General features: G+C 69.0%; 59 protein-coding genes, 5 tRNA genes and 1 other RNA gene (2 of these 65 running past the window's edge). 24 read left to right on the forward strand and 41 right to left on the reverse strand.

What is annotated here, in order from left to right; translation table 11 throughout:
* Both tig and ACX80H_RS02425 read right to left on the reverse strand, forming a co-directional pair.
* Window positions 1–10: the beginning of a trigger factor gene (tig, locus tag ACX80H_RS02420; protein WP_459310819.1), read on the reverse strand. Its footprint begins 1,505 nt before the window's first position; only the first 10 of its 1,515 coding nucleotides appear in the window; the start codon lies at window positions 8–10; the stop codon falls past the left edge of the window.
* Window positions 11–79: 69 nt separating this feature from the next.
* Window positions 80–153: transfer RNA gene (locus tag ACX80H_RS02425), tRNA-Pro, on the reverse strand.
* Between the two features lie 114 nt (window positions 154–267).
* On the opposite strand from ACX80H_RS02425, the gene ACX80H_RS02430 reads away from it, so the two are divergent.
* Window positions 268–338: transfer RNA gene (locus ACX80H_RS02430), tRNA-Gly, on the forward strand.
* A gap of 103 nt (window positions 339–441) precedes the next feature.
* Here the strand turns inward: ACX80H_RS02430 and ACX80H_RS02435 are convergent.
* Window positions 442–1,326: an Fpg/Nei family DNA glycosylase gene (locus tag ACX80H_RS02435; protein ID WP_459310820.1), complete on the reverse strand. Its 885-nt coding sequence runs from the start codon at window positions 1,324–1,326 to the stop codon at window positions 442–444.
* The gene (locus tag ACX80H_RS02440) at window positions 1,319–1,789 is read right to left on the reverse strand and encodes a ribose-5-phosphate isomerase (RefSeq protein ID WP_459310821.1); all 471 of its coding nucleotides are present in this window, start codon (window positions 1,787–1,789) and stop codon (window positions 1,319–1,321) included. Before ACX80H_RS02440 ends, ACX80H_RS02435 begins: the two co-directional genes overlap by 8 nt.
* Window positions 1,790–1,994: 205 nt before the next feature.
* Here ACX80H_RS02440 and pepN point away from each other — a divergent pair, with 205 nt between their 5' ends.
* The 4 genes from pepN (at window position 1,995) to ACX80H_RS02460 (ending at window position 6,417) form a co-directional block, all read left to right on the forward strand.
* Window positions 1,995–4,550, forward strand: a complete 2,556-nt coding sequence (gene pepN / locus ACX80H_RS02445; RefSeq protein WP_459310822.1) for an aminopeptidase N — start codon at window positions 1,995–1,997, stop codon at window positions 4,548–4,550.
* A gap of 76 nt (window positions 4,551–4,626) precedes the next feature.
* Window positions 4,627–5,103, forward strand: a complete 477-nt coding sequence (locus ACX80H_RS02450; RefSeq protein WP_459310823.1) for an OsmC family protein — start codon at window positions 4,627–4,629, stop codon at window positions 5,101–5,103.
* 142 nt (window positions 5,104–5,245) lie between these two features.
* A complete protein-coding gene (locus tag ACX80H_RS02455) occupies window positions 5,246–5,878 on the forward strand; it encodes a mechanosensitive ion channel family protein (protein ID WP_459310824.1) in 633 nt (210 codons plus the stop codon).
* A gap of 110 nt (window positions 5,879–5,988) precedes the next feature.
* Window positions 5,989–6,417 carry a globin gene (locus tag ACX80H_RS02460; RefSeq protein ID WP_459313348.1) on the forward strand — a complete coding sequence of 143 codons (429 nt, stop codon included), beginning with the start codon at window positions 5,989–5,991 and terminating at the stop codon, window positions 6,415–6,417.
* A gap of 131 nt (window positions 6,418–6,548) precedes the next feature.
* On the opposite strand, the gene ACX80H_RS02465 is transcribed toward ACX80H_RS02460, so the two are convergent.
* On the reverse strand, window positions 6,549–7,205 hold the full coding sequence (locus ACX80H_RS02465) for a DUF8185 domain-containing protein (RefSeq protein ID WP_459310825.1): 657 nt from the start codon (window positions 7,203–7,205) through the stop codon (window positions 6,549–6,551).
* Window positions 7,206–7,210: 5 nt separating this feature from the next.
* Complete coding sequence (locus ACX80H_RS02470; protein ID WP_459310826.1) at window positions 7,211–7,675, reverse strand: acyl-CoA thioesterase; 465 nt, start codon at window positions 7,673–7,675, stop codon at window positions 7,211–7,213.
* Window positions 7,676–7,871: 196 nt separating this feature from the next.
* Between ACX80H_RS02470 and tesB the strand changes: the two genes are divergently transcribed.
* Complete coding sequence (gene tesB, locus ACX80H_RS02475; RefSeq protein ID WP_459310827.1) at window positions 7,872–8,789, forward strand: acyl-CoA thioesterase II; 918 nt, start codon at window positions 7,872–7,874, stop codon at window positions 8,787–8,789.
* Between the two features lie 134 nt (window positions 8,790–8,923).
* Here tesB and ettA read toward each other — a convergent pair whose 3' ends face one another.
* The 3 genes from ettA to ACX80H_RS02490 form a co-directional block, all read right to left on the reverse strand.
* Window positions 8,924–10,606 carry an energy-dependent translational throttle protein EttA gene (ettA, locus tag ACX80H_RS02480; RefSeq protein ID WP_459310828.1) on the reverse strand — a complete coding sequence of 561 codons (1,683 nt, stop codon included), beginning with the start codon at window positions 10,604–10,606 and terminating at the stop codon, window positions 8,924–8,926.
* 87 nt (window positions 10,607–10,693) lie between these two features.
* Window positions 10,694–11,260 (reverse strand): DUF6993 domain-containing protein, encoded by a 567-nt coding sequence (locus tag ACX80H_RS02485; RefSeq protein ID WP_459310829.1) that lies wholly within the window; start codon window positions 11,258–11,260, stop codon window positions 10,694–10,696.
* Window positions 11,261–11,386: 126 nt separating this feature from the next.
* A complete protein-coding gene (locus tag ACX80H_RS02490; RefSeq protein ID WP_459310830.1) occupies window positions 11,387–11,998 on the reverse strand; it encodes a single-stranded DNA-binding protein in 612 nt (203 codons plus the stop codon).
* A gap of 219 nt (window positions 11,999–12,217) precedes the next feature.
* Here ACX80H_RS02490 and ACX80H_RS02495 point away from each other — a divergent pair, with 219 nt between their 5' ends.
* Entirely contained in the window at window positions 12,218–12,661 is a 444-nt protein-coding gene (locus ACX80H_RS02495; protein WP_459310831.1) for a DUF6098 family protein, read from the forward strand.
* A 75-nt stretch (window positions 12,662–12,736) separates the two neighbouring features.
* Here ACX80H_RS02495 and ACX80H_RS02500 read toward each other — a convergent pair.
* The 3 genes from ACX80H_RS02500 to mptB form a co-directional block, all read right to left on the reverse strand.
* Window positions 12,737–12,809: transfer RNA gene (locus tag ACX80H_RS02500), tRNA-Arg, on the reverse strand.
* A 52-nt stretch (window positions 12,810–12,861) separates the two neighbouring features.
* Window positions 12,862–13,281 (reverse strand): DUF3224 domain-containing protein, encoded by a 420-nt coding sequence (locus ACX80H_RS02505; RefSeq protein ID WP_459310832.1) that lies wholly within the window; start codon window positions 13,279–13,281, stop codon window positions 12,862–12,864.
* A gap of 82 nt (window positions 13,282–13,363) precedes the next feature.
* Entirely contained in the window at window positions 13,364–14,884 is a 1,521-nt protein-coding gene (mptB, locus tag ACX80H_RS02510) for a polyprenol phosphomannose-dependent alpha 1,6 mannosyltransferase MptB (protein ID WP_459310833.1), read from the reverse strand.
* Window positions 14,885–15,225: 341 nt separating this feature from the next.
* Here mptB and orn point away from each other — a divergent pair, with 341 nt between their 5' ends.
* The 4 genes from orn (at window position 15,226) to def (ending at window position 17,931) form a co-directional block, all read left to right on the forward strand.
* Window positions 15,226–15,828: an oligoribonuclease gene (gene orn / locus ACX80H_RS02515; RefSeq protein WP_459310834.1), complete on the forward strand. Its 603-nt coding sequence runs from the start codon at window positions 15,226–15,228 to the stop codon at window positions 15,826–15,828.
* 136 nt (window positions 15,829–15,964) lie between these two features.
* A tRNA-His gene (locus ACX80H_RS02520) sits at window positions 15,965–16,037 on the forward strand.
* Window positions 16,038–16,180: 143 nt separating this feature from the next.
* Window positions 16,181–17,353 (forward strand): acyl-CoA dehydrogenase family protein, encoded by a 1,173-nt coding sequence (locus ACX80H_RS02525; RefSeq protein WP_459310835.1) that lies wholly within the window; start codon window positions 16,181–16,183, stop codon window positions 17,351–17,353.
* 5 nt (window positions 17,354–17,358) lie between these two features.
* Entirely contained in the window at window positions 17,359–17,931 is a 573-nt protein-coding gene (gene def / locus ACX80H_RS02530; protein WP_459310836.1) for a peptide deformylase, read from the forward strand.
* 92 nt (window positions 17,932–18,023) lie between these two features.
* Here def and ACX80H_RS02535 read toward each other — a convergent pair whose 3' ends face one another.
* The 3 genes from ACX80H_RS02535 to rnpB all read right to left on the reverse strand — a co-directional run bounded on the left by ACX80H_RS02535 (window position 18,024) and on the right by rnpB (window position 20,720).
* Window positions 18,024–19,280 carry an MFS transporter gene (locus ACX80H_RS02535; protein WP_459310837.1) on the reverse strand — a complete coding sequence of 419 codons (1,257 nt, stop codon included), beginning with the start codon at window positions 19,278–19,280 and terminating at the stop codon, window positions 18,024–18,026.
* 635 nt (window positions 19,281–19,915) lie between these two features.
* A complete protein-coding gene (locus ACX80H_RS02540) occupies window positions 19,916–20,191 on the reverse strand; it encodes a hypothetical protein (protein ID WP_459310838.1) in 276 nt (91 codons plus the stop codon).
* A 132-nt stretch (window positions 20,192–20,323) separates the two neighbouring features.
* An RNA gene (rnpB, locus tag ACX80H_RS02545) (RNase P RNA component class A) lies at window positions 20,324–20,720 on the reverse strand.
* An 80-nt stretch (window positions 20,721–20,800) separates the two neighbouring features.
* On the opposite strand from rnpB, the gene ACX80H_RS02550 reads away from it, so the two are divergent.
* Window positions 20,801–21,562, forward strand: a complete 762-nt coding sequence (locus ACX80H_RS02550; RefSeq protein ID WP_459310839.1) for a YaaA family protein — start codon at window positions 20,801–20,803, stop codon at window positions 21,560–21,562.
* A gap of 3 nt (window positions 21,563–21,565) precedes the next feature.
* On the opposite strand, the gene ACX80H_RS02555 is transcribed toward ACX80H_RS02550, so the two are convergent.
* The 3 genes from ACX80H_RS02555 to ACX80H_RS02565 form a co-directional block, all read right to left on the reverse strand.
* Complete coding sequence (locus ACX80H_RS02555; RefSeq protein ID WP_459310840.1) at window positions 21,566–22,519, reverse strand: reverse transcriptase-like protein; 954 nt, start codon at window positions 22,517–22,519, stop codon at window positions 21,566–21,568.
* Window positions 22,520–22,521: 2 nt separating this feature from the next.
* Entirely contained in the window at window positions 22,522–23,265 is a 744-nt protein-coding gene (locus tag ACX80H_RS02560; protein WP_459310841.1) for a zinc ribbon domain-containing protein, read from the reverse strand.
* 87 nt (window positions 23,266–23,352) lie between these two features.
* Entirely contained in the window at window positions 23,353–24,234 is an 882-nt protein-coding gene (locus ACX80H_RS02565) for a Nif3-like dinuclear metal center hexameric protein (protein WP_459310842.1), read from the reverse strand.
* A 104-nt stretch (window positions 24,235–24,338) separates the two neighbouring features.
* Between ACX80H_RS02565 and msrA the strand changes: the two genes are divergently transcribed.
* The 3 genes from msrA (at window position 24,339) to epsC (ending at window position 26,554) form a co-directional block, all read left to right on the forward strand.
* On the forward strand, window positions 24,339–24,863 hold the full coding sequence (msrA, locus tag ACX80H_RS02570; protein WP_459310843.1) for a peptide-methionine (S)-S-oxide reductase MsrA: 525 nt from the start codon (window positions 24,339–24,341) through the stop codon (window positions 24,861–24,863).
* Between the two features lie 107 nt (window positions 24,864–24,970).
* Complete coding sequence (gene cysK / locus ACX80H_RS02575; RefSeq protein WP_459310844.1) at window positions 24,971–25,906, forward strand: cysteine synthase A; 936 nt, start codon at window positions 24,971–24,973, stop codon at window positions 25,904–25,906.
* A gap of 60 nt (window positions 25,907–25,966) precedes the next feature.
* The gene (gene epsC, locus ACX80H_RS02580; protein ID WP_087075947.1) at window positions 25,967–26,554 is read left to right on the forward strand and encodes a serine O-acetyltransferase EpsC; all 588 of its coding nucleotides are present in this window, start codon (window positions 25,967–25,969) and stop codon (window positions 26,552–26,554) included.
* A gap of 66 nt (window positions 26,555–26,620) precedes the next feature.
* On the opposite strand, the gene gnd is transcribed toward epsC, so the two are convergent.
* Window positions 26,621–28,057 (reverse strand): NADP-dependent phosphogluconate dehydrogenase, encoded by a 1,437-nt coding sequence (gnd, locus tag ACX80H_RS02585; protein WP_459310845.1) that lies wholly within the window; start codon window positions 28,055–28,057, stop codon window positions 26,621–26,623.
* A 233-nt stretch (window positions 28,058–28,290) separates the two neighbouring features.
* Between gnd and rlmN the strand changes: the two genes are divergently transcribed.
* Window positions 28,291–29,517, forward strand: a complete 1,227-nt coding sequence (gene rlmN / locus ACX80H_RS02590) for a dual-specificity RNA methyltransferase RlmN (protein WP_459310846.1) — start codon at window positions 28,291–28,293, stop codon at window positions 29,515–29,517.
* A gap of 98 nt (window positions 29,518–29,615) precedes the next feature.
* Window positions 29,616–29,688, forward strand: a tRNA-Val gene (locus ACX80H_RS02595).
* Window positions 29,689–29,763: 75 nt separating this feature from the next.
* Here the strand turns inward: ACX80H_RS02595 and ACX80H_RS02600 are convergent.
* The 4 genes from ACX80H_RS02600 to ACX80H_RS02615 form a co-directional block, all read right to left on the reverse strand.
* Window positions 29,764–30,348: a hypothetical protein gene (locus tag ACX80H_RS02600; protein WP_459310847.1), complete on the reverse strand. Its 585-nt coding sequence runs from the start codon at window positions 30,346–30,348 to the stop codon at window positions 29,764–29,766.
* Between the two features lie 116 nt (window positions 30,349–30,464).
* On the reverse strand, window positions 30,465–31,415 hold the full coding sequence (locus tag ACX80H_RS02605) for an NAD-dependent protein deacetylase (RefSeq protein WP_459313349.1): 951 nt from the start codon (window positions 31,413–31,415) through the stop codon (window positions 30,465–30,467).
* A 2-nt stretch (window positions 31,416–31,417) separates the two neighbouring features.
* A complete protein-coding gene (locus tag ACX80H_RS02610) occupies window positions 31,418–31,882 on the reverse strand; it encodes a redoxin domain-containing protein (protein ID WP_459310848.1) in 465 nt (154 codons plus the stop codon).
* Window positions 31,883–31,885: 3 nt separating this feature from the next.
* Window positions 31,886–32,305, reverse strand: a complete 420-nt coding sequence (locus tag ACX80H_RS02615; protein ID WP_459310849.1) for a DUF3052 domain-containing protein — start codon at window positions 32,303–32,305, stop codon at window positions 31,886–31,888.
* 354 nt (window positions 32,306–32,659) lie between these two features.
* Between ACX80H_RS02615 and aceE the strand changes: the two genes are divergently transcribed.
* The 6 genes from aceE (at window position 32,660) to fabF (ending at window position 40,640) form a co-directional block, all read left to right on the forward strand.
* Window positions 32,660–35,413: a pyruvate dehydrogenase (acetyl-transferring), homodimeric type gene (aceE, locus tag ACX80H_RS02620; protein ID WP_459310850.1), complete on the forward strand. Its 2,754-nt coding sequence runs from the start codon at window positions 32,660–32,662 to the stop codon at window positions 35,411–35,413.
* A gap of 123 nt (window positions 35,414–35,536) precedes the next feature.
* On the forward strand, window positions 35,537–36,865 hold the full coding sequence (locus ACX80H_RS02625) for a PucR family transcriptional regulator (RefSeq protein ID WP_459310851.1): 1,329 nt from the start codon (window positions 35,537–35,539) through the stop codon (window positions 36,863–36,865).
* Window positions 36,866–36,943: 78 nt separating this feature from the next.
* Window positions 36,944–37,909 carry an ACP S-malonyltransferase gene (locus ACX80H_RS02630; RefSeq protein WP_459310852.1) on the forward strand — a complete coding sequence of 322 codons (966 nt, stop codon included), beginning with the start codon at window positions 36,944–36,946 and terminating at the stop codon, window positions 37,907–37,909.
* Window positions 37,906–38,967 carry a beta-ketoacyl-ACP synthase III gene (locus ACX80H_RS02635; protein WP_459310853.1) on the forward strand — a complete coding sequence of 354 codons (1,062 nt, stop codon included), beginning with the start codon at window positions 37,906–37,908 and terminating at the stop codon, window positions 38,965–38,967. The genes ACX80H_RS02630 and ACX80H_RS02635 overlap by 4 nt, the downstream gene beginning before the upstream one ends.
* Before the next feature lie 76 nt (window positions 38,968–39,043).
* Window positions 39,044–39,289: an acyl carrier protein gene (locus tag ACX80H_RS02640; protein WP_087075967.1), complete on the forward strand. Its 246-nt coding sequence runs from the start codon at window positions 39,044–39,046 to the stop codon at window positions 39,287–39,289.
* Between the two features lie 115 nt (window positions 39,290–39,404).
* Window positions 39,405–40,640: a beta-ketoacyl-ACP synthase II gene (gene fabF, locus ACX80H_RS02645; protein WP_459310854.1), complete on the forward strand. Its 1,236-nt coding sequence runs from the start codon at window positions 39,405–39,407 to the stop codon at window positions 40,638–40,640.
* Window positions 40,641–40,775: 135 nt separating this feature from the next.
* Here the strand turns inward: fabF and ACX80H_RS02650 are convergent, their stop codons facing one another.
* The 6 genes from ACX80H_RS02650 to ACX80H_RS02675 all read right to left on the reverse strand — a co-directional run bounded on the left by ACX80H_RS02650 (window position 40,776) and on the right by ACX80H_RS02675 (window position 46,231).
* The gene (locus tag ACX80H_RS02650) at window positions 40,776–41,279 is read right to left on the reverse strand and encodes a DUF3145 domain-containing protein (RefSeq protein WP_087075971.1); all 504 of its coding nucleotides are present in this window, start codon (window positions 41,277–41,279) and stop codon (window positions 40,776–40,778) included.
* A gap of 229 nt (window positions 41,280–41,508) precedes the next feature.
* The gene (locus ACX80H_RS02655) at window positions 41,509–42,441 is read right to left on the reverse strand and encodes a tyrosine recombinase XerC (protein ID WP_459310855.1); all 933 of its coding nucleotides are present in this window, start codon (window positions 42,439–42,441) and stop codon (window positions 41,509–41,511) included.
* Window positions 42,438–43,169 (reverse strand): methylated-DNA--[protein]-cysteine S-methyltransferase, encoded by a 732-nt coding sequence (locus ACX80H_RS02660; protein ID WP_459310856.1) that lies wholly within the window; start codon window positions 43,167–43,169, stop codon window positions 42,438–42,440. Before ACX80H_RS02660 ends, ACX80H_RS02655 begins: the two co-directional genes overlap by 4 nt.
* The gene (dprA, locus tag ACX80H_RS02665; RefSeq protein WP_459310857.1) at window positions 43,144–44,334 is read right to left on the reverse strand and encodes a DNA-processing protein DprA; all 1,191 of its coding nucleotides are present in this window, start codon (window positions 44,332–44,334) and stop codon (window positions 43,144–43,146) included. The genes ACX80H_RS02660 and dprA overlap by 26 nt, the downstream gene beginning before the upstream one ends.
* Window positions 44,331–45,827, reverse strand: coding sequence for a YifB family Mg chelatase-like AAA ATPase (locus tag ACX80H_RS02670; RefSeq protein WP_459310858.1), 1,497 nt, complete (start codon window positions 45,825–45,827; stop codon window positions 44,331–44,333). Before ACX80H_RS02670 ends, dprA begins: the two co-directional genes overlap by 4 nt.
* Before the next feature lie 38 nt (window positions 45,828–45,865).
* Window positions 45,866–46,231, reverse strand: a complete 366-nt coding sequence (locus ACX80H_RS02675; RefSeq protein WP_459310859.1) for a YraN family protein — start codon at window positions 46,229–46,231, stop codon at window positions 45,866–45,868.
* A 232-nt stretch (window positions 46,232–46,463) separates the two neighbouring features.
* Here ACX80H_RS02675 and ACX80H_RS02680 point away from each other — a divergent pair, with 232 nt between their 5' ends.
* Complete coding sequence (locus tag ACX80H_RS02680) at window positions 46,464–46,763, forward strand: Rv3202a family protein (protein WP_459310860.1); 300 nt, start codon at window positions 46,464–46,466, stop codon at window positions 46,761–46,763.
* 40 nt (window positions 46,764–46,803) lie between these two features.
* On the opposite strand, the gene ACX80H_RS02685 is transcribed toward ACX80H_RS02680, so the two are convergent.
* The 12 genes from ACX80H_RS02685 to ACX80H_RS02740 all read right to left on the reverse strand — a co-directional run.
* Window positions 46,804–47,127 (reverse strand): DUF2469 domain-containing protein, encoded by a 324-nt coding sequence (locus ACX80H_RS02685; protein WP_087075985.1) that lies wholly within the window; start codon window positions 47,125–47,127, stop codon window positions 46,804–46,806.
* Window positions 47,128–47,134: 7 nt separating this feature from the next.
* Window positions 47,135–47,872, reverse strand: coding sequence for a ribonuclease HII (gene rnhB, locus ACX80H_RS02690; protein ID WP_459310861.1), 738 nt, complete (start codon window positions 47,870–47,872; stop codon window positions 47,135–47,137).
* A complete protein-coding gene (lepB, locus tag ACX80H_RS02695) occupies window positions 47,869–48,705 on the reverse strand; it encodes a signal peptidase I (RefSeq protein WP_459310862.1) in 837 nt (278 codons plus the stop codon). Before lepB (ACX80H_RS02695) ends, rnhB begins: the two co-directional genes overlap by 4 nt.
* 91 nt (window positions 48,706–48,796) lie before the next feature.
* A complete protein-coding gene (gene lepB / locus ACX80H_RS02700) occupies window positions 48,797–49,402 on the reverse strand; it encodes a signal peptidase I (RefSeq protein ID WP_459310863.1) in 606 nt (201 codons plus the stop codon).
* Between the two features lie 88 nt (window positions 49,403–49,490).
* Window positions 49,491–49,850 carry a 50S ribosomal protein L19 gene (gene rplS, locus ACX80H_RS02705; RefSeq protein ID WP_087075993.1) on the reverse strand — a complete coding sequence of 120 codons (360 nt, stop codon included), beginning with the start codon at window positions 49,848–49,850 and terminating at the stop codon, window positions 49,491–49,493.
* Between the two features lie 211 nt (window positions 49,851–50,061).
* The gene (gene trmD / locus ACX80H_RS02710; protein ID WP_459310864.1) at window positions 50,062–50,853 is read right to left on the reverse strand and encodes a tRNA (guanosine(37)-N1)-methyltransferase TrmD; all 792 of its coding nucleotides are present in this window, start codon (window positions 50,851–50,853) and stop codon (window positions 50,062–50,064) included.
* Window positions 50,853–51,425: a ribosome maturation factor RimM gene (gene rimM / locus ACX80H_RS02715; protein WP_459310865.1), complete on the reverse strand. Its 573-nt coding sequence runs from the start codon at window positions 51,423–51,425 to the stop codon at window positions 50,853–50,855. Before rimM ends, trmD begins: the two co-directional genes overlap by 1 nt.
* Before the next feature lie 130 nt (window positions 51,426–51,555).
* A complete protein-coding gene (locus tag ACX80H_RS02720) occupies window positions 51,556–51,801 on the reverse strand; it encodes an RNA-binding protein (protein ID WP_104118497.1) in 246 nt (81 codons plus the stop codon).
* Window position 51,802: 1 nt separating this feature from the next.
* Window positions 51,803–52,207 (reverse strand): 30S ribosomal protein S16, encoded by a 405-nt coding sequence (gene rpsP / locus ACX80H_RS02725; protein WP_459310866.1) that lies wholly within the window; start codon window positions 52,205–52,207, stop codon window positions 51,803–51,805.
* A gap of 153 nt (window positions 52,208–52,360) precedes the next feature.
* Window positions 52,361–53,257: a VOC family protein gene (locus ACX80H_RS02730; RefSeq protein WP_459310867.1), complete on the reverse strand. Its 897-nt coding sequence runs from the start codon at window positions 53,255–53,257 to the stop codon at window positions 52,361–52,363.
* A 76-nt stretch (window positions 53,258–53,333) separates the two neighbouring features.
* The gene (locus tag ACX80H_RS02735; RefSeq protein ID WP_459313350.1) at window positions 53,334–54,443 is read right to left on the reverse strand and encodes an amidohydrolase family protein; all 1,110 of its coding nucleotides are present in this window, start codon (window positions 54,441–54,443) and stop codon (window positions 53,334–53,336) included.
* Window positions 54,444–54,541: 98 nt separating this feature from the next.
* On the reverse strand, window positions 54,542–54,929 hold the 3' portion of the coding sequence (locus ACX80H_RS02740) for an alpha/beta fold hydrolase (RefSeq protein ID WP_459313351.1). It continues 320 nt past the right edge of the window; the window shows 388 of its 708 coding nt (coding positions 321–708); its start codon lies beyond the right edge, outside the window; the stop codon is at window positions 54,542–54,544.

Here is a 54,929-nt window from a genome sequence, read left to right on the forward strand (position 1 = left end):
CGCTCTTCACAGCGTAGGACTCCTGAAATGATTGGGATTGGTTCTGCAGCGGAGGCACTTTCCTCATCACACGACAGAGTCGGGGTGACAGGAGTTGAACCTGCGACTTCCTGCTCCCAAAGCAGGCGCTCTACCAAGCTGAGCTACACCCCGTAAGTGCGAGTGACAGTCTACGCACCTTTACGCCTGCCACGCACATTTGGCGATAGCGCGGCAGCTGTGGTGTAGTTATATGCGTTCCACGGGGCTCCGAGAGGCGCCTCCTGCGGGGATGTAGCTTAATGGTAAAGCCTCAGTCTTCCAAACTGATTACGCGGGTTCGATTCCCGTCATCCCCTCTCCCCTGGGCCGACAGGTCCGCATCACCCGGACATCGCTCCGGGTGATTCTCGTTTAAAGCGATTCTCGTTCACGCCACCGAGTGGTGCGGAGCATCGGCTGTCAGTCCACCTGGCACCGCGGGCACCAGTAGACGTTCCGTGCCGCCATCTCCGCCGTGAGGATGGGTGTCCCGCAGCGGCGGCACGGCTCGCCCGTGCGCTTGTAGACGTAGTGGGGCGCGGACGCCTTCGGCCGGCCACCGCGCGCCTCCGCCGTCGTCGTGATGATGCGTCCCTCGCGGACGCCGTCCTTCATCAGCCGCACGGTATCCGCCCAGATCCCGGCGGCCTCGTCCTCACGGAGCTGCCTGCCGGGACGCCAGGGGGAGATGCCCTGCAGGAAGAGCACCTCCGCACGGTAGACGTTCCCGATGCCGGCGATGACTGCCTGGTTCATGAGCTGGATGCCGATGGGGCTGATGCTGGACAGGACCCTGCGTACGAAGAGCCCCTCGTCCGACCGTGGCTGCAGCGGGTCCGGTCCCAGCCTGGTGCGCGCTGCGGCTTCCTCCGCCGGGGTGATGACCTCGCAGGCCGTGGGGCCCCGGAGGTCCGCCCAGCCGTGGGCGGACACGAGGCGTACCCTTACGGCCCCGACCGGCTCGGGCGGTCCTGGGTATCCTCCGTGCGCATCGCCGTTCCCGGACGGCCGCTCCGACTCCCCGATCCTCCGCGGCGCCCCGATACTCGAGGCGCCACGGAAGGTCGCGTCACCCCCGAAGCTCCACGCGCCGTACAGTCCCAGATGGACGCGCAGCACGCGGTCGTTGTCGAACCGCAGGAACAGCTGCTTGCCATGGGCGAGCGCGCTGAGCAGGGTGGCGCCGTCGAGCTGCTCGGCTCCTGCGGCGAAGCGTCCCTGCGGGCTGGACACCGCCAGCCTCTCGCCGACGAAGACGGAGGTGAACTGCTTCGCCAGCCGGTGGACCGAATGGCCCTCAGGCAACGCTGCCCGTCTCCTCGAAACGCGCGATCTGCGCGATCCTGCGGCTGTGCCGCTCGGCGCCGCTGAAGGGTTCGGCGAGGAATGCCTCGATGAGGGCGGTCGCCTCCTCCACGGAGTGCTGGCGTCCGCCGACGGCGATGACGTTCGCGTCGTTGTGCTGCCGCGCGAGGCGTGCCGTGTCCAGGTTCCAGGCGAGCGCCGCCCGGACTCCGTGCACCTTGTTCGCCGCGATCTGCTCGCCGTTCCCGGACCCGCCGAGCACGATGCCGAGCGCCTCGGTGCCCGCTGCCCGGTCGGCGACGACGGCGCGTGCCGCGTCGATGCAGAAGGATGGGTAGTCGTCCTCGGGATCGTAGGACGTCGGGCCGTGGTCGACGACGTCGTGCCCTGCCGCTGTGAGGTACGCGAGCAGGTGGGCACTCAGCTCCATGCCGGCGTGGTCGGTGGCGAGGTGGACGCGCATGGCGATCGATTCCTTCGGGTGACGCCGGGAGGAACCGGCGGTGGCTGGGGACGTCCGCGGAGCAGGACCCCACCAGCCTAGTCGGACCTGCGGGGACTCGGCGAAGCGCGGAACGCCCCTCAGGCGGAGGAGGAGAGGCGGAGTGAGAGAATACGAAGCGCCGCGGTCCCGCGCGCGTACCCGCAACCCACCCTGGAGGCGATCCTTGCCCGGTCTGAACCTGACGCGCGACGAAGCACGCACACGCGCCGATCTGCTCACCGTCCACTCCTACGAGGTCACCCTCGACTTGACGCGCGGCGACCGCGTGTTCGGGTCCACGACGGTCGTCTCCTTCGCTGCGGAGCAGGGCGCGTCGACGTTCATCGACGCCGTGGCGGACACCGTGCACCGCGTCGAACTGAACGGCGTGGAACTGGACCCTGCGGAGGTGGCCGACGGCGTGCGGATCCAGCTTCCGGTGCTGGCCGCGAGCAACACCCTCGTGGTCGAGGCCGACATGCCCTACATGAACACCGGCGAAGGCCTCCACCGCTTCACCGACCCCGTCGACGGTGAGGTCTACCTCTACACCCAGTTCGAGGTGCCCGATTCGCGCCGGGTCTTCGCCGTCTTCGAGCAGCCGGACCTGAAGTCCACGTTCCGTTTCTCGGTGACCGCGCCGTCGCACTGGGACGTCATCTCCAACATGCCCACGCCCGAGCCGGTGCCGGCCGGTCCGGCCGAGGGCTCCGGGAACTCCACCTGGTACTTCGAGCCCACGCCGACGATGTCCTCCTACGTGACCGCGCTCATCGCCGGCCCGTACCAGTCCGTCCGCAGCGAGCTCACGAGTTCCGACGGCCGGACCATCCCGCTGGGCGTCTTCGCCCGCAAGTCGCTCATGCAGTACATGGACGCCGAGAACATCTTCGCGCTGACCCGGCAGGGCTTCGAGTTCTACGAGCAGCAGTTCGGCACGCCGTACCCCTTCGGGAAGTACGACCAGTTGTTCGTCCCCGAGTTCAACGCCGGCGCGATGGAGAACGCGGGCGCGGTCACCTTCGTCGAGACCTACGTGTTCCGCTCCCGCGTGCCCGACGCGACCATCGAGCGGCGTGCGATCACGATCCTCCACGAACTGGCCCACATGTGGTTCGGCGACCTCGTGACGATGCGCTGGTGGAACGACCTCTGGCTGAACGAGTCCTTCGCCGAGTTCATGTCCACCCTCGCCGCCGCCGAGGCGACGGAATTCGAGCAGGCCTGGACCACCTTCGCGATCCTGGAGAAGGGTTGGGCCTACCGCCAGGACCAGCTGCCCTCCACCCACCCCATCGTGGCGCAGATCAACGACCTCGAGGACGTCCAGGTCAACTTCGACGGCATCACCTATGCGAAGGGCGCCTCGGTGCTCAAGCAACTGGTGGCCTGGGTGGGCCAGGACCGGTTCATGGAGGGCGTGCGTCAGTACTTCGCCAAGCACTCGTGGAAGAACACCGAACTCGTCGACCTCCTGTCGGAGCTCGAGGCCGCAAGTGGTCGCGACCTGAAGGCGTGGTCCGCGCTGTGGCTCGAGACCGCCGGGGTCAACACGCTGAGCCCCGAGTTCACGACGGACGACGACGGCACCATCACCTCGTTCGCCATCCTGCAGAGGGCCATCGAGGCCTTCCCGACCATCCGCCCGCACCGACTCGCCGTCGGTTTCTACGACCTCGACGACGGCGACCTCGTCCGCACGCACCGCCTCGAACTCGACGTCGACGGCGAGCGCACCGAGGTGCCCGAGCTCGTGGGACGCACGCAGCCCGCGCTCGTCCTGCTGAACGACGACGACCTCGCCTACGCGAAGATCCGCCTCGACCCGGCCTCCCTGAAGACCTCCGTGCTGCACGTGAAGGACTTCCGGGACTCCCTCCCCCGCACGCTCGTCCTCGCCTCGGCATGGGACGCGGCGCGCGACGGCGAGACGCCCGCGCGGGACTACGTGGAGCTGGTACTGCAGAACATCGGCGCGGAGTCGGACTCGTCCGTCGTCCTCGTCCTGCTCCGGCAGCTCGCCTCCGCGCTCGCGTTCTACGTTCGTCCCGCGGACCGCGAGGCGATGGCCGATGCCGCAGCGGACCGACTCCTCGAGCTCGCCCTCGCCGCGGACGCGGGCTCCGATGCGCAGCTGCAGTTCACGAAGGCCTTCTCGGGACACGCCCGTACGGCGTCGCAGCTGGACACCGTCGAGGCGATGCTGGACGGCCGGCGCGTCCCCGAAGGCATCACCGTGGACCAGGACCTGCGGTGGGAGCTGCTGACCAGCCTGGTCGTGGGAGGCCGCGCCGGCGAGGCCGCGATCGACGCCGAACTGGCGCGCGACTCGACGGCGACCGGAGCGCTCGCGGCAGCAGCAGCACGGGCTGCCCTGCCGACGGCGCCCGCCAAGGAGGCGGCGTGGGCCGCCCTCGTCGACTCGACCGACCTGCCGAACGCCACCCAGCGGTCCATGATCGCGGGCTTCACGCGCGTCCACGACCGTTCCCTCCTCGAGCCCTTCGTGGAGCGGTACTTCGCCTCGGTCCAGGACGTCTGGGCCACCCGCACGCACGAGATCGCCCAGCAGATCGTCGTGGGTCTCTACCCCTCGCTCCTGACGACCCAGGAGACGCTGGACCGGACCGACGCCTTCCTTGCAGCACTCGGCGACTCCTCTCCCTCGCTCCGGCGGCTGATCCTGGAAAGCCGGGACGGCGTCGAGCGCGCCCGGAAGGCACAGGCGGCCGACCGGTAGCCCCGCCGGTGCAGGAGCGGGAGGGATCCCCCGTTCCTGCACCGGGACGTCAGCGCTCCGGTACTAAGTTTGGATCATGAACCTGCACACCTACTCGGCCCGGATCCGCTGGACGGGCAACCTCGGCTCCGGAACCTCCGGCTACCGGTCCTATAGCCGCGACCACGAGATCGAGGTCGAGGGCCCCGGGCTTCTCGCAGGCACCGCGGATCCCACCTTCCACGGGTCGAAGGACCGGTGGAATCCCGAGCAGCTGCTGCTGACCGCCGTCGCGCAGTGCCACATGCTCTCCTACCTGCACGTCGCCGTGAAGGCAGGCGTGGTCGTGACGGGGTACCGGGACGCCGCGACGGGCACCCTGCGGCTGAACAGGGACGGCAGCGGCGAATTCACCGGCATCCTGCTGCGTCCGCACGTCGAACTGGAGGACGCCGGACAGGGCGCGCTGGCCGATTCCCTGCATGCCGAGGCCAACCGCCTGTGCTTCATCGCGCGGTCGGTGAACTTCCCGATCCATCACGAGCCCACGTCGGCCGGACCCGCGACGTCCTAGCGCCACCCCCGGCTCGTCGCACGCGGGCCCGACCGTCCGCTGTAGCCTGTTAAGGCGTCTCCGCGCTGGCGGTCCCGATCCGCGAGGACCGGCAGATGACCGACCACGGCGGACTCCCGGGCGCCTGCACGAAAGCGACACCATGACATTTCTTCCCTCCCTCGGCTACGGCGGCCAGGTCCTCGGTGCGGTGATCATCCTGATCGCCGCCTTCCTCCTGTGGCTCGTGGTCCGCTACCTGATCGCGCGGTCGGTCAAACGCGTCCAGAACGGTTACAGCGTCTTCAAGAAGCCGCACTTCAAGTGGGCGCAACCCGCGCTCCGCCCGTTCGACGGCGCACGGCGCGTGCAGCGGGCCGAGACGATCGGTGGGCTGATCTCGAGCTTCGCCGCCGTGACCATCGCCGTCGTCGCCGTCCTCATGGCCATCGAGTCGCTCGGCTTCAACATCGGCCCCATCCTGGCCAGTGTCGGGATCGTCGGCATCGCGATCGGCTTCGGGGCGCGGGAAGTGATCCGCGATGCCTTCCTCGGGTTCTTCATCACGATCGAGGACCAGTACGGCATCGGTGACACGATCGAGGTCGGTGACACGGTGGGGGTCGTGCAGTCGCTCGGCCTGCGGATCACCCGCATGGTCGACGGGAACGGGGCCATCTGGTACGTCCGCAACGGAGACATCACCAAGGTCGGCAACAGGTCGCAGGGCGACTACGTGGAACCGCCGGCGGAACCGGCAACGCCCGCTCCGGCGTCAGTGGAAGGACACGCATGACCACCCAGGATTCGGGCGACGCCCGTCCAGGCGACGGCAGCCCCCAGGGCGGCCTCCCCGCCCCGGCCGGCCGGCAGCTTCCCGTGCAGGCGCCGGGCGCCAGGAGTGCGCTGCCCGTCGAACGGCTCGTCGCAGCCGGCCAGGGCTTCAGCCAGCCGCAGTACACGGACAACTTCTACGAGGCGGTGGGCGGTCATGCCACCTTCGTGAAGCTCGTCGACGCGTTCTACGACGGGGTCGCAGGCGACGACGTGCTGCGCCCGATGTACCCGGAGGAGGACCTCGGACCGGCGAAGGAGCGTCTGCTGCTCTTCCTCGAGCAGTACTGGGGCGGACCGAAGACCTACGGCGAGCAGCGCGGACACCCGAGGCTACGCATGCGCCATATGCCGTTCCGCGTCGGACCCCAGGCGAGGGACCACTGGCTCCAGCACATGCGCGCCGCGGTGGACACCCTCGGCCTCGCCCCCCTGCATGAGGCCACACTCTGGGACTACCTCGATCGCGCCGCCCACTCGATGGTGAACGCGGCCGACTGAGGATCCACTGCGCCGACGACCCGGTCGTCAGGTCCCCGAGCCCTTCCGTCGGCACGTAGCGCGGCGGGATGGGTGGCCCCGTGGACTCATCGTGCTCGGGAGCTGGACGTCCCGCCAGGCCGATTCGCGCCTCAGAAGATGGCAGCCGCACGCACCAGGACGTGGCCCCGTCTAGTACTGAGGCGGGACCAGCGGCCATTGGTGTGAACGGTGGCCTCCGCGCCGGGCTCGAGGAACCCCAGGCTGAAGGCCCCGAAGGCGGCTCCGGCCGGAACGGCTCCGGGCACTCCGGCCAGCGGACGTCCCCAGACCGCCGTGCGCGCACTGCTGACCAGCGGCGCACCGGCACGCTCGGGGAGGCTCCGGGCGACCTCGCCGATACCGTCCTTCGCCGCCTGCTCCAGGGCACCCGTCGGGATGCTCCCGGCGTGCGCCCAGCCGGAGCGCGGCGGGAGGACCCCGGCCCAGTTCTCCGTGACCGTCACGGCGGGGACGGGGAACACGAGGTCGCCGTCGTGCATGCGTGCGAGCCTGTCGAGGACGGAGCCCAGCGAGACGGTGACGTCGACGTCGGCATCGCCGTCGAGCGCCATGGTGCGGAGCCCGAGCACGGTGGGCACGGCTTCTCCCAGCACCGTGGGGCGGAGGGTGCAGACGTACGCCGCGAGGACGCGACCGACGGTGAGCAGGCGCATGCCGCCGTCATCATTCGCACGCGCCCGGGCAGTGAACGTCTGGAAGTCCGCGACCGAATGGGAGTCCGCGAAGCGCAGGGATGAGGATGCCATGCGTCCTACTTGCCGCGGGCGCGGCGGAATGGGACGGCCGGACCCGCCCAGGAGGAGAGTATGTCCTTCTGGGGCCCGGACAGCCGCACAGGCCGCCCGGTGCTGCGGCTGACGAGCACCATGGTGCTCGCAGCGATCGCGCTGGTGGTGCTTCCGTCGGCGTCGATCCGGTCCCGGACGGCGTAGCCCAGGTCGAAGCTGGAGCCCCCCACGTCGGTCACCCAGAGATCGACGGCGGCCGGCGTGGTGCTGAAGTTCAGGGGCGCACGGTATTCGATCTCCTGACGGGCCACGAGCGTGTAGTGGTCAGGGTCGATCAGGTCCAGGAAGGAGCCCTCCGGCCGAGGCCGGCTCATCAGCAGCACACGCGCGTCCTCGAGGAACTGGAGGTACCGGACGTTGTTCACGTGACCGTAGGAATCCTCGTCGCCGAACCGCAGCTGGAGGGGAAGAGTGTGCACCGGAGACATACGGCCATCCTCTCAAGATCTGCTTCCTGCAAGCCATTCCGCAGGTCCGCACGGCGCCGGGTGTGAGCAATGCCATCCCTTCGCCCCGCGCCGTGTTGAGCAAGACAGGGGGTGCGTCTACTGTCAGTAGGTGCCGGGCGCCGCCTGCCGTGGCACACCGCGACGCTCTTACCTGTCCACGAGGAGACATCGAACCATGGCAGACCATGCGCCATCAGCTGAAGCACCGACCGGACAGCGGAGGAAGGACCCTACCGCGGCGCTCCTGGACCTCCTCGACCTGAGCAGCGCGGAGGGGGCGCAGACGGACGAGGAGATCTTCGTCGGGACCTCCGCTCGGCAGCCGGGACGCCGTGTCTTCGGCGGCCAGGTGCTCGCGCAGTCGCTCGTCGCCGCCATGCGCACCGTGGAGCCCAGCCGGGCCGTCCACTCGATGCACGGCTACTTCCTGCGCGCGGGGGACGCGGACCAGCCCATCACCTTCGGGGTGCAGCGCCTACGCGACGGGCGGTCGTTCTCGGCCCGCCGCACGCATGCCTACCAGAACGGCGTGCCCATCCTGTCGATGATCGCGTCCTTCCAGGAGCCCGACGAGGGCATCGCCCATCAGGACACGATGCCGGCCGGCGTGCCCGACCCCGAAAGCCTGCCGTCGACCGCCGAACTCCTCGGCGGCTTCGACCATCCGGTGGCCCAGGCCTGGGCCTTCGACCGACCGTTCGACATCCGGCACATCGATGCGCCGCTGTACCTGTCGAACGAGGGTTCGCGCGAACCGCGCAACGCGGTCTGGATGAAGAGCCTGGGACCGATGCCCGACGACCCGAACCTGCACCGCGCCGCCCTGGCGTACGCGAGCGACTACACCCTGCTGGAGTCGATCCTGCGACCGCACGGCCTCACCTGGATCCAGCCCGGCATGAACGTCGCCAGCCTCGACCACGCCATGTGGTGGCATCGGCCGGTACGCGTGGACGACTGGCTGCTGTACGTCCAGAGTTCGCCGAGCGCGTCCGGCGCGCGCGGGCTGGCCGCCGGACGGATCTACAACCGCAGCGGAGAGCTCGTGGCGAGCGTGGCCCAGGAGGGCATGGTCCGCGTCCCTCCTGCCTGAGGACGCCTGGAAGGGGCACGCGCATCCGTCCGCGGCGGGTCATCCCCGGACACGGGAAGGGGCACACGGCCAGCCGTGTGCCCCTTTCCGTGGTTCCGCTCCGGTTCCCCGGTCGGGTTCCGGTCCGGTCGACCCTAGTCGCGCGTAAGGCGGCGGTGGGTGACGCGGTGCGGCTTCGCGGCATCGGGGCCGAGCCGCTCCACCTTGTTCTGCTCGTAGGCGTCGAAGTTGCCCTCGAACCAGTACCAGGCGTCCGGGTCCTCCTCCGTGCCCTCGTAGGACAGGATGTGCGTCGCGACCCGGTCGAGGAACCACCGGTCGTGCGACACGACGACGGCGCAACCGGGGAACTCGAGCAGCGCGTTCTCCAGGCTCGAGAGCGTCTCGACGTCGAGGTCGTTGGTGGGCTCGTCGAGGAGCAGCAGATTACCGCCCTGCTTCAGGGTCAGCGCAAGGTTCAGACGGTTGCGCTCACCACCGGAGAGCACACCGGCCTTCTTCTGCTGGTCCGGACCCTTGAAGCCGAAGGCCGAGACGTAGGCGCGGGACGGCATTTCGACCTGGCCGACCTGGATGAAGTCCAGGCCGTCGGACACGACCTCCCACAGCGACTTGTTGGGATCGATCCCGCCGCGTGACTGGTCCACGTAGGAGATCTTGACCGACTCACCGATCCGCAGCTCGCCGCCGTCGAGGGGCTCGAGGCCCACGATGGTCTTGAACAACGTGGTCTTGCCGACACCGTTCGGGCCGATGACACCGACGATTCCGTTGCGCGGCAGGGAGAAGGACAGTCCGTCGATGAGGATGCGGTCGTCGAAGCCCTTGCGCAGGTCGTGGGCCTCGATGACCTGGCTTCCGAGCCGGGGGCCCGGCGGGATCTGGATCTCCTCGAAATCGAGTTTCCTCGTGCGCTCGGCCTCGGCAGCCATTTCCTCGTAGCGGTTCAGTCGTGCCTTGGACTTCGTCTGGCGTCCCTTGGCATTGGAGCGGACCCACTCGAGCTCCTCGGTGAGGCGCTTCGAGAGCTTCTGGTCCTTCTTGCCCTGGACCTCGAGGCGCGCGCGCTTCTTCTCGAGGTAGGTGGAGTAGTTGCCCTCGTACGGGTACAGGTGGCCGCGGTCCACCTCGGCGATCCATTCCGCGACGTGGTCGAGGAAGTACCGGTCGTGGGTGACGGCCAGGACGGCGCCCGCGTAGGACGAGAGGTGCTGCTCCAGCCAGAGCACGCTCTCGGCGTCGAGGTGGTTGGTGGGCTCGTCGAGGAGCAGGAGGTCCGGCTTCTGCAGCAGCAGCTTGCAGAGCGCGACGCGGCGGCGCTCACCTCCGGAGAGGACACGGACATCGGCATCCGCCGGCGGGCAGCGCAGCGCGTCCATGGCCTGCTCCAGCTGGGAGTCGAGGTCCCAGGCATCGGCAGCGTCTATGGCTTCCTGGAGCTTGCCCATCTCGTCGAGCAGCGTGTCGTAGTCCGCGTCCGGGCTGGCCATCTCTTCGGAGATCTCGTTGAAGCGCTGGATCTTGCCGTAGATCTCTCCCACGCCCTCCTGGACGTTGCCGAGGACGGTCTTCTCCTCGTTGAGGGGCGGTTCCTGCAGGAGGATACCGACGGTGTAGCCGGGGCTGAGGCGCGCTTCACCGTTCGACGGGGTGTCGAGGCCCGCCATGATCTTCAGGATGGTGGACTTACCGGCACCATTCGGTCCGACGACGCCGATCTTCGCGCCAGGGAAGAAGGACATGCTCACGTCGTCGAGGATTACTTTGTCGCCAACGGCCTTGCGGGCCTTGGTCATTGTGTAGATAAATTCCGCCATACACCTAAGGCTAGTGCTTGCCTAGCCCGATCTCACATTTGGCGGGGCCGGACCGCCCGTCGCAGCCGGACGGAGTCCGGGGGGCAGCTATCGCTGGTCACCGACGAAACACAGACCGGAGGCGAGTGCGGGAAGCACCGCCACCGACACGGCACCCTCGCGCACCTCCCCCACGATGCACGTTCCATCGGTACGCCCGGCCCCCTGGATGGCATCGACGTCGAGTCCTGTCGGAGTCCGGTCGATCGACACCTCCACGTCCTCGGGCGCCGAACCGGCGTCGGCGAAGCCCTGCTCGATGGCGCCGCGGACCTGGTCGCTCGACACCGAGTCCTGGCTTCCGGCCAATGTTCGCAGGGCCGATTCGACGGCTGCGGCAATCCCCTTGGTGTCCACCCCCGGGGACGAGGGGGCCGCGGACGGTGACGACGCGGCGGACGCTGCTGGTGCGGCATCGGCCGGCTGCCCGGAAGCGGTGGCGGAGTCGGCCGGGGCGGCAGCCGGCGACGACGCACTGCTGTCGGCGAGGGCATCCGGTGACGGTGATGCCGTGCAGGAGGTGAGCGCCAGGGCAGCACCCGCCGCGAGCGCGGCGACGGTATGGCGCCAGGCATGCGCTCGATGCTTCGGCTTCGCGGGAGGGACAGTAGTCACCCGTTCATCCTGCCACGCACGCGACATCCTGCCCGGCATGACGGCGTCATCACGACGGCATCGCGACCGGCATCGCGCCGGCGAGGGCACCCGTCCGACGACGTCCTCGCTAAAAGGACGTCCTCGCTAGAAGGGGGCGCCCGTTGCTTCGAGCAGCTCGTCGCGGTCCTTCCCTTCATGCCCGCTCCCGGCGCCCTCCCCTGCGGCGTCATCCCCGGAGCCGGCCGCTGTGGCGTCGTCGCCTTCCGGACCGAAGCCGGACCCGCCGCCGTACACCTCACCGGTAGCGGCATCCACGCCGTCGGGGACACCGGCTTCAGCGGGAAAGCCGGCCGCATGGTCATCGGGCCCGGCCACCGTCGGCGCCTCGCTCCGGTTGGCTGCCGTCCTGATGAAGTTCGCTGTGCCCCACATCAGGTCATGGCCGGCCGTGTCCGCCTCGATCTCGACGGATGTGCCCGTCCGGCCGTCGGCGTTGCTCCACGGCCGCACCTTCAGCCGGCCGGTCACGATCACCCGGTCCCCCTTCTTGATGCTGGCTCCTGCGTTGGTGGCGAGCTGCCGGAACATCGAGACGGAGTACCAGTTCGTGTGGCCATCCACCCACGTACTGGTTTCCCTGTCGAACCGGCGCTCCGTCGAGCACATGCGGAAACCCGTGATGGCCAGGCCGCTCGATGCCACGGTCAGCCGCACTTCGGTGGCGACATAGCCCCGCACGGTGATGATGTCGGTCATGATCTGTGTCCTTCCATTGCCTGAAGGGCGGCGATGCTTGCGGCCCGGCTCAAGTCTCGGTCCGGCGCCCGTCGCGGGGAGGAACAGGCCGTCCTATGTTGATAACCGGTTGGACGGCACAATCGGACGGCCCTAGGTGAAGAGCACACGGAGTGGAAGTGGTGCAGGGGTATCAATCACCGCTTGAGGCGCACGGGCAACCGTTCCTAGCGTTGAGGTATGGACACGGCAACATCTCCCCAGACCACCGGGACCGACCAACGCGTCATCGGCACCCTCAGCGAACTGGCCGACCTCGTGCAGGGCGCGGAGACGATCTACCTCCGCTACTCGTGCGGTTTCCAGGCGGACCGGGACTCGACCAGTGAGGACGGCGAGAGCGGGCTCGCCCTGCCGGGGCTGTCCGTCAACCCGCTGACCCCCGAGCAGTGGTGGACACGCCCGCTCGAGGACTGGCTGGCACGCCAGATCTGCCAGTACCGGCATCTGGCGGAGGAAGAGGAGAGATTTCCCTGGGTCCTGACCGGACGATGCGTGGGGCGGGGCCCCGACTGCGAGCCACTCCTCGCCGATGTGAAGCCGCTCGGCCGGCTGCACGAGGACCTTCTGCACGAGGCCGGGCGCGTCTACGACGAGAGATTCGATACCGGCAACCGCCCGTAGCCGGAACCGGACCGTGAGGGCGACAGGGCAGGGAATGCAGAGGGCCGGACGCGTCGGCGTCCGGCCCTCATCCTGTGCCCCCGGCAGGATTCGAACCTGCGACCAGAGGATTAGAAGGCCCCTGCTCTATCCCCTGAGCTACGGAGGCATTTCCCCCAGTTTACTATGGGCGCTTCCACCTCTCCCGGAACCGCACCGACCTACTCGTCGTCGTCGGCGAAACTCACCCTCAGCTCGAGGCGATGCTGGCCGTCCGGATCCTGCGAATAGATGGCCTTGCCCGAGATGCCGCGGAGCCCGTCCGTGCCGGAACCGGGGATGATGTGGCCGGAGCTCGCAGCATCGGATCCCTCGGCGACCCCCCAGTGCTGGACCGTCATCGCACCGGAGCGGTCCCCGATCGTCCCCACGAACTGTTCCGATGCAACATAGCCGGCACCGACGTCGTTCCCCGCCATCAGCAGTTCCGCGGTGCTCGTCCCACTGATGTCCCCTTCGAAGACCTTCGCGGCCCTGACCCGGGACAGTTCACCGGTGCTGCCGGGCTCGGAATAGGTCTCGGCATCCCAGGCCGTAATCTCGAACTCGCCGCTGTACGTCGTCGTTCCTGTTTCAATCATCTGCTTAGTATTGCCGCTCGTCGCCCGTCCCGCATGCCGATTCCCGTCCGATCCGCCATTTCCGGACCGGTTTTCCGGCGCATCAGTGCAGTTGGCCCGGCGCCAGTGGCCGGTAACGCCGCCGGAACAGGATCTTCGTACTGCGGTCGACGAAGACCAGGTAGAGCGCGAAGCCGAGGGCGACGACGGCCGCCACCTGCCGCGCCATCAGCAGGCTGAAGTCGAAGTAGGGGAAGATGTCCAGCTGGTCCGAGATCGCATAGACCATGAAGAAGGCGACGGTGAAGTAGAGGAACTTCACCTGCCAGTCGTCGCGGATCCCCGTGACGGCGAACAGCGGAATGAGCCAGACGACGTACCAGGACTGGATCATCGGAGAGAGGACGACGACGGCGGCAAAGGCGATGGCGAGCCTTCGGACGAGGCGGCTGTGGTCGCCGCGGAAGATCTGCAGCGCGATGATCACCAGCGAGGCCACCCGGGCGAGGGTATGGAACACATGGGCGATGTCCCACCCGTTCAGGCCGACGGCGTCGCCGAGCGTGGCGATGACCAGTCCGATGAAGCCGACCGGGGCATACCAGATCCAGACGCTGCCGGGGGTGCTGAGCGCGCCGACCCAGCCGAACCCGAAGGTGTTCACGATGCCCATGATCCACAGGATCCCGAGGGACAGCCCGGCCGTCAGGAACCAGTAGAGGAAGCGCCGTGGCCAGGACGCTCCCCTGCCGGCCCACATCAGCCCCACGAAGGGCAGGAAGATCAGGGTGATCGGCTTGATCCCGACGGACAGGGTGATCAGCAGGATCCCGACCACCGGGCGCTTCGTCGCAGCGAAGTACAGCCCTGCCAGTGCGAGGCCGATCATCAGCGAATCGTTGTGGATCGACGCCACGAAGTTGATGAGGAACAGCGGGTTGGCGACCGTCAGCCAGAGAGCGCGGTTCGCATTGATCGAGTGGAGGGCGGCGAGCTTCGGAACGAAGTAGACGCACAGCGCGACACCGATGAGGGCGACGACCCGGAACAGGATGATCGAGGTGTCGGGGTGGCCGTCCGTCACCCTCACGATGCCCTCCTCGATCCAGAGGAACACCGGACCATACGGCGTAGGGCTCTGGGCCCACAGGTCGTCGGCGCCGATCTGGAGGTAGTTCGAGATCTGGGAGTAGCCGTCCACGTAGGGGTTCAGCTTGGCGACCATGACCTGGCCCTGCGCTATGTAGGCGAAGACGTCCCGGCTGAACAAGGGCAGTGCCACGGCGAGCGGGATGGTCCAGGCGACGATGGCTCTCATCAGGTGCGGTCGGGTGTCATCTGACCAGCCGTTCAGCCGCTGGCCCAGCCGCAGCCACGCCCGGATGAGGAGCATGCCACCCAACGCCAGGAGCAGGACGGACAGCACAGCACCGGCGGGCTCGAAGCGCAGCCAGATGATGACGGGGTTGCGCCGGAGTTCGGCGGACGCCAGCGACAGCCAGCCCACGCCGAGCGATCCCATCCACATCATCAGGGACCCGATGAATCCCTGGACGATCGCGACGTTGGGACGGTTCGGCCCCGGCTGCGTCTCGACCTCGGTGAGCGGGACCTGGGCGGCCATCTGGGGAATCCAATCGTCGGCAAGCAGAAGGGGGCGTGGAACGCCCATGTCCTCAGGCCGGTGGCCGCAGAAGGCTGAACGGCGGGAACTCCGCGGTACGGCGCCCTTGCTGGAGGCAGCAGGGTTACCCAGATCTCCCCGCAGCCCTGAGCGAACTGTTCGAATATTAGCACCGGGGCCTGGTGCCGGCCGGGCAGCCAGCCGGGCGAGGAGTCCTCGACAGGAGCGTCGGACGGTAGGCGGGTCCGCATCCGAACCCCGAAGGACCTCCAAGATGGGCACGAAGGATGGGCGCGAAGGATGGGCGCGAAGGCGTCGGTACCGGACGGTAGATTGGTCGAATGCCCATATCGAATGAACACATCGTCTGGATCGACTGCGAGATGACGGGGCTGGACCTCGCCCATGACGCCCTCATCGAAGTCGCCGTCCTCGTGACCGACGCCGAACTCAACATTCTGGGTGACGGTGTGGACGTGGTGATCAAGCCCACGCCCGAGGCCCTCGCGCAGATGGGCGATTTCGTGCGGGAGATGCACACGACGTCGGGCCTGCTCGAGGAGCTCGACGGCGGCATCACCATGGCGGAGGCCGAGCAGCAGGTCCTGGACTACATCAGGACGTGGGTGCCGGAGCCGAGGAAGGCCCAACTGGCCGGCAACTCCGTCGGGACGGACCGGACCTTCCTCGTCCGCGACATGCCGCTCGTCGTCGACCACCTGCACTACCGCGTCATCGACGTGTCGACCATCAAGGAACTCGCTCGCCGCTGGTTCACGCGCGCCTACTTCCAGTCGCCCGCCAAGACGGGCGGACACCGTGCGCTCGGCGACATCGAGGATTCGATCCGGGAGCTGCGCTACTACCGCGCCGCGGTCTTCGTCCCCTCCCCAGGACCGGACTCGGCCACGAGCAAGGCCATCGCCCGCACGATCATGCCCTGACGCTCCGTCATGCTCCGGAATGGTGCCGTCGGCGCGGCGGTTCGAAGCACTCCAAAAAGTGTGTAAACTTGTATCCGCTGCCTTTCGCAGACAGCCTGGAGGAGGTATTCCGCCGGGCCGGCCGCGAAGACACATGGTGGGTATAGCTCAGTTGGCAGAGCGCCTGGTTGTGGTCCAGGAGGTCGCGGGTTCAACCCCCGTTACTCACCCTCAGTTGTCAGGATGAATCCTGGCCACGTATGCCGCCCCGGAGATCATCCGGGGCGGCATACGTATTTCCGGCCCCAGCAAGCCCCGGCCCGGACAGCATGGTGTACCCGCCTCCGGCTGACAGCAACGAAGGACCAAGACCATGAAACGCACGGTGTTCGAAGAGGATCACGAGCTTTTCCGGGACGTCGCCCGCGAGTTCAACGACCGTGCCGTCGCTCCCCACTATGCGGGCTGGGACCAGCAGCACATGATGGACCGGTCCGTCTGGACGGCCGCGGGCGAGCAGGGCCTGCTCGGACTCGCGGTGCCCGAGGAGTTCGGCGGGGCGGGCGTGCCCGACTACCGCTTCCGCACCGTGCTCGACGAGGAGTTCGCCCGCAGCAACCACCTCGCCGTCGGGCTCGCCTTCCACCTGCACGACGACCTGGTCCTTCCGCACCTGCTGGCCCACGGGTCCGACGACCTCAAGGAGCGGTGGCTCCCGGGCATGGTCTCCGGCGAGATCGTGACCTCCTGCGCGTGGACCGAACCCGGAGCCGGCAGCGACCTGCGCGGTATCCGCACGAAGGCGGTGCGCGACGGCGACGACTGGCTGATCAGCGGTCAGAAGGTCTTCATCGGCAATGGCATCAGCGGGGACGCCTCCCTCGTGCTCGCCCGCACGGACGGCAGTTTCGGCCGCGGCTCGAGCGACTCCTTCTCCCTCTTTATGGTCCGCAAGGGCGAGGGCTACACACCCGGGCGCCAGCTGGACAAGATGGGCCTGCGGGCCTCCGACACCGCAGAACTGTTCTTCGACAACGTGAGGGTCCCGGGCGCCGACCTCGTCGGCGAGGTCGGTCAGGGCCTGCGCTACAGCCTCGAGCAGATCCCGCAGGGGCGCCTGGGCATCGCCGTCGCCTCCGCCGCCCTTTCAAGGGCGACCTACGAGCAGACTGTCCGGTACGTCACCGAGCGCAGCGCCTTCGGCGAGCGCGTGCTCGACTTCCAGAACACCCGCCACGTCCTCGCCGACGTCCTCACCGAGGTCGAGGTCACCGAGGCCTTCGTCGACCAGGCGGTGCTCGCGTTCAACGCGGGGACACTGACGCCCACCGCCGCCGCGCAGGCCAAGCTGTGGGCGAGCGAGCGGGCCAAGTCGATCACGGACCGGTGCCTGCAGCTGCACGGCGGCTACGGCTACATCCTCGACTACCCCGTCTCGCAGGCCTTCCTGGCCGCACGGCTGCTGACCATCTTCGGCGGCACCAGCGAGATCATGCGCGAATCCATCGGCCGGTCGATCGCAGACCGGAGCACCCAGAACAGGTAGGTCCCATGACTGTCCACCCCATCACCATCACGGGCGAACCGGTCCTCCACCGGCGTGCCCAGCCGGTCGAGTCCTTCGACGACGAGCTGCGCACCCTGATCGCCGACATGTTCGAGACCATGGACGTCGCCAACGGCGTGGGTCTCGCGGCCCCGCAGATCGGCGTGGGCCTGAGGATCTTCGTGTACGGCATGGAGAACGACGACGGCGTGGCGCCGCGTGGCGTCCTCGTCAACCCCACGCTCGTGACATCCAAGATCCCCGGGTCCGATCCCGATCCCGACGACGAGTCCGAGGGCTGCCTCTCCGTCCCCGGGGAGGCCTTCCCGCTCAAGCGTGCCGAGTGGACGCGGGTCTCCGGGTTCGACGGCGACGGCGCGCCCGTCGAGTTCGAGGCCACGGGATGGTTCGCCCGCTGCATGCAGCACGAGTACGACCACTTGGACGGGAAGCTCTACGTCGACCGCCTCAACAACCGGCAGGCGCGGAAGGCCTCGAAGGCGATGAAGAGCCACGGCTGGGGGGTACCGGGACTGACCTGGCTGCCCGGCGTCGATCCGGACCCGTTCGGCCACTAGGACCGCCGGAGACCTGCTTCGCTCGCCCGTCCTGGGCTGCTGCCCGGCCGGGTTCCGGGCCGGGTGCAGCGGGCCGGGCGCGGGGGCCCGGATCAGGTACCCTTCGAAGCCCCGAGCCGGGAGTCGGCGGCGGGAGCCTCGACGAGGTCCTCCAGGCGCCGGACGCCCCGCAGCGGCCCGAGCAGGGCCACGAGCGGGGCCGTGCATGCGATGACGACCCCGATCAGGACGGCCTCGCGGATCCCGACCAGCTCCGCGAAGATGCCTGCGAGAAGGCTTGCCAGCGCGAGCATCCCCCAGCTCACCGTCCGGGATGCCGCACCCAGGCGTCCCATCATCCCCGGTGGACAGACGCGCTGCCGGAAGCTCGAGCCGACCACGATGTTCCAGGCAACGCTCGCTCCCATGACGAACATGCCGAGGATTCCCCAGGTCATGCCCCACCCGGGTGTGATGATCAGCAGCGAGGCGTAGCCGAACACACCGGGCACCATGGACCAGCGCCACAGCGGGCCCGAACCGAACCGTTCCCCCATCCAGTTCGCCGTGACTCCGCCCACCGCTCCGCCGACGGACGCAGCCGCCAGCAGCAGACCGAGCCAGACCTCCGACTCCCCCAGCGTCCTCAGGACCAGCAGGACGATCAGGGAGGCCGCGATGTTGCCGCCGAGGTTCCACAGCGCCGCATTGAAGAGAATGGCGCGTAGGGGCGCCGTGCTGAAGGTGTACCGGAGACCCTCGTACATCTCGCGAAGGACCCGCCGGTCGCTCTGCGGCTGCACCACCTCCGCGACGTCGAGGCGCTGGATGGCCACGAGGGAGACGATCGACGTCGCCAGCTGCACGACCAGGGTGTTCGACGCGCCTGCCGCACTGGTGAGCCAGCCGGCCGCGGAGCGGCCTGCTGCATCCGCCGCTGCGCCCGAGCCGGTGATGAGGCCGTTGCCCTCCATCAGCTCGTCCGCCGTGATGGCCTGCTGGACCAGGGCTGCGTCCGCCAGCTGGAAGAACACGGAGGTGATCCCGGCGATGAAGGCAGCACCGAACAGCAGGGGTGTGCTGAGGAATCCGAGCCAGTAGCCGACCGGCAGCAGGGCGAGCACGATCACGCGCACGGCGAGTGATGCCAGCATCACCGGCTTCCGGGGTAGCCGGTCCACCCAGACGCCGATGACGAGCCCGAAGAGGAGCCAGGGCAGGAACGTCATGCCGGCAAGCGCTGCGACCTCGAAGTTGCTGGCATCGAGTTCGACCGCGGCGATGATCGGCAGTGCCACGGCTGCGACAGCGTTGCCGAGCACTCCGGACGTGCTGGAGATTATCAGGGCCCGGAAGTTCCGGTTGCGCACCAGAAGGTGCCTTCTCCCTGTACCCCCAGCGCTCATCCGATCACCCTAACGGAGGACGCGTAGGGATCCCTGCCGCTTCCGGCCACTTCTCGGCCTCACTTCCCCTGGTCTTGACCGTGGAGATCCCGCGGCTGATAATAGTTCGTTTTGGTAATAACTTGCCGCGCTCCCGGAAGTTCCCGGTTTCTCCCTTGGCTTAGCCCGTCCGCTGAGATTGCCGCACGGCAACGAGGGGCGGAAAATGGAGTCCGGGAGGGTGTCCCGCGGTCGTTCCCCAGCAGTATCGCGGTCGATGCGCTCCCGAGGCGGCTATAGACGCCGGGCGGTCCCCCTACCTCTTGAGACCGGGTACGGGGGACCGTTTTCTGCCCGGCCTCGCGTCGCCCGACGTCGGGAGTCACCGGTGCCTTCGGAAACCACCGGTGTGCGAGGTGAACGGGCCGGCCCGAAGCCCCAGCAGTATGCCGACCCGTTCCTTACCGTCGCAATTGCGTTTGAGACCTGCGGCGGTTCCCATAGGGTAGGCCGCCCGAGGAGCTGCGACAACACACGACGCGCCGGGTGCGTGGCAGAAACCGCCTGACTGCCCTGTGCACGTCGTCCATTGCGAAGCGCGCGGGCAGCGGTCCCTGGCGCTACCCGTCACCCGCTGGAAAAGCCGCACTGCGCTCGGCGACGTCTCCCACCCGGGTCTGAAGACCGTGTTCCTCGGCGAGGTCATTGACCGCCACGCTCAACAGGTCCACTTGAGGGGCTGGCAGCTCCCGAACCCCGTACAGCCACTCCTCCACCTCATGCTCGCTGGCATCACCGGAGTCGGCGAAGTACGTCAGCCACAGTTCTTCCGGTGTCGCATGCATCAGGCGCATCATGGCCGAGACGTCGCTCCGAAGTTCTGCTCCGGTGATCATCGCTGCCCTCCTGTCGGCTCAGCCTGGACACGATGCAACCAAGGTGGCCGTTCCCGCGCAACCCGAAGTATGTCATTGCACTATTCCGGCAAGGAGGGGCGGTGCCTGGACAGGGACGCTGTCCGGGGTCGAGGGATGGGTCGACCGATACGCCGGGTTCTGTCCTCGCACGCCGTTGCCGTCGCGCGAGTGGCGGCCATCCATCTACGAACGCCGTTGCCGACGCCCTCCAGCGGCCTACCCGTGCACTCGGGCGGGCAGCCCTCGAACGTGCACTGTCTGGCCTTGCTCCGGGTGGGGTTTACCGAGCCACGCCGGTCACCCGGCGTGCTGGTGGTCTCTTACACCGCCTTTTCACCCTTACTGCCTGCAGCGGCCGAAGCCTGCCGCGGACAGCGGTCTCTTCTCTGTGGCACTGGCCTGCGGGTTACCCCGAGTGGGCGTTACCCACCACCCTGCCCTGCGGAGCCCGGACGTTCCTCGGTGGAGCAGTGCGGGCACCGTCCAACGCGGCCGCCTGGTCGACCCATCCAGGAACCATTCTAGGCGGCCCGGGCGGCCGTCCTGTCCGGGGCACGGCGAGCCGTCCAGGTTGGGTACAGTTGATCGGTGCTGATCCTGCTTCCCCCCTCCGAAGGCAAGTCCGCAGCCCGCAAGGGTGGCTCGGTCCGTCTGGAGGACCTGCACTTCCCGGAACTCAATGACGCCCGACGGGCTGTCCTCGCCGCCCTCAAGAGCGCCAGCAGCGCCGACGACGCGCACGCGGTCCTCGGCGTAGGAGAATCCCTCGCAGCCGATGTGGCCCGGAACCTGGTGCTCGACGTCGCCCCGGCGGCACCAGCGCACGACATCTATTCCGGCGTCCTCTACGACGCGCTCGGCTACGCCGGCATGACGCCGGTGCAGAAGCGCAGGGCACGCGAGCACTGCGTCGTCGTCTCGGGCCTGTGGGGCGCCATCTCGTTCGGCGATCCGATCCCTGCCTACCGGTTGTCGATGTCGGTCGACCTGCCCGGGACGGGGCGGCTGGCGGGCTTCTGGAAGAAGCACCTCGCCTCTCCCCTGACCGAGCACGCGGGCACGGGGCTCGTCGTCGACTGCCGGTCGAGCACCTACGCCGCTGCCTGGGCGCCGCCGGCACAGCAGAGCGCGGCCGTCAACGTGGTCCAGCTGCGCAACGGCAGGAGGACCGTCGTGTCCCACTTCGCCAAACATACGCGCGGCGAATTCGCCCGCCACCTGCTCACGCGACGCGGCGCCGCACCGGAGACGGCGCAGGCCCTGCTCAGGGTGGCCCGTGAGAAGTGGACCGCGGAGCTCGAGCCTGCCGGCGCCCGGAAGCCCGCGCAGCTCACGATCGTGCTCGACTGACGGTCAGTCGGCGACCAGTTCCACTTCGAAGCCCTCGGCGTTCTCGAGGTAGGCGGCGTAGTGCTCCGGCCCGCCCGCGAACGGGTGCCTGTCCGCAAACATCAGGGACCACCCGTGGCTCGCAGCACGCCGCGCCAGCAGGTCGACGTCCGCTCGTGCGCCGGCGCGGAACGCGAGGTGGTTCACGCCGGGCCGGCGGCGCTCGTGGGCGCCGGCGGCAACGTCGGGACCGCTCTCGAGGACGAGGTAGAACTCGTCGGAGCCGTAGCTCACCCCGTCCTTCCAGGAGTCCCTGCGGGGGAAGCCCAGCCGTTCGAGAAGCCAGCCCAGGCTCGCCTCGGCGGCTGCGAGATCCTGCGTCCACACCTCCAGGTGGTGGAGCCTTCCTGCGGGACGGCGTGCCTCCTGAGCCGGAGCCTCAAGCTCCGCTGGCTGCGCGGCGGCGGCACGCGGTTTCCACTCGACGCCGGCCATGCCGGCATCCATCGCCTCGTTGGACAGCCGGTCGGCTTCCGTGTTCCGCTCGCGCGGAATCCACTCGTAGCTCACCTGGCGCGGATCGAGGACCTTCCGCGCCTTGGCCGCCAGCGTGCGCATGTCGGCGTGCTTGATCTGCCACCGGCCGGACATCTGCTCGACGACCAGCTTGGAGTCCATCTTCACGTGGACAGAAGCCCGGGGATTGATCTCGCGGGCCAGCTCCAGCCCCGAGACGAGCCCGGAGTACTCCGCGACGTTGTTGGAGGCCTTGCCGATGTAGGCGGCCTTCTCCACGAGGATCCGGCCAGTGTCGGGGTCGCGGACGAGGGCGCCGTACCCCGCGTGCCCGGGATTGCCACGCGAGCCGCCGTCGGCCTCGACAACGAGTCGCGCAGGGGCGCCCTGGTCCTGGTCGGTTGATGCGCTTTTCTTCGGGTTCCTGGATTCGTACGGGTCGAACAACTGCTGATCTGTCACGGCTACTGGTTTCCCCAGTCGCTGGACCGGACGAGGATGCACCCGGAGTCGGGGCACAGCACGATGTCGTCGGGGGCGGAACCGGAGATGTCGGCGAGGTCGCCCGGGCTCAGCTGCATCCCCGAGCCCTCGGACTTGCCGTGGAACAGGCGTGCGGCACCGACGCCGCGCTTGGCGAGGATCCGTTCGTAAATCGTGAGCAGCCCCGCGTCGAAGGTCGCCGCGAGTTCGTCGCGCTGCGCCTGCACCTGGCCGCGCTGCGCCTCGAGGTCCGCGAGTTCGGCGTCGCGCGCCTCCTCGAGGGCGCGGAGCTCCGCCCGGACGGAGTCCGTCCGGCCCTGGACCTCGGACTGCGCGGCGCGTGCCGCCTCCACCCGTTCCATGACGTCGAGTTCGACGTCCTCGAGGTCGGAGCGCCGCCTGGTGAGGGACGCGACCTCGTGCTGCAGCGCCGTCAGGTCCTTGGAGGTCCCGGTTCCGCTGTTCAGGCGCTTCTCGTCGCGTTCGAGACGGTTGACGACGGCCTGCACCTCGTCCTCCGCGCGGGTCAGCTCGCGCTCGAGGTCCCCCAGCTCCGTAGTGGCACGCACGAGTTCCGCGTCCACCTCGGCCACCCGTGCGCCGACTGTGCCGAGCTCGGGATTGGCGCGCGCGGCAGCGGCCTGCCGGCTCAACTTGTTGAGGGTCGAATCGAGCGCCTGCAGGTCGAGCAGGCGGAGTTGTTCCTCGGGTGCAGCCTTGGCCACGGTTAACCTCCAGGATGGGTCGGATGGGGCACGACGAGCGGGCGTGGGCGTCGTCCCAAGCCTAGGCCACGCCGCTTCGGCCGGACGTCAGCGGCCGGGTGTGAGGACGAAGTCCCAGGGGTCCGTGTTGACACTGCTGACCCGGATATCGCTCGTGAAGCCCCGCGCGGCGAGCGCATCGCCGAGGGCGTCCGCGGCCGGGGTCAGCCACAGCCACTCGCTGCCGAAGTGGGAGACGTCGATCAGATAGGGCGGGCCGCCCGCTGCGGCCTCCCGGACCTCGAAGGCCGGATGGTGGCGCAGGTCGGCGGTGACGTAGACATCGGCCCGGCTCGCACGGACGCGGTCGAACAGGGAGTCGCCGGCCCCGCCGCACACGGCGACGCGGCGCACCAGCGCATCGCTGTCCCCCGCGACCCGGACCCCTCCTGCGACGGCGGGCAGGATGGAGAAGACCGCCTCGGCGAAGGCACCGAGCGTCACCGGCGTCCCGAGATTGCCCACGCGCCCGATGCCCTCCTCGGGCAGTCCCCCGGCAGCCGGTGCGAGCGGTTCGACGTCGCGCAGCCCGAGGGCGTCGGCCAGGACGTCGGACACGCCGCCGACCGCACTGTCGCCGTTGGTGTGGACGGTCACGAGCGCGCACCCGGCCTCGATCAACCGATGGACGACGTTCCCCTTGAACCCGGACGCCGCGACCGACGAGACGGGCTTCAGCAGGAGCGGGTGGTGGGACACGATCATCGATGCTCCCCAGGCGAGCGCCTCGTCGAGGACGGCAGCGGACGGATCGACCGCGAACAGGATCTTCGGCACCCCGTTCTCCGCCCTGCCCGCCACGAGCCCGACGGCGTCCCAGCCCTCGGCGAGGCTTTCGGGCCACAACTCGCCGATGGCGAGGAGGACGTCGCCGACGGTCGGTGCCGCCGCTGCCACTGGAGCGTCGTCGTCGTGCTGGTTCTGTTTCATGACACCAGTAATACTCCCGCCGTGGAACGCCTCCAACTTCCGCCGTTCACCGGCGGCTGATCCAGCACGGGAATCATCCGTGCTCGCGGCGCATTGACAAGGACATGAAGACTTTCGTGCTCGGAGGAGGCTGTTTCTGGTGCCTCGACGCCCTTTACCAGAAGACCCGCGGAGTGACCGAGGTGGTCTCGGGCTATACCGGCGGGCACACGAGGCACCCTGACTACGATTCCGTCTGCTCCGGCATGACCGGCCACGCGGAAGTGGTGGCGGTGAGCTTCGACGAGGACGTCATCCCCGAGGACGTCATCCTGGACATGTACTTCGTGTCCCACGACCCCACCACGCTGAACCGGCAGGGCTACGACGTCGGCACGCAGTACCGCAGCGTCATGTATTACCAGGACGCGGAGCAGAAGGAACTGTTCGAGGACGCGATCCGGCGCAACCAGGAGAACTGGAAGAACCCGATCGTCACCGAGGTCAGCAGGCTCCCCAGGTTCCACGTCGCGGAGGACTGGCACCAGAACTACTACGCGAAGCATCCCGAGCAGGGCTACTGCCAGGTGATCATCAACCCGAAGCTGTCCAAGGCGCGGAAATATTACGCCCAGTGGCTCGCCGCGTAGGTGCAACCCGGACCACCCGTTAAGCTGACCGCCGTCGGCCCCGGGCGGTTCGGATCCGCCCCGCTCGACGTCCACCTCCACCGCACCCCGAACAGGCAGGCTCCCGCATGGCAAAGATCTATGACGACGTTACCCAGTTGGTGGGACGGACGCCCCTCGTCCGCCTCAACCGCCTGACCGAGGGGCTCGACGCCCAGGTCGCCGTCAAGCTGGAGTTCTACAATCCCGCCAACAGTGTGAAGGACCGCATCGGTGTGGCCATCATCGACGCGGCGGAGCAGGCAGGCGCCCTTCGCCCCGGTGGAACGATCGTCGAGGGCACCTCCGGCAACACCGGCATCGCCCTGGCCATGGTCGGAGCCGCACGGGGATACAAGGTCATCCTGACGATGCCGGAGACCATGTCCACCGAGCGGCGCGTGATGCTGCGGGCCTACGGCGCGGAGATCGTGCTGACCCCGGGCTCGGAGGGCATGCGCGGCGCCGTCGACCGGGCGAAGGACATCGTCGCGACGACGGAGAACGCGATCTGGGCGCAGCAGTTCGCCAACGCCGCGAACCCGGCGATCCACCGCACCACCACGGCGGAAGAGGTCTGGGAGGACACCGACGGCGAGGTCGACATCTTCGTCGCCGGCGTCGGAACCGGCGGCACCATCACGGGCGTCGGCCAGGTACTGAAGGAGCGCAAGCCCCGCGTGCAGATCGTCGCCGTCGAGCCCGCCGACTCCCCCATCCTCAACGGCGGGGCTCCGGGCCCCCACAAGATCCAGGGTCTCGGCGCCAACTTCATCCCGGAGAACCTCGACCGCGAGGCGTACGACGAGGTGCTGGACGCGACGGTCGAGGACTCCGTCCGGGTGGCACGCGCCCTGGGCACCCAGGAGGGCATCCTCGGCGGCATCTCGTCCGGAGCCATCGTCTGGGCCGCCCTGGAGCTCGCGAAGCGTCCGGAGAACGCCGGTAAGCTCATCGTGGCCGTCGTCTGCGACTTCGGCGAACGCTACATCTCCACGGTGCTCTTCGACGACATCCGCGGCTGAGACCGCCCGCACGACCTCGGATACCGTCCGAGACCACGACATCCCCAGAAAAGGTAGCCGGTGAGCTTTCTAGAACGACTGCGCGAGGACCTCGAGACCGCACGGACCCACGATCCGGCGGCCCGCGGGTCCTTCGAGAACACCGTCGTGTACTCCGGGCTCCATGCCATCTGGGTGCATCGCCTCACCCACCGGATGTGGCGTAACGAGAAGCTGCGCTTCCCCGCGCGCGCCCTCGCCCAGCTCGCGCGGGCACTCACCGGGGTCGAGATCCACCCGGCGGCGACGATCGGGCGCCGGTTCTTCATCGACCACGGGATGGGCATCGTGATCGGCAGCACCGCGGAGATCGGCGACGACGTCATGCTCTACCAGGGCGTGACGCTCGGCGGCCGTTCGCTCGAGAAGGTCAAGCGCCACCCCACCATCGGTGACCGCGTCACCATCGGTGCGGGGGCCAAGGTGCTGGGGCCCATCACCATCGGGGCGGGCAGCGCCGTCGGCGCCAATGCCGTCGTGGTGAAGGACACGCCCCCCGATTCCATCGTCACGGGTATCCCGGCGACGTTCCGTCACCGCGACTCACGGCGCGAGACGCAGCCCGCCGTCGATCCCGCCGAGTACGTGGACCCTGCCATCTACATCTAGCTACCTGCCTCTGCATTGACAGAAGCCCCGGACCTCGGTCCGGGGCTTCTGTCGTTGGAGGGGCCGTCAGTGGGTGTCGACGGCCTCGATCTCCGACTTGTCCTCGCCCCAAAGGGTGTGGAACGTGCCGTCGGTGTCGACGCGGTTGTAGGTGTGCGCGCCGAACAGGTCACGCAGGCCCTGGGTGAGGGCGGCGGGCAGGCGCTTGCGGCGCAGGCCGTCGTAGTAGGCCAGCGACGCCGAGAAGACCGGCACGGGGATGCCCAGCTGCACGGCGGTCGCGACCACGCGGCGCCATGCCGGGACCGCGCCCGCGATGGCCTCCGCGAAGGCGGGGGCGAGCAACAGGTTCGCGGGGCGCTCGTCGCCTGCGTAGGCCTTCATGATGTCGTCGAGCAGCTCGGCGCGGATGATGCAGCCGGCACGCCACAGCGAGGCGATCTCGTCGAGCTTGAGCTCCCAGCCGTACTCCTTCGCGGCCGCGGTGAGCATGTCGATGCCCTGGGCGTAGCTGACGAGCTTCGACGCGTACAGGGCCAGGCGGACGTCCTCCACGAAGCTCTCGGGCAGCTCGACGCTGCCCTCGTGGCCCTGCAGGATGTCCTGGGCCAGGACCCGCTGGTCCTTCTGCGAGGACAGGGCTCGGGCGAAGACCGACTCGGCGATACCCGAGGTGGGGCTGCCCAGTTCCAGTGCGGAGACCACGGTCCAGCGGCCGGTGCCCTTCTGCCCGGCGGAGTCGACGACGACGTCGACGAAGGGCTTGCCCGTGCGCGCGTCCGTGTGGCCGAGGACCTCCGCGGTGATCTCGATGAGGAAGGAGGACAGCGTGCCCGCGTTCCAGTCGGTGAAGATCTTCGCCTGGTCGGCCGGTTCGATCCCCGCACCCGAGCGCAGCAGGTCGAAGGCCTCCCCGATGACCTGCATGTCGGCGTACTCGATGCCGTTGTGCACCATCTTCACGAAGTGCCCGGCACCGTCCGTGCCGATCCACGTGCAGCACGGCTCGCCGTTGTACTTCGCGGAGATCTTCTCCAGCATCGGGCCGAGGGAATCGTAGGACTCGCGGGAGCCGCCCGGCATGATCGACGGGCCCAGGAGGGCACCCTCCTCACCGCCGGAGACCCCGACGCCGACGAAGTGCAGGTCGTGCTGGGAGAGGGCGGCCTCGCGGCGGCGCGTGTCCTCGTAGTGGGAGTTGCCGCCGTCGATCACGATGTCGCCGGGCTCCAGCAGCGGGACCAGCTGGTCGATCACGGAGTCCACCGGCTTGCCGGCCTTCACCATGATCAGCACACGGCGGGGCTTCTCGAGGGAGTCGACCAGTTCCTGCAGGGTCTCGGTGCGGATGAAGTCACCGTCGTTCCCGTGCTTCTCCAGCAGGGTGTCGGTCTTCTCCACCGACCTGTTGTGCAGGGCCACGGTGTAGCCGTTGCGGGCCAGGTTCCGGGCGAGGTTCGCTCCCATGACTGCCAGGCCTGTGACGCCGATCTGTGCGCTCAATGTGTTCTCCGTCGTTTATCCGCTGCATGCAGTGCACTGCATGTGCCGGTGCTCTCGGGCGCGTTCCCGCGCGGGCCAACCGGCCGCTTTCACACTATTACCGTCACAACACCCGCCGCCACACGCGTGACCGGACCCGCCGTTTTATGTCGGCGGGTTCCGCGCGGGGGAAGTGTCCGATCGAACACGCCGCCGACTGGGACGCTGGCGCCATCCGTGAAAGAATGATAAGGATGTCCGACGTTACGGTTACCCCCGCCGCCCCCGCCCCTGCCTCCTCGCGCCCTCAGGTGCGCCCCGAAGTGGAGGGCGCCGAGCCGATCGTGTCCAGCGACGGCAGGCCGCTGCTGCAGTTCAAGTCCCCGCGCGTCAGCCAGCCGCCGGTGCACCTCGCGGACCTGACCCTCACCGAGCGGCAGGACCGGTTGAAGGAACTGGGCCACCAGGGCTTCCGTGCGAAGCAGCTGTCGACGCACTACTTCTCGCACTACACCACGGATCCGGCCGCCATGAGCGACCTGCCGAAGGCGGGGCGCGAGGAGCTGGTGCAGGCCATGTTCCCGCCGCTGCTGACCGAGGTGAAGCGGCTGACCACGGACAACGGCGACACCATCAAGTTCCTGTGGCGCCTCTTCGACGGAGCCCTCGTCGAGTCGGTCCTGATGCGCTATCCGGGCCGCGTGACGCTCTGCGTGTCGTCCCAGGCGGGGTGCGGCATGAATTGCCCGTTCTGCGCGACCGGCCAGGCCGGCCTGACGCGCAACATGTCCACGGCCGAGATCGTGGACCAGGTGGTCGCCGCGAACCGTGCCCTGGCCGAGGGCGCGCTGGGCGACCTGCGCACCGATGGCGGGCACGACGCCGACCGCGTGACGAACATCGTCTTCATGGGCATGGGCGAGCCGCTGGCCAACTACAAGCGGGTCATGGCGGCCCTGCACCGCTTCGTCGACGACTCCCCCGAGGGTCTCGGCATGTCCGCCCGCAACATCACCGTGTCGACGGTTGGTCTGGTGCCGGCCATCAACAAGCTGGCGGCGGAGTCGCTGCCGGTCACCTTCGCGCTGTCGCTCCACGCACCCGACGACGAACTCCGCGACGAGCTCATCCCGGTGAATACGCGCTGGAAGGTCGACGAGGCCCTCGACGCGGCCTACAACTACTACCGGACCACCGGGCGCCGCGTGAGCATCGAGTACGCGCTCATCAAGGACATGAACGACCACGCATGGCGTGCCGATCTGCTGGCGAAGAAACTCAACCAGCGCGGCCGTGGCTGGGTGCACGTCAACCCGATCCCGCTCAATCCGACGCCGGGCTCCATCTGGACCGCGTCGGAGAAGAGCGTCTCGACGGAGTTCATCAACCGTCTCCGCGACGCCGGCATCCCCACGACGCTGCGGGATACGCGCGGCAAGGAGATCGACGGTGCCTGCGGACAGCTCGCGGCCGGCGAGTAGCCTGCACGGATTGGCGCGATCCTCCGCCGAGCCGGTATAGTCGATCCTCGTGATGACGCTCCGCCGGCTGTAGCCGGCGGAACTGCATCACAGGATGAGGGTCTTTAGCTCAGCTGGTAGAGCGCCACGTTTACACCGTGGATGTCATCGGTTCGATCCCGGTAGGACCCACTCGTCAACAGGAAGCCCCGCAGGTGCCGTACGGCACCTGCGGGGCTTTTTGCATTCCGCGCTCGCGGCGCTCGGCTAGAGCCGGGCCTCCGCGACGCCGACGGGCTTGCCGTCGGAGAAGGTCACCACGTAGTCCTGGCCCATGATGGTCACGGTGCACTGCAGCGCGCCGACGAGCCTGCAGTCATCGCCGGGGCCGGGCGGCGTCTGAGGCTCCTCGAAGATCGGCTCGAGCAGTTCCGGATCGATCCCCGGGGGCGTGGGCTCGTGGAACGGCACGGAGCCCGGCGGGATGCAGGTGTAGGGGTCGGCGGGGTCGGTCCACCAGGCCCCTGCCTCGGTGAGAGGACACTGCGGGTACGGCGGGACGGGCAGCGAGCCGGGCGGGAGGTCGCCACCCATGCCGCTGCCGGGTTGCGCGGGAGCAGGCGCCGGAGGCGTGTCCTCGGGTGCCGGGGAGTCCTGGCCGCCCGTCGCCGGGACCGGATCCGCAACGAGTTCACCGGCGCCACCTGATGGCGCCGGAGCGACAGTATCCGGAACGGCGGAGACGGGAGCGTCCTCCGCAGCCTGCCCCTGATATTCGAGGGCCAGGGGGGCGACGGCCGCAGCCACCACTGTTCCGAGAGCGACCAGCAGAGACCTTGTTGAATGACGCATGTTCCACCCCAGTTGAGAGACCTATGGTCTGAACATACGGCGCAGTCGATGACGGGGAAACAGTGGGCACTACTCGCTTTGCGGGTTGACTACTCGGACCAGCCGGGGGCGGATACTCAGTCCCGCGGAAGTTCGGGCAGCCGCTCGGCGAGGTACGTCAGGGCCTCCGACACGCCTGCCTCGATCTTGAGGGTGGCGAGGTCGTCGCCGCGCGTCCAGCCTCGGTTGATGATGACGGCGGGTTTGCCCGCCTTGACGGCATGCCGCACGAAGCGGAGTCCGCTCATGACCGTCAGGGACGACCCGGCGACCAGCAACGCCCCCGCAGCATCCACCATGGCGTAGGCATCGGCAACACGGCCCTTCGGCACGTTCTCGCCGAAGTAGACGAAGTCGGGCTTCAGCATCCCGCCGCACACCGGGCAGGGTGCCATCACGAAGTCCTCGGTGTCGTCGACATCGGCGTCCGCGTCGGGCGCCACGTCGCCGGCGTCGGACTCCCGCTCGAGGTACCCGGGGTTCAGGTCCTCGAGGATCTCGGCGATGCGCGATCGCGCGAAGGTCGACGCACACTGCAGGCACACGACGCGGTCGAACGTCCCGTGCAGGTCGATGACGTTCACGCTCCCCGCCGAGGAATGAAGCCTGTCGACGTTCTGGGTGATGAGGCCCGACAGCAGGCCCCGCTGCTCCAGTCTCGCCACGGCTGCGTGGCCCGCGTTCGGATCGGCACGGCGCAGATGCCGCCAGCCCACGTGGTTGCGCGCCCAGTACCGGCGGCGGAGCGCCTCGTCGCCCACGAACTGCTGGTAGGTCATGGGATTGCGCGGGACGGACTGCGGGCCGCGGTAGTCGGGGATGCCCGAGTCGGTGCTCAGTCCCGCTCCGGTCAGCGCGGCAAGCCGCAGGCCGCCGAGCAGGTCGACGGCCCGGTCGAGGAGGTCGCGCTCCCCGGGGGCCAGAGGGGCGAGGCCCGACGCCGGTGTCCCGCTCGCGAACCCGGTCAGGCCGAGGCGGGGGTTGGACTCGGGCCCGGGCCCGTCCTGCTCGCGCTTGTCCCCCTCCACCGTCACAGTGCGGCTTCGACCGAGCCCAGCGCTCGCGCGTAGTCGGCGATGGGCCGTCCCTGTCCGTGCGGCGACGACACCACGGCACGCACGGTACCGGAGCCGTCCAGAACGTAGCTGACGCGGTCCGCATACCCGTGGACGGCATCGAAGGCGTCGTAGGCGCGGGTCACCGAGCCATGGGGCCAGAAGTCGGCCAGGAGGTCGAAGGAGATGTCGTTCGCGTCCGCGAAGGCGCGCAGCGTGTACTTGTGGTCGACGGACACCGCGACCAGCCTGACGCCCGCGGCGTCGAACAGGTCGAGGTTCTCCCGGAGCTGGCCGAGTTCATCGGTGCACACGCGGGAGAAGGCGAACGGGAAGAAGACGACGACGGACCCGCCGACGAGCGACGCGCTGTCCACGGTCTCGCCGAACTGGTTGTCGAGCGTGAACCTGGGCGCAGCGGACCCGACCTCGAGTGGCAAGGCCTACTGCTTCCGGCGGCTGACGAGCCGCGTCGCGGCCCATTCCTTGGAGACTCCGGCCGACGACGTCGAGTGCAGACCGGCCGTCGGAGCGGCTTCCTGGACATCCGCTGGAGCGACGTAGCCGGGGCGGCCGGACTTGGGGGTGAAGAGCCACACGACGCCGCCTGCGCCGAGCGATGTCAGGGCGTCCACGAGGGCGTCGACGAGGTCGCCGTCCCCATTGCGCCACCAGAGGATCACACCGTCGACGACGTCCTGGTCATCCTCAGTGAGCAGCTCGGCGCCGATGCCGTCCTCCAGGTCCTCCCGGAAGTCGAAGTCGACGTCGTCGTCGTAGCCGAGTTCCTGAACAAGGTCTCCGCCCTTGAAACCCAACTTGCCTGCCACGTTGACCGCAGTGGCGGCTTCAGCCTCGCTCACTTAGCTCCTCCTGGAAAGACGGGGCTGTCGGCTGACGGGCCCTCGTGTAGATATACATTGCTACCAGCCAACACCCTTATGCGCCAAGCATCAAGCCAGTGCGTCGATTTGCCGCTCCGACGGCCCCGCTACGGCGCCTCCGATGTCCGCACCGAGGACTGGAAGGGGCACGCCCTCGGCGTAATCTGCCCGGTGGCCGCGGTCGCGCTACGCATGGAAGGCCCGGCGGCGATAGAGTGTGGCCTTATATGGCCGCGGTCCAAGCACCGGGGCTTGCATCCCTGTGTGGGCCCACGAGCCGGGCGCAGGCATAAAGCGACACAGACAAGATCTGTGGAAGTGGAGAGATATCGCGTGGCTGCAGAACAAGGTACGGCGGATATTCTGAGCGGTCTGACCGTCGGCAAGCCCGACGGCGATCCGGAAGAGACCGCGGAGTGGATCGAATCCCTCGACCAGCTGATTCGCACCCAGGGCACCGAGCGCGCGCAGTACATCATGCGTTCGCTGCTGCAGCGTGCCGGTGCACAGTCCGTGGGCGTGCCCATGGTCACGACGACGGACTACGTCAACACGATCCCGGCGGACCAGGAGCCCGAGTTCCCCGGTGATGAGGAGATCGAGCGGAAGTACCGCGCATGGATGCGCTGGAACGCCGCCGTCATGGTGCACCGCGCCCAGCGACCGGAGATCGGTGTGGGCGGACACATCTCCACCTACGCGGGCGCGGCGACGCTCTATGAAGTCGGTTTCAACCACTTCTTCAAGGGCAAGGACCACCCCAGCGGCGGGGACCAGATCTTCTTCCAGGGGCACGCGTCCCCGGGCATGTACGCGCGGGCGTACCTCGAGGGCCGCCTCACCGAGGAGGACCTCGACGGCTTCCGGCAGGAGAAGTCGAAGGAGGGGCACGCGCTTTCCTCGTATCCGCATCCGCGCCTGATGCCGGACTTCTGGGAATTCCCGACCGTCTCCATGGGTATCGGGCCCATGAACGCGATCTACCAGGCGCAGTCCAACCGCTACCTGCACAACCGCGGGTTCAAGGACACCTCCGGGCAGCAGGTCTGGGCGTTCCTCGGCGACGGCGAGATGGACGAGCCCGAGTCGCGCGGCCTGCTCCAGCTGGCCGCGAACGAGAAGCTGGACAACCTGAACTTCGTCATCAACTGCAACCTGCAGCGTCTGGACGGACCGGTGCGCGGCAACGGCAAGATCATGCAGGAACTCGAGGCGTTCTTCCGCGGTGCCGGCTGGAACGTCATCAAGGTCGTCTGGGGGCGTGAGTGGGACTCGCTGCTCGAGAAGGACGACTCCGGTGCGCTGGTGGACATCATGAACCAGACTCCCGACGGCGACTACCAGACCTACAAGGCCGAGTCCGGCGGGTTCGTGCGCGATCACTTCTTCGGCAAGTCCCCCGAGGCCAAGGCCATGGTCGAGGACCTCTCGGACGACGAGATCTGGAACCTCAAGCGTGGCGGGCACGACTACCGCAAGGTCTACGCCGCGTACAAGGCCGCCACGGAGTTCAAGGGCAAGCCGACCGTCATCCTCGCCAAGACCGTCAAGGGTTACGGCCTGGGCCCGCACTTCGAGGGCCGCAACGCGACCCACCAGATGAAGAAGCTCACCAACGCCGACCTCAAGGCGTTCCGTGACCACCTGCGCATCCCGGTCACCGACGAGCAGATCGACGACGACCTGTACAACGCGCCGTACTACCACCCGGGCGCCGACGCCCCGGAGATCAAGTACCTGCTCGAGCGCCGCCGCGAGCTCGGCGGTTTCGTGCCGGAGCGCCGCGCCAAGCACACCGACGTCGTGCTGCCCGGCGACAAGGCGTACGAGACGGCCAAACGGGGTTCGGGCAAGCAGGCGGCCGCGACCACCATGGCGTTCGTGCGCATCCTCAAGGACCTCATGCGGGACAAGGAATTCGGCCGGCGCATCGCGCCGATCATCCCGGACGAGGCCCGCACCTTCGGCATGGACGCGTTCTTCCCGACCGCGAAGATCTACAACCCCAACGGCCAGAACTACCTGTCCGTGGACCGGGACCTGGTCCTGGCGTACAAGGAGTCCATCGAGGGCCAGATCCTGCACGCGGGCATCAACGAGGCGGGATCGATGGCGGCCTTCACGGCGACCGGTACCGCCTACGCCACGCAAGGCCAGCCGCTGATCCCGATCTACGTGTTCTACTCGATGTTCGGGTTCCAGCGCACCGGTGACTCCATCTGGGCCGCCGCGGACCAGATGGCCCGCGGGTTCATCATCGGTGCCACCGCCGGACGCACCACGCTCACCGGTGAGGGCCTGCAGCACGCCGACGGGCACTCGCCGATCCTCGCCGCGACCAACCCCGCCGTGATCACCTACGACCCCGCGTTCGGGTACGAGATCGGGCACATCGTCCGCGACGGCCTCAACCGCATGTACGGGGACATCGGCGACAAGCCCGAGTCCTTCCGCAACGTCATGTACTACCTCACCGTGTACAACGAGCCCTTCGTGCAGCCGGCCGAGCCGGAGGAACTGGACGTGACGGGCCTGCTCAAGGGCATCTACCTGCTCAAGCCCGCAAAGGTCGACGGGCCCCGCACGCAGCTGCTCGCCTCCGGCGTGGCCGTCCCCTGGGCCCTCGAGGCCCAGGAGATCCTGGCCAAGGAATGGGGCGTCTCGGCCGATGTGTGGTCCGTGACGTCCTGGAACGAACTGCGCCGCGACGGCCTGGACGCCGAGGAGGAAGCCTTCCTCAACCCGGGCGCCGAGGCACGCAAGCCGTTCATCACCCAGCAGCTCGAGGGAGCGACCGGTCCGATCGTCGCGGTCTCCGACTTCATGAAGGCCGTCCCGGACCAGATCCGCCAGTTCCTCCCGAACGAGTTCGCGACCCTCGGAGCCGACGGCTTCGGCTTCTCGGACACCCGCGCAGCGGCACGCCGGTTCTTCAAGATCGACAGCCACTCCGTCGTCGTCCGGGCGCTCGAGATGCTCGCCCGCCGCGGCGAGGTCGACGCCAACGCGCCCAAGGAAGCCATCGAGAAGTACCGCCTGCTCGACGTGAACGCCGGCACCACCGGCAACACCGGCGGCGACTCCTAGAGGCCCCGCACCACCGCACCACCGGCGACGGCGGACGCAGCTTCGACGCTGCGTCCGCCGTCGCCGTTTTTGTAGCCTTCTCACAAATGGAAGGCGGCCGCACCGAGACCGTATGCTCGGAGGATGCCGCAGCCCGAAGATGATCCCGGTAGCGCCCCGAGGGCGGCCGGAGCGACCAACGCAGGTACAGCTCCCCCGGACCCCGCCACCGTCGAGAAGCTGCGCTCCACGATCGGCTCCCTGTCCACGGCGACCCTGAAGCAGCTCGACGCGGACCTGCCGTGGTACCGCGGGCTCCGCCCGGACGAGCGGTCCGCCCTCGGGATGGTGGCGCAGAAGGGCATTGCCTCCTTCGTCAACTGGTACCAGAAGCCCGTGTCGCCGGAGTGGGTCCTCAGCGATGTCTTCGGTACGGCGCCCACGGAGCTGACGCGATCCATCAGCCTGCAGAAGGCCCTCCAGCTCATCCGCGTGGTGGTGCAGGTGGTCGAGGACCACGTGCCGTTCCTCGCACCCGCGGCCGACCAGGCACCGCTGCGCGAGGCCGTCCTCCGGTACTCCCGCGAGGTCGCCTTCGCCGCAGCGGACGTCTATGCCCGCGCGGCCGAGACCCGGGGGTCATGGGACACGCGCCTCGAGGCGCTGGTGGTCGACGCCATCCTCCGCGGCGAGAGCTCCGATGCGCTGCGCTCCCGCATCGCCGCCGTGGGCTGGAAATCGCAGGCCCGCATCACGGTGATGGTCGGCAGCGCCCCCTCCGAACCGAATGTCGGTTTCCTCAACGAGCTCCGCCGCGTGACCGGGCGCCTCGCGGAGGACGTCCTTGTGGGCATCCAGGGCGAACGGCTCATCCTCGTACTCGGAGGCGTGCGGGACCCCGCGAAGGCCTATCCCAGGATCAGCGAGCTCTTCGGGGACGGCGCCGTCGTGTTCGGCCCGGAGGCGGAGTCGCTGGTCGCCGCCAGCAGTTCCGCCCAGGCCGCCTTCGCCGGGCTCACCGCTGCCCGCGCCTGGCCCGGAGCCCCGCGCCCCGTCTCCTCGGAGGACCTGTGGCCGGAGCGCGTGATGTCGGGGGACGACACGGCCCGGCGCTCGCTCGTGCGCACCATCTACCGCCCGCTCCTGGCCGCGTCCAACGGCCTCGAGCAGACGCTGTCCGCGTACCTCACCCTCGGGCACTCGCTCGAAGCCACCTCGCGGTCACTCTTCGTGCACGCCAACACGGTCCGGTACCGCCTCCGCCGCGTGTGCGACGTGACCGGGTGGGACCCCCTGATCCCCCGGGAGGCGTACGTCCTGCAGACCGCACTGGTCGTCGGGCGCCTCTCCGCTCCGCCGGCCCCGCCCGTCGTCCCGAACGGCGCCTCGGGCCCGGGAAACAGGCGCCCGGTCCGCGCGGAGAGCATCGACAAAGCCTCGCCGGTTCCTCTCGGGCGTCCGAGTGCCTTGTAGACTTCCTACAAAGAGGAACAGCCAGCTTGGTTCAGCCGAACACCCGATAATGCTCCACCTCTTTGGAAAGCTGGAACAGTGCTTGCAATCGCCTGCCCCGGACAGGGCTCACAGACCCCGGGCTTCCTCAGCCCCTGGCTCGACCTTCCGGGAGTAAGGGACCACCTCGAGCGTCTCAGCGACCGGGCCGGCACCGACCTGATCCGGCACGGAACCGTCTCCGACGAGGAGACCATCAAGGACACCGCCGTCGCCCAGCCGCTCATCGTGGCCGCCGGCCTCGTGACAGCCCGCCTCCTCCTCCGGGATTCCCCGCTGACCGCAGCGACCGTCGTGGCGGGACACTCCGTGGGCGAGCTGACGGCGTCGGGCATCGCCGGGGCCCTCTCCGAGGACGACGCCGTCGCCTTCGTCCGGGTCCGCGCCACGGCGATGGCGGAAGCTGCCGCGGCGACACCGACCGGGATGAGCGCGGTCCTGGGCGGTGATCCCGAGGAGGTCGCAGCGCGGCTCGCGGAACTCGGCCTCACCGCCGCGAACGCCAACGGCGGTGGACAGGTGGTCGCAGCGGGAACGCTCGAGCAGCTCGCGGCCCTTTCCGGGAACCCGCCTGCGAAGGCCCGCGTGATCGCACTCAAGGTCGCCGGCGCCTTCCACACCGGCCACATGTCTCCCGCCGTCACGGCGCTCGAGGCACTGAGGCCGTCGCTGGCACCCTCCGACCCGGTCGCCACCCTCATGTCCAACTATGACGGGCAGCCCGTGGCGACCGGCGAGGGCAACCTCGACAGCCTGATCGCGCAGGTATCGCGTCCGGTCCGCTGGGACCTGTGCATGGAATCGATGCAGGGAATGGGCGTCACGGGCATGGTCGAGCTCGCTCCGGCGGGAACGCTGACCGGCCTCGCCAAGCGCGGAATGCGCGGTACGGCAGCACTGGCCGTAAAATCGCCCGAGGACCTGGATGCCGCCCGCAGCTTTCTGCAGGAGCACTCGCGGACCACGGACCTCGATCCGTCCCTTACCCCAGAAGGACCTCAGTGAGCATCACCGCCATCAAGCAAGCCCCCCTCCGCGAGCACACCCGGATCCTCGGCGTCGGCGCCTACCGGCCGGAGATCATCGTCACCAACGACGACGTGTGCCAGTGGATCGACTCTTCCGATGAGTGGATCCGGCAGCGGACCGGCATCGTCACGCGGCACCGCGCTCCGCGCGACGTGAGCGTCATCGACATGGCGGAGGCCGCCTCCCGGGAGGCACTCGCCGCGGCGGGCATCGACGCGTCCCAGCTCGGCGCCGTGCTGGTGTCCACCGTGACCCACCCCTATGCGACGCCGTCGGCCGCCGCGCAGCTGACCGACCGCCTCGGCGCGACGCCCGCTCCCGCGTACGACATCTCGGCCGCCTGTGCCGGCTACTGCTACGGGATCGCCCAGGGCGACGCCCTGGTCCACGCCGGTACCGCCGAGTACGTCCTGGTGGTCGGCGTCGAGAAGCTGTCGGACTTCATCGACAACTCCGACCGCACGATCTCCTTCCTCCTCGGCGACGGTGCGGGCGCCGTCGTCATTGGCCCCGGTGACACTGCAGGCATCGGGCCCTCCGTCTGGGGGTCCGACGGCAGCAAGCACGCCGCGATCCGCATGACGCGCTCCCTGACCGATGTCCGGGACTACGCCGTCGGCGCCGTCGCCACCGACACCGAGCGCGAGCAGGACGTCGACGCCGGCCGCGAGAGCCTGTGGCCGACCATGGTTCAGGACGGGCCGACCGTGTTCCGCTGGGCCGTGTGGGAGATGGCGAAGGTCGCGCAGCGCGCCCTCGACGCCGCCGGCGTCACGGCGGACGACCTCGCGGTGTTCCTCCCCCACCAGGCCAACATCCGTATCATCGATGAGATGGTGAAGCAGCTCAAGCTCCCCGAGCACGTCTACGTGGCACGGGACATCGTGGACGCCGGCAACACCTCCGCCGCCTCGATCCCCCTCGCCATGCATCGCACGCTCCAGGAGCAGCCCTCGCTCAGCGGCAAGCTGGCACTGCAGATCGGTTTCGGCGCCGGCCTCGTCTTCGGGGCGCAGGTCGTCGTCCTCCCCTAGTTTTCAAGCCCAGACCGCGACCGTGCGGTTTGACCATCCCCGCCGGTGCACCGGCACGAACAGAAAAGGAGCCACCATGGCTAGCAACGAAGAAATCCTGACCGGTCTGGCCGAGATCGTCAACGAAGAGACGGGACTCGCACCCGAGTCCGTCGAGATGGACAAGTCCTTCACCGACGACCTCGACATCGACTCCATCTCGATGATGACCATCGTCGTCAACGCCGAGGAGAAGTTCGGCGTGCGCATCCCCGACGAAGAGGTCAAGAACCTGAAGACCGTCGGCGACGCCGTCACCTTCATCTCGGGCGCGCAGGCCTGATTCCTGCCGTTCCCAGCGCTGCGGCCGCTCCCGGTGTTCCCGCCGTGGGCGGCCGTACTCGTCATCCCCTCGCCCCGGTCCTGCCGGCGCACGCCACAGCTTCGAAAGAGTGACCATGCCACGCAAAGTCGTCATCACCGGACTCGGTGCAACCACCCCCATCGGCGGAGACGTCCCCACCATGTGGGCCAACGCCCTCAAGGGAGTGCCGGGCGCACGCACCATCGAGGCCGACTGGGTGCAGGAGTTCGAACTGCCGGTGACCTTCGCCGCCCAGATCGCCACCCCTGCGTCGGAGGTCCTCTCACGGGTCGAGGCCAAGCGCATGGACCCGTCGACGCAGTTCGCCGTCGTCGCCTCCCGTGAGGCCTGGCGCGACTCGGGCATCGAGGAGGTCGACAAGGACCGCCTAGCGGTCGCATTCGCAACGGGCATCGGCGGCGTGTGGACCCTGCTGGACGCCTGGGACACGCTGCGCGAGAAGGGCCCCCGCCGCGTCCTCCCCATGACCGTCCCCATGCTGATGCCCAACGGACCCGCAGCGGCCGTGAGCCTCGACCTCGGTGCGCGCGCCGGTGCGCACACCCCGGTGTCGGCCTGCGCCTCGGGCACGGAAGCCCTGCACCAGGGCCTCGAACTGATCCGCTCCGGCAAGGCCGACGTGGTGGTCTGCGGTGGTGCCGAAGCCGCCATCCACCCGATGCCCATCGCAGCCTTCGCCGCGATGCAGGCGCTGTCCCGCCGGAACGATGAGCCGGAACTGGCCTCGCGTCCCTACGACACCGGCCGGGACGGCTTCGTCATGGGCGAGGGGGCCGGTGCCCTGGTCATCGAGGCCGAGGAGCACGCCCTCGCCCGCGGTGCGCGGATCTACGCAGAGCTGGCGGGCACCGCCGTCACGGCCGACGCGTACCACATCACCGCACCCGACCCCGAGGGGCTCGGGGCCACCCGGGCGCTCAAGGCCGCGCTCTTCGATGCGCGTGCCCAGGCGGAGGACGTCGTCCACGTCAACGCCCACGCGACGTCGACCCCCGTCGGCGACAAGCCCGAGTACACCGCCCTCAAGGCCGCCCTGGGCGGCCGTGTGGACCAGGTCGCGGTCTCCGCGACGAAGTCACAGACCGGTCACCTCCTCGGTGCGTCCGGCGCCGTGGAGGCGGTGATGACCGTGCTGGCCATCCACGACCGGAAGGCACCGCTCACCATCAACCTCGACAATCAGGATCCCGACATCCCGCTCGACGTCGTGACCTCGCCGAGGGACCTCCCCCAGGGGGACATCGTCGCCCTCAGCAATTCCTTCGGCTTCGGCGGGCACAACGCCGTCATCGTGCTCCGCAACGTCTGAGCACCTCCGGACGCAGCGAAAGGCGCCGCCCTTCCGGGCGGCGCCTTTCGTGTGCCGGCGGCTGCCTCGCAGCGCGGGATCCTGCCGGGGCTGGCTATGGACTTCAGCCCGGCCCTGTCGAGTCTTCGGAGACCGTCAGCCGACCTGGTGGAGCCAGCGCACCGGAGCGCCCTCGGCCGCGTGGCGGAAAGGCTCCAGCTCCTCGTCCCAGGACTCCCCGAGTGCGAGGGAGAGTTCATGGTAGACGGCAGCAGGATCGCCGGCGCCCGCCTCATAGGCGTACCGGATCCGGTCCTCGGTCACCATGATGTTGCCGTGGACGTCGGTCGTGGCGTGGAAGATCCCGAGCTCCGGAGTGTGCGACCAGCGGCCGCCGTCGGCGCCCGGGCTCTGCTCCTCGGTGACCTCGTAGCGGAGGTGCGCCCAGCCGCGCAGGGCGGAGGCGAGCTGCGATCCGGAGCCCTGCGGGCCAACCCATGAGAGCTCGGCGCGCAGCATTCCGGGCGCGGCAGGTTGCGCCGTCCACTCCATGTCGATGCGCTTGTCCAGGACAGAGCCGATAGCCCACTCGACATGAGGGCACAACGCAGTAGGGGCCGAGTGCACGTACAAGACACCGCGCGCCATCACAACAGACATTCCATCCTCCATAGCTGTAGGTACGTCTTCCCCAACGACCTTCATATGGCTGACGAAACTGCAACGGATGATGCCAGAGCTTTACGAGACCCACCCGCGCATACCATGCGGGTTCCGTTCCACTAGTGCTCATTCTGCCCGAGAAGCGTGAATTTCGCCACTGCAACCACCCGCCTGCAATGCCCTGCCCTCCCGTCCCGTTCGACACTGGGCCTTCCCTCATGCGGGGTCAGGCCCTGGGGTGGGCCTGCTCGTAGCTTCGGCGGAGGCGTTCCACCGACACGTGCGTGTAGAGCTGCGTGGTGGCGAGGCTCGAGTGCCCGAGGATCTCCTGCACGGCCCTGAGGTCGGCCCCGCCGTCCAGCAGGTGCGTGGCGGCGCTGTGCCGCAGCGCGTGCGGTCCCTGCGCAGCGGTGTCGCCGAGGGCATCGAGGGCGTCCTTGACCTGGGTGCGGACGGCGCGCTGGTCGATGCGTCCGCCCCTGCGGCCCAGGAACAGGGCCGGTCCGCTCTTGTCCGACACCCACTTCGGCCGGCCGCGGCGCAGCCAGTCGTCGAGGGCATGGGCTGCGGGAATCCCGTAGGGCACGGTCCGCTCCTTCGACCCCTTGCCCAGGACCACCAGGGTGCGCCGCTCCGTGTCGACGTCGTCGATGTCGAGGCCGACCAGCTCACCGACCCGGACGCCGGTGCCGTACAGCAGTTCGATCATGGCGCGCCGCTGGAGGCCCGAGGGATCCCCCTGCACTGCCTGCTCGTCGAGGCCCTCGAAGAGGACGTCCGTCTGCGGTCGGCTGAGGACGGCGGGCAGCCTGCTGTTCCGCTTGGGAGCGCGCAGGCGCAGGGCGGGGTTGGCGGGGACCGTCTCCTCACGGACGGCCCAGTCCATGAACGAGCGAACCGATGCCGCACGCCTGGCGATCGTCGACCGGGACAGACCGGCCCCGTCGAGTGCACCCAGCCAGGACCGGAAGTGGCGGAGCTCCAGCTGGTCCAGTGCCGACACCCCCGCCTGTGCAGCGTGGGCGAGGAAGAGCTCGATGTCCGTCCGGTACGCCCGCACCGTATGGGCAGAGCGGTTGCGTTCCCGCGTGAGGTAGTCCGCGAACCCGGAAAGGGCCGCACCGAGCTCGCCTGCAAGCGGAGCGCCACTAGATGTCATGTTTGCCTCCCCTCCCAGTATCCACGCCCAGGGCTCCCTGCCCCTCCAGGACGGGCCACGGCTCTCTCCAGATCGAGGAGCGCCTTCTTCACCTCCGGGCCTGCGGCATAGCCGATGACCGCGCCCGCGCTGCTGACCACACGGTGGCCCGGGACGATGATCGAGACCGGGTTGGCCCTGACCGCCGCGCCGATCGCCCGGCCCATCCGCGGATTGCCCAGCTGCTCCGCCACGTCCCGATAGCTGCGGCATTCCCCGTACGGGATCCGCCGGAGTGCCGCCCAGACGCTCAGCTGGAATGGTGTGCCGGAGAGGTCGATGGGAGTCGTGAAGTCCCGCGCCGAGCCGTCGAAGTAGTCCTTCAGCTCACGGCACGCCTGGAGGAGTACGGCCGCCGTCGACTCCGGCACCGGCGACGCCCGCCCTCCCGGTCCCGGCACGGAGTCCGGGCTGCAAGGAGGGGAACCGGCGTGCCCGAGTAGGGCCGGAGCCGGCGGCGGATGGTGCTCCCCGTGGTACAGGCCGACGATGGCCGTCCCGCGAGCGACCACCCGTAGGAGCCCGAGGGGTGTGTCGATCTCGGCGTGGAACCGCTCGTCCTCCGGGGCGAACCCCCTGCTGCGTGTCATGACGTCCTCCCGGTCGTGCCGTCCGTCGTCGTCCGGCTCCTCGTGTCGTGCCTGCCCGAGCGCCTGCCCGGCCTCAGCCCTTCTGTCGCCGCCAGCCATCGGCCGTCCTCTCGGCCAGGCCGGCCAGTTCGAGGCGTGCGAGACCCCCGATGACGTCCCTCGTGGAGAGGCCTGCGACGCTCGACAGTTTGTCGACCGATGTCGAGGCTCGGACCGGCAGGCCGTCGAGCACCAGCAGATCGGGAATCGTGAGGCCGTCCTGGTCGCGCGCCGGGGACGCTTCCTCCCTGGCCCGGTCCCCCGATTCGCCGCCCAGCGGACCAGCCAGTTCTGCCACGTCGGCGGCATCGGTGACACAGACCGCGGTGCCGTCCCGCAGCAGTCGGTGGCACCCCGCCGAATTGGCCGAGTGGACGGAGCCGGGCACGGCACCCACCGGTCTGCCCAGCCCGCCCGCGTGGTGCGCCGTGTTGAGCGCGCCCGAGCGCCAGCGCGCCTCGACGACCACCGTGACTGCACTGAGGGCCGCGATGAGCCGGTTCCGTTGCAGGAACCTCCATCGGGTCGGGGAGCTGCCGGGCGGGACTTCGGAGATCAGGAGTCCCCGCTCCGCGATCGCACGGAGCAGCTCCTCGTTGCCTGCCGGATAGTACCGGTCCACGCCGGAGGCCAGAAGGGCGATGGTTGCCGGGGCATCACGATCGTCCGTGGTGGCGAGAGCCGCCCGGTGGGCCTGGGCATCGATGCCGTACGCGCCGCCCGACACGACCGTGAAGCCGCGGGTCGTGAGGCCGGACGCCAGCTCGGCCGTCACGGACGAGCCGTAGGTGGTGCTGTCCCGGGAGCCCACGAGAGCGGCCAGGCGCTCGATCCCGGGGACCTGGTGGCGGCCCCGCACCCAGAGGCACAGCGGAGCGGAGACCTGCAGGTCGTCCAGCGCTTCCGGCCACTCCTCGGATTCAGGCACGACCAGTCGTCCGCCCAACCGCGCAAGCGTCGCCAGGTCACGCTCGGGAGCGAGGCCGCCGAGGCGCGGAGCCCAGCGGGCCAGTCCCTCGTCGAGGAGGTTCCTGTGTTCGCCGACGTCCAGTGCTTCGCACAGGTGCCGGGTCAGCTCCTGGCCCGCGGCGATCTCCCTGCGGGCGACGCGCAGGGCATCGACCGGACCGACGATCGAGACCAGCCCGAGGCCGACGGTGTCGGAGGGTTCGAACAGCCTCGACAGTGCTGCCCTGGCCAGACTGCTGCTCGCGGATGCACTCATGCTGCACGCTCCTGCAACCGGAAGCCGAGGGCTGTCACCACATCGTCCGCGTCGGGCCGGGCACGGCCTGCGAGGTCGGACACGGTCCACGCGACGCGCAGGACCCGGTCCCAGCCACACGCGCTGACCAGATTCCTGTCCAGGGCCCTGTCCAGGGATGCCGTCACCGTCCGCGGCAGTGCGAGCTCGCCCCGGAGGATCCGGCCCTGCACCTCAGCATTCGTCGCGTAGTTCCACGGACGCAATCTCTCCCGCTGGGCGCTCCTCGCCGCGGCGACCCGTTCGGCGACACGGGCCGATGTCTCGGCCGGTCGGACGTCGGCATAGTCGGCAAGGCTGACCCGCTGTACCGCGAGCTGCAGGTCGACGCGATCCAGCAGTGGTCCCGAGAGCCGGTTGAAGTACCGCCGGCGCTGCTGGGCCGTGCACCTGCAGTCGATACCCTTGCCGTTGGCAAGCCCGCACGGACAGGGGTTGAGCGCGAGGACGAGCTGGAACCTGGCGGGATAGGACGCGGTTCCGGACGCGCGGTGTAGGACGAGGCGACCGCTCTCCAGCGGTTCACGCAGGGCCTCCAGGACCCGGCGTTCGTACTCGGGCGCCTCGTCGAGGAACAGGATGCCCCGATGCGCCCGCGAGGCGGCGCCGGGCCTCGGGATCCCGCTTCCTCCCCCGATGATGGCGGCAGGCGTCGCGGTGTGGTGGGGGCTCTCGAAGGGCGGCGTGCGGACCAGTTCGCCGCAGTACCCCTCACCGCTCAGGCTGTGGATCGCCGTCACCTCCATCGCGTGGTCGTCCTCGAGCTCCGGCAGGATTCCGGACAGCCGTTCTGCCAGCATCGTCTTCCCCGCCCCGGGTGGGCCGACCATGAGGAGGTGGTGCGCACCGGCGGCTGCGAGCTCCAGCGCGTACCTCGCCTCGTGCTGGCCTGCGATATCGGACAGGTCCCGCAGTGGCACCGCCGGCACTGTCGGCGCGGGAACCTCCTGCCGCGGCACGGGATCCGGCAGCGTGACCTGCGCCCCGTCCGCCCCGAACGCCAGCGCCACCTCTGCGAGCGTGCGGAAGGACCGCACGCCGGCGGCAGGAACCAGAGCGGCCTCGGCGGCGTTCTCCTCCGCGACCACGATGCTGGTGTGCCCCGCCTGCACGGCAGCCATGACGGCGGGCAGGACACCGTGGACGGGACGGAGTTGCCCGTCCAGGCCCAGTTCGGCGAGGAAGACCGTGGACCCGCAGCCCCGGACGTCTCCTGCCGCAGCCAGTGCGGACATGACGATCGCGAGGTCGAAGGCCGAACCGCGCTTGGGCAGGGAGGCCGGTATCAGGTTGACCGTGATCTTGCGGCGGCTGAGCGGGACGCCGGCATTCCGTGCTGCGGCCCGGATGCGGTCCTTCGCCTCGTTGAGCGAGGCGTCGGGCAGGCCGAGCAGCACGAAGGCGGGCAGGGTCTGCCCGATATCGGCCTCGACTTCGACGACGTATCCGTTCATGCCCACCATCGACACCGCGTACGTCCGGCCGAGCACCGTCAGATCACCGCCCGCACGTGCTCGATCCGCGGTGCTCCGGAACCGTCGTCGAGTACGCCCACGGCGTCGATGCGGAATCCGCTGAACCGCAGGTTGTGCGCGCGGGCCCACGTGGACGCGAGCCGGTACAACCTCTCGAGCTTGCTCGCCGTGATCGCCTCCAGCGGCTGCCCGAAGTCGTCCGAGCTGCGCGTCTTCACCTCGACGATCACCAGCGTGGATCCGTCGACCGCGACGAGGTCGATCTCCCCCACCGGGCACCGCCAGTTCCGGTCGACGATTCTCAGGCCCGCCTGCTCGAGGAAGGCTGCCGCCGTTGCCTCTCCGCGGCGCCCCAGCTGATCCTTTGCCACCATGGCATCCACCTCCTCCCCCAGCCTCGGGGAAGCGGCAGACGCACGCCGTGGCGCGGGGAGCTATGTGGACAACACCGGAGCATCCCGCGTGCCGCCCGGAATTTTCCCGACCGGCGGCCCCGCTGCCCGGACGCCGTGGGTCGGGGAAGAAAGCGGTGGCACAGGTCTCCCGCCCCTCGTACCGTGGACAGGAGAAGCGACGTCGACCCGGCGTCGGCCCGGAGGGAGAACGGAGAACACCGTGTCAGAATCCAGTGACATCCTGCGAGGCGGATCCGAGGCGGACCTGCAGGAACAGGAAGCGACCGGACGCCCTGCCGGCGGCGCGGACCGCGCCGGTGCGGGGACGGGCGGGTCGGAGGCGGACCTCCAGGAACAGGGGATGCCCGCGGGATCCGGCGACGACGGCTATGGAGGCGGCATCGCCGGTGAAGGCACGGGCGGATCGGAAGCCGACCGGCTCGAACAGGCAGCAGACGTCCCGCTGGACGGCGACGACGCGTTCCCCTACGGCGGGACGGACGACGACCCGGCGGCGTGAGGGCCGGTCAGCCCCGAGGAGTCAGCCGGCCGAGGGGCGGTCAGCCCAGTGTGCCGTCCTTCGGCAGGGCGATGTCGTCCGACTTCGAGAGCTCCTCGACGTTGACGTCCTTGAATGTGATGACACGGACGTTCTTCACGAACCGCGCTGAACGGTACACGTCCCAGACCCAGGCGTCCTGCAGCGTCAGGTCGAAGTAGACCTCGCCATCGGCCGAGCGCGCCTGCAGGTCCACGTTGTTGGCCAGGTAGAACCGGCGCTCCGTCTCCACGACGTAGCTGAAGAGACCCACGACGTCCCGGTACTCGCGGTAGAGCTGGAGCTCCATGTCGGTTTCGTAGTTTTCAAGATCCTCAGCACTCATTCGACAATCATCCCCCAATTTCCGCGTGTGGCATGCCGGGCCTGTCCTGGCTTCCCAGCCGCCAGGTCTTTCGGTGATACTCGCTGGGCCCCAGGGCATCGATGGCTGCTCGGTGCCCCTCCGTGGCGTACCCCTTGTTCCCGTCCCAGCCGAAGGCGGGGTGGTCGCCGGCCAGGGAGACCATCAGGGCGTCGCGCTCGACCTTGGCCAGGACGCTCGCCGCCGCGACGCTCAGGCACTTCAGGTCCGCCTTGATCCGCGTGTGCACGGGAGCCGTGCAGCCGACGGCGGGTGCCGTGAGACCCTCCCCGCCGTCGAACAGGACGCCCTGGGGCCGGGTGGAGAGCCAGTCGTGGTTGCCGTCGAGGATGACGGCATCGGGCGTCACGGTGTCGAGGACCGCGGCCCAGGCGCGGCTGCCCGCGGTCCGCAGTGCGGCCATCAGCCCCAGCGCGTCGATCTCGGCGGCCGATGCGTGCCCTACGGCGGAGGCCGCGGACCAGCGCCGGATGCGCGGCACGAGTGCCTGGCGCTCGGCCGGCAGGAGGAGCTTGCTGTCGCGGACGCCCCGCAGGCCCGGAACCGCATCGAGGTCGACGACGACGACGCCGACCGAGACGGGGCCGGCCAGCGCTCCCCTGCCCACCTCGTCGCACCCGGCGATGTAGCGGTGGCCGTCCACGGCGAAGGACTTCTCGAAGCTCAGGGTGGGAGCGGAGGAGCGTTTCTTCCGGAGGGCCGTCATGATCCGGTAGGGGTGGGTTGCGCTGAGCGCTCGGGATCGGGGATGCCGTCGAACACGTCCGGGTGGTTGCCGAGGAAGCCGATGCGGTCCAGCGGCCAGGCGATGACGGCGGCCCTGCCCTCGATGTCCTCGACGTCGACGAAGCCCTCACCGGGCTTGTCGCGGTTGGCCCGGGAGTCCGCGGACGCGTTGCGGTGGTCTCCCATGACCCACACCTTGCCCTCGGGCACGACGACGTCGAACGGGAGGTCCGACGGATTGGCGCCGGGGAAGAGGTAGGGCTCCACCAGGGGTTCCCCGTTGACGGTGATGCGGCCCTCGGCGTCGCAGCAGATGACGTGGTCGCCGGGGAGTCCGATGACGCGCTTCACGAGGTGCTGCTGCGACTCGTCGGGGGCGAGCCCGACGAAGATGAGCGCTTCCTTGAACCAGCTCACACTGGCTTCCGGCTGCGGCGGGAGCCAGCCCTTGGTGTCCCGGAAGACGACGATGTCGCCGTGCTGCAGGTCGAAGGGCTGCGGCACGAGCTGGTTCACGAAGATCCGGTCGTCGATCTCGAGGGTCTCCTCCATGGAGCCGGACGGGATGAAGAACGCGCGGAACAGGAAGGTCTTGATGAGGAAGGACAGCACCAGGGCGATCACGACGATCGTCCCGATCTCCTTCAGCCACGCCCCGAAGCCTCGGTCGGAGTCCTTCGCGTCCCGTTTCGGGGCCCGCTTCCGGTCCCGCATCCTGTCGGCGGACGGATCGTCCCCGGCGTCGGGATCGGGATCGAACGAGTGTGCTGCGGGAGCCCCCGCGGCCGACTTCCTGCGGAAGCTCCGTGCCATGTACTGGTGTCCTCTGTGGTCGTGGTGCCCGGCGGCGACCCACCGAAGGGAGTCCCGCTGGTGCGGCATCCGCGCCGCTGGGCCGGTCTATTCAGCCGACCGGCCTGGTGATCGGAGCATACCTGTCAAGTGGCCAGACTAGCTGAAAGGCCCGTCCGATGATGCGATCCTCGGCGACGAGGCCTCCGCCGGCTGCGCCGAGCAGCGATCGGGAGTCCATGGAGGCCGAGCGGTGGTCCCCGAGGAGCCAGATCCGCCCTTCGGGAACGACGACGTCGAAGTCGAGGTCACTCGCCGCATCCCCCGGATGGACGTACGGCTCGTCGACGGGGTTCCCGTTGAGGGTCAGATGCCCGTCGGCGGAGCAGCAGGCCACCCGGTCCCCGCCGATGCCGATCACGCGCTTGACGTAGACCGTGTCGCTCCCCGCCAGCCCGAGCCACTGGGCAGCGCCGGCGACCAGGCGTTCCGGGATGCCGCGCGGATCGGTGATGGGGTCGAAGGACCCGCGGCCGTCGAAGACGACGACGTCCCCGCGCTGCACAGTGCCATCGGTGTCCTCGACCTTGCTGACGAGCACCCGGTCGCCTTCCCTGAGCAGGGGCTCCATGGAGGCTGACGGGATGAAATAGACGTCGACGAGGAAACCGCGCACGAGCCCGGTGAGGAGGGCTGCGACGAGGACGGCGGAGAACACGAAACGCCAGCCCGCACAGCGGGACCGGCGTTTCGTGTGCTCTCCAGCCGGAAGCTGGGAAGCGGGGGTTTCATGCACCTTCAGGGGGTTACTTGACCGTCTTGGGGTCGCGCTTCTCCTTGATCTTGGCTGCCTTGCCGCGCAGTTCGCGCATGTAGTACAGCTTGGCGCGGCGCACATCGCCCTTGGAGACGACCTCGATCTTGTCGAGGACCGGGCTGTGGACGGGGAACGTACGCTCCACGCCGACACCGAAGCTCACCTTGCGGACCGTGAAGGTCTCGCGGATGCCGTCACCCTGGCGGCCGACGACGAAGCCCTTGAAGATCTGAACACGGGTGTTCTTGCCTTCGATGATGTTGACGTGGACGTTGACGGTGTCGCCGGCGCGGAAGTCGGGGACGTTGTCGCGGAAGGATCCGGCGTCGACGGAATCGAGAATATGCATACTGATACTCCTGGTGAACGCCACAGGTCATTCACGTTGGTCACGGCGGGCAAGGACAGGGCGCGAGGCCCGGGCAATGCCGCCGAAGCAGGGTTCCGGCCGATCCGGAGATTCGGTGGCCGGTGTGGGACTGTTGGCTGGACGCCCCCTGTGGCAGGGTCCGGCCCAGTGGACACAATCTACGATTATTCCACAGGAGCGGGACCAACTGCTAATGCGACGGGCGGGTCAGCCTGCCGCCGACGACGTCGAACCCGGCCTCTCGCAGCGCCTTGAGGTCCGCCTTCGTCAGCAACGCGGCGTCGACACCCGCCAGCAGGTCGGGGCGCCGCTCCGCCGTCCGCTGGAACTGCTCGAGCCGCCGCCACTGCGCGATCCTCGCGTGGTTGCCGCTCAGCAGGACGTCGGGGATCTCCCGGCCGCGCCAGGACGACGGTTTGGTGTAAACCGGGTACTCCAGCAGGCCGTCCGAGTGGGACTCCTCCACGAGCGATTCCGGGTTGCCGACCACGCCGGGGATCAGCCGGGCGACGGCCTCGACCATCGCGAGGACAGCCACCTCCCCGCCGTTGAGCACGTAGTCGCCGAGGGAGACGGGGCGGACATCGAACTCCCCGCGCGCCCAGTCGATCGCCCGCTCGTCGATCCCCTCGTACCGTCCGCAGGCGAAGACGAGGTGGTCGAGCTCCGCGAACTCGTGCGCCATCGCCTGGTTGAACACGGCTCCGGCCGGTGAGGGGACGATCAGGGTGGGCCGGTTCCCGTCCGCAGGCGATTCGGCGAGGACCGCTTCGAGCGCCAGGGCCCACGGCTCGGCCTTCATGACCATGCCGGCTCCGCCGCCGTACGGGGTGTCGTCGACGGTCCGGTGCCGGTCCGTCGTGAAGGAGCGGAGGTCATGGACCCGTACGTCGAGGACGCCGTCCTGCCGGGCCTTGCCGATCAGCGACAGGTCGAGGGCGGCAAGGTACTCCGGGAAGATGGAGACGACGTCGAGGCGCACTAGTCGCGCGCCTCCGCCGGAGCCCCGTCGTCGTCGCCGTCGTCGGGTGCCTGGTTCGAGCCGGGGGTGTTGAGGTCGAAGAGCCCGGCCGGCGGCACGATCGTCACGAAGCCACCCTCGGGATCCACTTCGGGGACGATCTCGCCGACGAACGGGACGAGGGCCTCGTGGCCGTCGGCGAGTTCGACGACGAGCAGGTCCTGGACGGCCATCGTCCGCAGGCCGGTGACCTTGCCCACGGGCTCACCGTCGACGCGGGCGTCGAGGCCGACGAGCTCGTGCTCGTACCAGGAGTCATCGTCACCGTCGTCCGTCCCGTCGGAGTCGATGAAGAGCCGGGCGCCGCGCAGCGTCTCGGCCTGGTTCCGATCGGCGACCTGCTCGAAGCCCACGATCAGGATGTCCTTGTTCCACCGGGCCTTGGCGACGGTCAGCTCGGCTACGGCGGCGTCCTCGACCCGGAACGTCTCGCCGGGCTCGAATCGGTCCTCGGGGGCGTCGGTGAAGAGCTGGACGGTCACCTCGCCGCGAATGCCGTGGGGCTTGCCGATCCTGGCTACGAGTACTTCCATCGTGCTGCTCCTGCTGGTTGTGCCACGGGTGATCCGGGGTGGCGGGGGTGATGCGGGACTGCGGGGAAACTGATCGGCCCCGCCACCAGGTGCTGGTGGCGGGGCCGGTTCGTGCCGTGCTCTGGAGGGGTCAGCCCCGGCGGCGGTCCGTGTCGACGACGTCGACGCGTACCGGCTCGCCGTCCGCGAGGGCGGCGACCACGGTGCGCAGCGCCCGGGCGGTGCGCCCCTGGCGGCCGATCACGCGGCCGAGGTCCTCCTGGTGGACGCGGACCTCGAGCGTCTCACCGCGGCGGTTGTTCTTCGCGGAGACCCGGACGTCATCCGGGTTGTCGACGATGCCGCGGACGAGGTGCTCCAGAGCTTCGGCCAGCAACTTACTCTGCCTCGGTCGCTTCCGCGGCGGCGTCGTCGTTCTTCTTCGCCTTCGGCGTGATGGCCTCGGGGACGATCACGGAGCCCTTCTCGGGGGCGACGAACGCTTCCTTGGCTGCCTTGGTCCGCAGGGTGCCTTCCTGGCCCTTGAGTCCCTTGAACTTCTGCCAGTCACCGGTGATCTTCAGCAGGACGGAGACCTGCTCGGTCGGCTGCGCGCCGACGCCGAGCCAGTACTGCGCACGATCGGAGTCGATCTCGATGAACGAGGGCTCCTCGGTGGGGTTGTACTTGCCGATTTCTTCGAGGGCACGGCCATCACGCTTGGAGCGTGCATCCATGACGACGACACGGTAGAAAGGTGCGCGGATCTTGCCCATGCGCTTGAGGCGAATCTTTACGGCCACTTGTGTGGTCACTCCTTGTAAATGAAAAGGGGCGAACCCGTCGTCCTGCTCCCGTGGGGCGGGCCATTTCGAGGGTTCAAAGGACACAATTCACGCACAGAGAGAGGGGCTGCACGGATCGAGTACGAATCCATTGTGCCAGACGGGCGTAGTTTAGGCGATTCCGTCCGGCGAGCCCGCGACGGCGACCCTCAGGCGGTTGCGCCAGGGGTCCTCGAACCGCAGTTCCGCTCCGGTGGAGTGGCTTGCGATGCCGGCGGAGGCGAGCCGGTCGGCGAGCGCTCCCACCTCGTCGGCGGCGGACACCTGGATGAGCACCTCACCGAGACCGAGCGTGTCCTTGCGCGGCCCGGCGCCCCTGCTGTTCCAGACGTTCATGGCCATGTGGTGGTGATAGCCGCCGGCCGACACGAAGAGGGCCTGGTCGTGCCAGCCCGCTGTCCGCTCGAACCCCAGCACGCCGACATAGAACCGCTGCGCCGTGTCCACGTCGCCCACCTGCAGGTGAACGTGCCCGACCTCCGCGCTCTTCGACACGGCGTGCGACACGGCGTCCTCCGTCAGGTGTTCCTCCAGGTAGGCCCGCGGTGACAGCGGGAGGCTGTCCATCACGACGGAGCGGTTCCCGCGCTCGTCCCGGGACCAGTCCCAGGTTTCCCTCGGGCGGTCGAAGTACAGTTCGATGCCGTTGCCCTCGGGATCGCTGAAGTAGAAGGCCTCGCTCACGAGGTGGTCGGCGCTGCCCACGAAGGAACTGAGCGGATGGCGCGCCGCGGATGCCACGGCTGCTGCCAGGTCGGCGCGGTCCGCGAACAGGAGGGCCGTGTGGAACAGGCCGGCCTCGCCGCGCGGCGGCAGGTGCAGGTGGCCGGCGGCTTCCAGACGGATGACGGCCTTCCCCCGGCGTCCGAGCACGACGGCGTCCGCGCGGTCCTCGAGCACCTCCAGACCGAGCGCGGTGGAGTAGTAGGTGGTCATGGCCGCGAGGTCTCCGACCCGAAGGGTCAGCGTGCCCATGGCGGTGGTGGTGGGTAGCAGCTCCTTGCGCATAACGGCTCCTCGGGCGGTGATCATGCTGTCCCCCGTGTAACTACTTGAAGGTTCAAGTTATTCCGGGGGCGACACATCAGTGCGGGGCACGGGGAGCCACGACCGATCCGCGTAGCACGATCGCCCGGAGGTCGGTCAGGGTGCCGACGTCCCGGCGTGGATCGGAGGAGCAGACGACGGCGTCGGCACCGGCCCCCTCCTCGATGCCGGGGAAGCCCAGCCAGCGGCGGGCGGACCAGCAGGCGGCGTCGAGGGCCGCGGTCGCGCCCAGGCCGGCGGCTGCGAGCGCGGCCACCTCGTCCGGGAGGCGGCCGTGCGCGATCACGCTCCCGGCGTCCGTTCCCGCGTAGACGGCGATCCCGGCGTCGTGGGCCCTGCGCACCATGTCCTGCCGTCCGCCCCACAGGCGCCGCATGTGAGCCGCATAGTCCGGGTACTTCTCCGCGGCACCGTCGGCGATGGCGGGGAAGGTGTCGATGTTGATCAGCGTCGGGACGATGGCCACGCCCTGCTCGACGAACCGCGGGATGTGCCGGGGAAGCATCCCCGTGGCGTGCTCGATGCAGTCGATGCTGGCGTCGAGCATCCCGTCGAGCGTCTCGGCCGCGAAGCAGTGGGCGGTGACGCGGGCGCCCTCGGCGTGGGCGGCGTCGACCGCGTCCCTGAGGGCCGCGGCCGGGAAGGCGGGAGCGAGGTCGCCGAGCGAGCGGTCGATCCAGTCCCCCACGATCTTCACCCAGCCGTCGCCGCGCCGTGCCTGCTCCGCCACGGCGCCGGCGAGCTGCGAGGGTTCCACCTCCACGGCGTAGTCGCGGAAGTAGCGACGGGTGCGGGCGACGTGGCGCCCTGCGCGCACCAGCCGCGGAAGGTCCGGCCGCTGCTGCATCCACCGCGTGTCGTTGACGACGCCCGCATCCCGGATGAGCAGCGTTCCCGCGTCCCTGTCGGCCAGGGCCTGCTGTTCCGCCAGGGCGTCCGGTACACGGCCCCTCCGGTCGAGGCCGACATGGCAGTGCGCGTCGACGAGGCCGGGCAGGACCCACCCCTCCAGCGTGCGCGACGGCGCCCCGGGCGGGCGCGTGAAGGTGAACCGGCCGTCCTGCACATAGACGTCGGCGACGGAGCGCGACGGCGACAGCAGCACCGTGCCCGTGAGGTGCAGGTACCCGCCGGTCGGCGGGGTCATGTCGGCGGGGTCATGTCGGCGGGGCCATGTCAGCAGGGCCATCTCGGCAGCGTCATGCGGCAGGGAGCGTGGCGCGGCCTGATGGAATGCCGGCTTCCTCACGCTGCGACCTGCTCGCCTGCGGAGCGCAGGAAGGCACGGATGAGGGCGGCACCCTCGGGGGTGTCGTGGGGACGGTGCCCGCCGGGAACCACGTGGTGGATGGCGCCGGTTCCGGCCAGGTACTGGGCCACCTCCTCGTAGAGCGGCTCCCAGCCACCCGTGAGGACGAGGGTCGGCACACCGGGGACGATCGACAGCGGAGCCTCCCAGGGCGGGCTCTGGAGCCGCAGTCGGGCCGCATTCCGCCCGACGCCGTCCACAGGTTCCTCCGCTTCCTCCGCGATGGATCCGCGCCGCAGGAACTCCCGGAGGAAATCCCCGTCCGACATCGTGTGGCGCTCGGCGACCAGGGGCGCCATCAGGTTGATGTGCGCCTTCGTGGCG

It is taken from the genome of Arthrobacter pasteuri (assembly GCF_054510955.1).

What these genes read in the sequence shown, in the direction of transcription:
- ACX80H_RS02440 (WP_459310821.1), bottom strand. Translation starts at nt 1,789, where the DNA reads ATGCGCGTCCACCTCGCCACCGACCACGCCGGCATGGAGCTGAGTGCC.
- ACX80H_RS02450 (WP_459310823.1), top strand. Translation starts at nt 4,627, where the DNA reads ATGAACCTGCACACCTACTCGGCCCGGATCCGCTGGACGGGCAACCTC.
- ACX80H_RS02455 (WP_459310824.1), top strand. Translation starts at nt 5,246, where the DNA reads ATGACATTTCTTCCCTCCCTCGGCTACGGCGGCCAGGTCCTCGGTGCG.
- ACX80H_RS02465 (WP_459310825.1), bottom strand. Translation starts at nt 7,205, where the DNA reads ATGGCATCCTCATCCCTGCGCTTCGCGGACTCCCATTCGGTCGCGGAC.
- ACX80H_RS02470 (WP_459310826.1), bottom strand. Translation starts at nt 7,675, where the DNA reads ATGTCTCCGGTGCACACTCTTCCCCTCCAGCTGCGGTTCGGCGACGAG.
- tesB (WP_459310827.1), top strand. Translation starts at nt 7,872, where the DNA reads ATGGCAGACCATGCGCCATCAGCTGAAGCACCGACCGGACAGCGGAGG.
- ettA (WP_459310828.1), bottom strand. Translation starts at nt 10,606, where the DNA reads ATGGCGGAATTTATCTACACAATGACCAAGGCCCGCAAGGCCGTTGGC.
- ACX80H_RS02490 (WP_459310830.1), bottom strand. Translation starts at nt 11,998, where the DNA reads ATGACCGACATCATCACCGTGCGGGGCTATGTCGCCACCGAAGTGCGG.
- ACX80H_RS02495 (WP_459310831.1), top strand. Translation starts at nt 12,218, where the DNA reads ATGGACACGGCAACATCTCCCCAGACCACCGGGACCGACCAACGCGTC.
- ACX80H_RS02505 (WP_459310832.1), bottom strand. Translation starts at nt 13,281, where the DNA reads ATGATTGAAACAGGAACGACGACGTACAGCGGCGAGTTCGAGATTACG.
- mptB (WP_459310833.1), bottom strand. Translation starts at nt 14,884, where the DNA reads ATGGCCGCCCAGGTCCCGCTCACCGAGGTCGAGACGCAGCCGGGGCCG.
- orn (WP_459310834.1), top strand. Translation starts at nt 15,226, where the DNA reads ATGCCCATATCGAATGAACACATCGTCTGGATCGACTGCGAGATGACG.
- ACX80H_RS02525 (WP_459310835.1), top strand. Translation starts at nt 16,181, where the DNA reads ATGAAACGCACGGTGTTCGAAGAGGATCACGAGCTTTTCCGGGACGTC.
- def (WP_459310836.1), top strand. Translation starts at nt 17,359, where the DNA reads ATGACTGTCCACCCCATCACCATCACGGGCGAACCGGTCCTCCACCGG.
- ACX80H_RS02540 (WP_459310838.1), bottom strand. Translation starts at nt 20,191, where the DNA reads ATGATCACCGGAGCAGAACTTCGGAGCGACGTCTCGGCCATGATGCGC.
- ACX80H_RS02565 (WP_459310842.1), bottom strand. Translation starts at nt 24,234, where the DNA reads ATGAAACAGAACCAGCACGACGACGACGCTCCAGTGGCAGCGGCGGCA.
- msrA (WP_459310843.1), top strand. Translation starts at nt 24,339, where the DNA reads ATGAAGACTTTCGTGCTCGGAGGAGGCTGTTTCTGGTGCCTCGACGCC.
- cysK (WP_459310844.1), top strand. Translation starts at nt 24,971, where the DNA reads ATGGCAAAGATCTATGACGACGTTACCCAGTTGGTGGGACGGACGCCC.
- rlmN (WP_459310846.1), top strand. Translation starts at nt 28,291, where the DNA reads ATGTCCGACGTTACGGTTACCCCCGCCGCCCCCGCCCCTGCCTCCTCG.
- ACX80H_RS02600 (WP_459310847.1), bottom strand. Translation starts at nt 30,348, where the DNA reads ATGCGTCATTCAACAAGGTCTCTGCTGGTCGCTCTCGGAACAGTGGTG.
- ACX80H_RS02625 (WP_459310851.1), top strand. Translation starts at nt 35,537, where the DNA reads ATGCCGCAGCCCGAAGATGATCCCGGTAGCGCCCCGAGGGCGGCCGGA.
- ACX80H_RS02640 (WP_087075967.1), top strand. Translation starts at nt 39,044, where the DNA reads ATGGCTAGCAACGAAGAAATCCTGACCGGTCTGGCCGAGATCGTCAAC.
- fabF (WP_459310854.1), top strand. Translation starts at nt 39,405, where the DNA reads ATGCCACGCAAAGTCGTCATCACCGGACTCGGTGCAACCACCCCCATC.
- ACX80H_RS02650 (WP_087075971.1), bottom strand. Translation starts at nt 41,279, where the DNA reads ATGTCTGTTGTGATGGCGCGCGGTGTCTTGTACGTGCACTCGGCCCCT.
- ACX80H_RS02655 (WP_459310855.1), bottom strand. Translation starts at nt 42,441, where the DNA reads ATGACATCTAGTGGCGCTCCGCTTGCAGGCGAGCTCGGTGCGGCCCTT.
- ACX80H_RS02660 (WP_459310856.1), bottom strand. Translation starts at nt 43,169, where the DNA reads ATGGCTGGCGGCGACAGAAGGGCTGAGGCCGGGCAGGCGCTCGGGCAG.
- dprA (WP_459310857.1), bottom strand. Translation starts at nt 44,334, where the DNA reads ATGAGTGCATCCGCGAGCAGCAGTCTGGCCAGGGCAGCACTGTCGAGG.
- ACX80H_RS02670 (WP_459310858.1), bottom strand. Translation starts at nt 45,827, where the DNA reads ATGAACGGATACGTCGTCGAAGTCGAGGCCGATATCGGGCAGACCCTG.
- ACX80H_RS02685 (WP_087075985.1), bottom strand. Translation starts at nt 47,127, where the DNA reads ATGAGTGCTGAGGATCTTGAAAACTACGAAACCGACATGGAGCTCCAG.
- rnhB (WP_459310861.1), bottom strand. Translation starts at nt 47,872, where the DNA reads ATGACGGCCCTCCGGAAGAAACGCTCCTCCGCTCCCACCCTGAGCTTC.
- lepB (WP_459310862.1), bottom strand. Translation starts at nt 48,705, where the DNA reads ATGGCACGGAGCTTCCGCAGGAAGTCGGCCGCGGGGGCTCCCGCAGCA.
- rplS (WP_087075993.1), bottom strand. Translation starts at nt 49,850, where the DNA reads ATGCATATTCTCGATTCCGTCGACGCCGGATCCTTCCGCGACAACGTC.
- rimM (WP_459310865.1), bottom strand. Translation starts at nt 51,425, where the DNA reads ATGGAAGTACTCGTAGCCAGGATCGGCAAGCCCCACGGCATTCGCGGC.
- ACX80H_RS02730 (WP_459310867.1), bottom strand. Translation starts at nt 53,257, where the DNA reads ATGCGCAAGGAGCTGCTACCCACCACCACCGCCATGGGCACGCTGACC.
- ACX80H_RS02735 (WP_459313350.1), bottom strand. Translation starts at nt 54,443, where the DNA reads ATGACCCCGCCGACCGGCGGGTACCTGCACCTCACGGGCACGGTGCTG.